Genomic DNA, 57671 nt, shown 5'->3' on the forward strand with positions numbered 1-57671 from the left:
CAATAGGAACAGAAAAGAGCAAAGGGACGAAGGTATTTGCTCTTGGTGGAAAGATAACAAATACAGGGCTTGTTGAAGTTCCGATGGGAATAACATTAAGGGAAGTTATATATGAAATAGGTGGAGGAATACCAAACGGAAAGAAGTTTAAAGCTGTTCAAACAGGAGGACCATCAGGAGGATGTATACCAGCAGAACATCTGGATACGCCAATTGATTATGATACATTAACAGCTTTAGGTTCAATGATGGGATCAGGCGGTATGATAGTAATGGACGAAGATACTTGTATGGTAGACGTTGCAAGGTTCTATCTAGATTTTACAAGAGATGAATCCTGTGGAAAGTGTACTCCTTGTAGAATAGGAACTAAGAGAATGCTTGAAATTTTAGATAAAATAGTAGAAGGAAAAGGAACGCTTGAAGATCTAGATAAATTAGAAGAACTTGGAAAACAAATTAAAGCAACTTCGTTATGTGGACTAGGACAGACAGCACCTAATCCAGTTTTATCAACGCTTAAATATTTTAGAGATGAATATATTGCGCACGTAGTGAACAAGAAGTGTCCAGCAGGTGTATGTCAAGCCCTTTTACAATATACAATCATTGAAGAAAAGTGTAAAGGTTGTGGTTTATGCGCAAGACAGTGTCCAGTAAATGCAATTTCAGGACAAGTTAAGAGTCCATTTAAGATTGATCCAGAAAAATGTATTAAATGTGGTGCATGTATAGAAAAGTGTCCATTTAAGGCTATAGTTAAGAAATAGGAGGTGAAGACAATAATGGAAATGGTAAAGTTAACCATAGATGGAATCGAAGTAGAAGTGCCTAAAGGAACGACAGTTATTGAAGCAGCACGAAAAATAGGTATAAATATTCCAAGTCTTTGTTATTTAAAAGGGGTGAGTCATACTTCAAGTTGTAGGGTTTGTGTAGTTGAAGTTGGTCCAAGGCTTATAGCTTCATGTACTTTACAATGTGAAAATGGAATGGAAATTAAAACCAATACTCCAAGAGTTAGAGAGGCAAGAAAAACAGTAGTAGAACTTCTTTTATCAAATCATAAGAGAGAGTGTACTTCATGTGTTAGAAGTGAAAATTGTGAACTTCAAAGGTTAGCAAAGGAATTAAACATAAGGGATATAAGATTTGAAGGAGAAAGAATAAGTTATGAAATAGATCAATCTTCTCCTGCACTTGTAAGAGATCAAGAGAAATGCGTGCTTTGCGGAAGATGTATAAATACATGTAAAAATGTGCAAACTGTAGGTGCAATAGATTTTTCAAGAAGAGGATTCAAAACAAGAATTTCAACTGCATTTGATAAAGATATAGCAGATACAGTGTGTGTAAATTGTGGTCAATGTATAATGGCTTGTCCAGTTGGTGCTCTAACTGAGAAGGAAAATATAAAAGATGTATGGAAGGCACTTGCTGATCCAGAAAAGTTTGTTGTAGTTCAAACTGCACCTGCTGTAAGAGTAGCACTCGGTGAAGAGTTTGGAATGCCGATGGGAACAAGGGTTACAGGTAAGATGGTTGCAGCACTTAGAAGACTAGGATTTGATAAAGTATTTGATACAGATTTTGCTGCCGATTTAACTATAATGGAGGAAGGAACAGAATTCTTGTCTAGACTAGAAAAAGGAGAAAGACTTCCTCTTATGACAAGTTGTTGCCCAGGTTGGGTTAAATTTGTTGAACATTTTTATCCAGAGCTTATAGATAATTTATCAACTTGTAAATCACCACATGAGATGGAAGGAGCTTTAATTAAGCATTATTTAGCTGAAAAACTTGGCATAGATAAGAAAAATGTTGTGGTTGTTTCAATAATGCCATGTGTTGCTAAAAAGTTTGAAAGTCAAAGAGAAGAGCTTTCAAATGAAAATATACAAGATGTAGACTACGTATTAACTACAAGAGAACTTGCACAGATGATTAAAGAAGCAGGGATAGATTTTGTAAACCTTCCAGATGAAGAATTTGATAATCCACTTGGAGAATCAACAGGTGCAGGTGTTATCTTTGGAGCTACTGGTGGAGTTATGGAGGCAGCATTAAGAACGGTTTATGATATTCTTTCAGGACAGGATTTAGATTCAATAGAATATGTTCAAGTTAGAGGAACTGAAGGAATAAAGGAAGCAGAACTTACCCTACCAAATGGTAAGGTAATAAGAGTGGCTGTTGCACATGGTCTTGGAAATGCTAGAAAGCTTATGGAGGTTGTAAAGAGCGGAGAAAAACATTATGATTTTATAGAAGTAATGGCTTGTCCAGGAGGATGCGTAACAGGAGGAGGACAGCCAATAGTAGATTCAAAAACGTTAGCGTGCATTGATGTTAAGGCTAAAAGAGCAGCAGCAATATATGATGAAGATAAAGATATGCCAATTAGAAAGTCACATAAAAATCCATATGTAATAAAGTTATATGAAGAATTCTTAGGAAAACCAAATAGCCATAAAGCACACGAGTTATTGCATACTCATTATGTGAAAAGGGATAGATTTTAATAGGTATATCCGCTACAACAGTTTTTCTGTTGTGGGGGATTGAATTAAACTACCCGATTGCAAGGAGTTTTTCTAAGCAAGAGGGGAAGGTAAAATAGGTTATTTATACCTTCCAGCTTTTGCTGGAAGGTTTTTTTGTAAGGAGGTGTTATAGTGGAAAAAAGACTTGGAATTGTAGGTATAGTTATAGAAGATTTAGAAAAAGCGAGCAGTGTTAATTATATTTTACATGAATATAGTGATATTATTGTTGGAAGAATGGGTATACCATATAGAAATAGAGGTGTTTCTGTTATTTCATTAATTGTGGATGGAACAACAGATGAGATAAGTGCACTTACAGGGAAACTAGGAAAAATAAAAGGTGTTAGTGTGAAATCAGCATTAACTAAGAAATAGGTGATAAAATGAGAGAGTTATTGTATAGAATTGCTGAAGGTTATGTTCCAACTTTAAGTGAAATAGAAAATATATTGTCTTTAAATGAAGAAGATGCAGAGATTTTATTTAAGATTGCTGATGATATTAAAAAGTTATATTTTGGAAATTCAATTCATATAAGAGGTATAATTGAATTTTCGAATTATTGCAGAGCAAATTGCAAATACTGTGGTTTAAGGTGTAGCAATGATAAACTTATAAGATATCGAATGAGTAAGGAAGAAATTATAAATTGTGCTAAAGAAGCTATTGATGCTGGGTATAAAACTTTAGTTCTTCAATCTGGGGAAGATTTGTATTATACTAAGGAAATATTAGGAGATATAATTAAGTCTATAAAAGAATATGCTGATATTTCAATAACTTTAAGTATAGGAGAAAGAAAATTTGAAGATTATAAATATTTAAAAGAAGTAGGAGCGGATAGATTTTTAATGAAACATGAAACAGCAGATGAGTTATTATACAATAATTTACATCCACATTCTACTTTTAATAATAGAATGAGTTGTTTAAAAAATCTAAAACAACTAGGATATCAGCTAGGTAGTGGTTTTATAATTGGACTTCCTGGACAGACTCTTAGAACCATTGCAAAAGATATAATGCTTCTTAAGGAATTAGATGTTGACATGGCTGGAATAGGACCATTTATTCCTCATAAAGGTACTCCACTTGGGAGTGAAAAACCAGGAAGTGCATTTTTAACTGTAAAAGTTATAGCTCTTTCTAGAATTCTTTTAAAAAGGGTTCATCTTCCAGCAACAACTGCACTTGGAGTTTTGGATAAAAAATATAGAGATAAAGCTTTTTTTGCAGGAGCTAATGTTATTATGCAAAAAATTGAACCATATAACTATAGAAAACTGTATGAAATATACCCTAAAACTTTAGAAGACAAAAAAAGCATAAAGCAAGAAAGACAGGAATTAGAAATATACTTAAAAGGTTTAAATTTAGAGATATCAAATGATAAGGGAGATGCTCTTATTTTATAGGAGGTATAATTATGGAAACAGTAAGACAAACATTTATAAATGATAGAGAAATATTTGATATATTAAGTGAAGCTAAAATAAAGGCAAAAAATAAAGAATATGTAGTTAAAATATTAGAGAAAGCTGAAAAAGCAAAGGGGCTTGAACCATTAGAAGCTGCGGTATTGCTTAATGTCAATGATACGGGATATTTAAATAAGATTTTTAAGCTTGCAAAGTATATAAAAGAAAAGATATATGGAAGAAGAATAGTGTTATTTGCCCCTTTGTATGTAAGTAATTATTGTGTAAATGAATGTGAATATTGCGGATATAAATATTCAAACTGTAGTTTTAAAAGAAGGAAATTGACCATGGATGAGCTTATAGAAGAAGTTAAAGTTTTGGAATCTCTTGGACATAAAAGACTTGCTCTTGAAGCAGGTGAAGATCCCCAAAATTGTCCTATAGAGTATATTTTAGATTGCATAAAAACAATATATTCTATAAAATTTGACAATGGAAGTATAAGAAGAATAAATGTAAATATAGCAGCAACAAGTGTTGAGAATTATAAAAAACTTAAAGAAGCAGGTATTGGAACATATATATTATTTCAGGAAACTTACCATAAAGAAACTTACGAAAAAATGCATAAAAAAGGACCTAAACATAATTATGATTATCATACAACTGCAATGGATAGAGCAATGGAAGCAGGAATTGATGATGTAGGTCTTGGAGTTTTGTATGGACTTTATGATTTTAAGTATGAAACAGTTGCAATGCTTATTCATGCAAAATACCTAGAAAATAAATTTGGAGTAGGACCTCATACGGTTTCTGTTCCAAGGCTAAAAAAGGCTGAAGGAGTTGATTTAAATAAATTTCCTTATTTAGTATCTGATGAAGATTTTAAAAAGATTGTAGCAGTTTTAAGATTGGCGCTTCCTTATACAGGAATGATTTTATCTACAAGAGAGGAACCAAAGTTTAGAGATGAGGTAATTGCTCTTGGTATTTCACAAATAAGTGCTGGCTCATGTACAGGAGTTGGCGGATATGTTGAACATTATAAAAAACAACATAATGCAGATGAAAAACCTCAATTTCAAGTAGAAGATCATCGTTCACCTCTTGAGATCATAAAGAGCTTAATGAGGGGAGGATATATACCTAGCTATTGCACAGCATGTTATAGAGAAGGAAGAACAGGAGATAGATTTATGCGCCTTGCTAAAACAGGTCAAATAAACAATATTTGCCAACCTAATGCATTAATTACTTTAAAAGAATTTTTGATTGATTATGGTGATGAAGAGGCAAAAAAATTAGGTGATGAAATTATAAAAAGAGAACTTAAAGCAATTCCTAATGAAAAAGTAAGACAATTGACAATAAATATGCTTAAAAGAATAGAACAAGGAGAAAGAGATTTAAGATTTTAAGGAGGATTTTTATGATAGATACTCCAAAGGCGAATAGACTTCATATTGCAATATTTGGTAGAAGAAATGCAGGAAAGTCAAGCCTTATAAATGCTTTAACAGGTCAAGAAATTGCTCTTGTTTCAGATTATGCAGGTACAACTACAGATCCAGTTTATAAAGCTATGGAACTGTTGCCTATAGGACCTGTTGTAATAATAGATACTGCAGGAATAGATGACGAAGGAGAAGTTGGTGAACTTAGAGTAAAAAAAACAAAGGAAGTTTTAGATAAGACAGATCTTGCATTGCTTGTATTTGATCCTGAAAATACGGATTTTTCTATAGAACAAGAATGGTTTAACGCTTTGAAAGATAAAAAAATACCTACTATTGGTGTAATAAATAAGATAGATATACAAGATATAGATGAGAATAAATTAAAAAAATATTTTGATATTCCTTTTGTAAAGATAAGCGCAAAATTGAAAATGAATATAGGTAGACTTAAAGAAGCTATTCAGAAATATGCACCTGAGGATTTTGAAAAAAAGACTATAGTAGGAGATATTGTAAAAGCCAAGAACTTAGTTGTTTTAGTAGCTCCACAAGATATTCAGGCTCCTAAAGGAAGACTTATACTTCCTCAAGTTCAAGTAATAAGGGATATACTAGATAATGATGGAGTTGCGTTAGTTGTAAAGGATAGCGAGTTAGAGGATATATTAAATTCTTTAAATAGAAAACCAGATTTAGTTATAACTGATTCACAAGTGTTTAAGAAAGTAAATGAGACACTAGAAGAAGATATTCCTTTAACATCGTTTTCTATTTTAATGGCAAAATATAAAGGTGATCTTAATATATTGATAGAAGGTGCGAAAACAATAGATAATTTAAAAGATGGAGATAGAGTTCTTATTGCTGAGGCTTGCACTCATCATCCGCTTGAAGGAGACATTGGACGCGAAAAACTGCCAAATTGGTTGAAACAAAGGACAGGAGCTAAACTTGATATTAAAGTCATTGCTGGTGTTGATTTTCCTGAAGATTTAACATCTTATAAACTTATAATTCATTGTGGAGCATGTATGTTTAATAGAAAGCAAATGATGACTCGAATAATAAGAGCAAAAGAACAAGGAGTTCCGATAACTAATTATGGAATAGCAATAGCATATATTAATGGAATACTTGATAGAGTAACAAAAATGTTAATAAAATAAAATGGGCACTATAAAGGTGCCTTTTTTATTTTAGTAAAATTTATTGAAAAATATTCAAAAAAATTATAATATTAGAATAGAATTTATAGCGGGGGAATATGGATATGCAATTAAGCATGATTAAAGATTTGCTTAACGCTGAAGTTTTATGTAATGAAGATATGTTATGTATGGAAACTTTTAGTGCTTTTGCAAGTGATTTAATGAGTGATGTTTTGGCTTTAAGTTGTAAAGAAACCATATTGATTACAGGGCTTACTAATATTCAGACCATAAGAACGGCAGAGATGCTTGATATAAAGTGTATTATATTTGTTAGGAACAAAAAACCAGATAATAATGTTATACAGTTTGCAAAAGAGAAAGGGATATGTCTTTTAGCTACATCATATACTATGTTTACAACTTGTGGAATATTATATTGCAATGGAATAAAAGGAGCTGATATGTGCTAATGGAGGAATTACTTTCTGTAAAATATGATGTTATCAGTGGAGATTTTATAAGAGGCGGAGAGGCTTCAAGTAATTTAAAAAAGCTTTTAAATCAACTTGGAATACGTAGCGATGTTGTAAAAAGAATTTGTGTTGCATGTTATGAAGCTGAAATGAATATAGTTATACATAGTGTCGGAGGATACATACAGGCTAAAATTTATAATGATAGAATTGAAATTATAGCTTATGATAATGGTCCAGGTATTCCAGATATTGAACTTGCGATGCAAGAAGGTTATTCTACTGCATCAGAGATTGCTCGTGAAATGGGGTTTGGGGGAGGAATGGGACTTCCAAATATAAAAAGGAGTAGTGATGAATTCTATATAACATCTGAAGTAGGTAAATATACCAAGCTAAAGATAATAATTTATTTTGACTAAGGTGATTGTTATGAAACAACTATTTCATTCAGTTTCATTAATATCTGAAAAATGTATAGGATGTACTAAATGTTTAATGAATTGTCCTGTTGAAGCTATTAGGGTAAAAAATGGAAAAGCAGTTATCTATAATGAAAAATGTATAGATTGTGGGGAATGTATAAAAATATGTCCATATGGAGCACATGTGGCTGTTAAGGATTCATTAGATGATTTATCAAAGTATAAGAAAAAAGTTGTAATTCCTTCGGTTACTTTATATTCTCAATTTGGCTCTAAAGTACTTCCTTGTGATGTAAATGAAGCATTGTTAAAGCTTGGATTTGATGAAGTATTTGATATAACATTTGCTTGCGATATTGCAGCAGAAATATTAAAAAAGGATATAGAAAACGTAGTTAAACCAGCTATTTCAACATTATGTCCAACTGTTATAAGGCTTATAGAGACTGCTTATCCTAGCCTTATAAGTCATTTAGTAAAAATATTAACACCTATTGAAATTTCAGCATTTTTAATTAGAGAAAAGTATCAAAAACAAGGCTTAAAAAATGAAGATATAGGAGTTTTTTTCTTAACTCCATGTCCAAGTTGGGTTACAAAAATTAAGGAATTATCTAATAATGAAAATATAAAGATTAATGGTGCTATTCCAATAAGTGATATATATTCTAAAATGTTAAAATATATAAAGCATAGAGATACTAATGTAAACTATTATATTTCTAAGACAGGACTTTTATGGTCATATTCTGGAGGACAGTGTAAAGCAATAGATGTAGAAAATTCTATATCAGTTGACGGAATAAAAAATGTAATAAAGGTTTTAAATGATGTTGAAACAGGAAGATTAGATGATATTGATTACATTGAGGTTCTTGCATGTTCCAATGGTTGTGTTGGAGGACTTCTGCTTGTGGAAAATCCGTATAATGCAGAAAGAATAACAAAGATGATTATAAATAAAATAGACTTTACGTATAAAGTGTTTGATTTTAATAATATAAAAAATAAGCTAATAAATAATAAAGATAGAGAAGATAAAACATTAAAATTATCTTCAGATTTTAAAAGTGCCGTTGAAATGATAAAAAATATGAATAATATAATAAATATGCTTCCTGGAACAGACTGCGGCCTTTGTGGTTCTCCTTCCTGTAAAGCATTTGCCGAAGATGTTGCTAAGGGGCTTGCATGTATTGAAGATTGTAAATTTATAAGCAATGGAGGTAAAAAAGATGAAAGTTAAAGATATAGTAGATGCATTAAAATTAAGAGTTTTGGCTGGAGAAAAAGGGTTAAATAGAGAGGCTAATGGAGTATATACTTGTGATCTTTTGAGCTGGGTTATGTCTCATGGGAAGAAAAATAATGTTTGGATCACAGTTCAAATTCATCCTAATATTGTAGCAGTAGCTTCACTTTTGGAGTTTTCGTGTATTATTATACCTGAAAATATAAGTGTAGAAGAGACAACATTAACCAAGGCTAATGAGGAAAATATACCAATTTTGCAATCCAATTTAAATGCATATGAAATATGTGTTGAACTTAATAAGTTAGGTGTATAATTATGAAGGTATATTATGATTTTCACATACATTCTGGGTTGTCTCCATGTTCGGATGATGACATGACACCTAATAACATAGTTAATATGGCTAAAATTAAAGATTTAAATGTTATTGCTGTAACAGATCATAATACTTGCAAAAATGTTGAAGCTTGTATAAAAGTTGGAAAAAGGGAAGGTATTTTAGTTATTCCAGGTATGGAACTTCAAACAAAAGAGGAGACTCACGTGATATGTCTTTTTAACAATTTAGATTCTGCAATTTTATTCGATGAGTATGTATATAGTAAACTTCCAGATATAAGAAATAAACCTGATATATTTGGAAATCAAATTATATATAATGAATATGATGAAGTAATAGGCATAGAAGAAAAACTTCTTTTAAATTCTGTGGATTTAACAATTGATGAAGTTTTTTATAGAGTGAGAGAATTAGGTGGTATATTAATTCCTGCACATGTAGATAAAGATTCTTATAGTGTAATAGCTAATCTAGGATTTATACCAGATTACTTAGATATAAAAACAGTTGAATATACAAATCTTAAAAGATTGAATAAATTAATAGATGATAAAATTTTAAAAAATAATTATATTTTCATAAAAAATTCTGATGCTCATAGTTTAGGACAAATTTCAGAAAAGGAAAATTATATAGATATTGAAGTTTTGACGATGGAGGAAATAATCAGATTTTTAAAGGGCCTTAGATATTGATTTTAAGGCCCTTATATTAATTTTCAAATAAAATTTGTAGAAATGATTATATTCATGTTGTCAATTTTTAAAATATATGTTATACTACATAAGGTAATAATTACTCACGCCATTCGATTTTTAAAAGGGTGCCGTGAAGGCCTTTTAAGAAAATGAGAATGGCGGCGGAATAACCAAATGGAGGTGTATTAAATGTCAGTAATTTCAATGAAACAATTATTAGAAGCAGGAGTGCACTTTGGACATCAAACAAGAAGATGGAATCCAAAGATGGCACAGTATATTTTTACAGAAAGAAATGGTATTTATATCATTGACCTACAAAAGACTGTTAAAAAGATGGAAGAAGCTTACGAATTTGTAAAACAGGCTGCAGCTGAAGGAAAGGAAATACTTTTTGTAGGAACTAAAAAGCAAGCTCAAGATTCTATCAAAGAAGAAGCAACAAGATGTGGAATGCATTACGTTAATCAAAGATGGCTTGGTGGAATGCTTACAAACTTTAAGACTATTAAAACAAGAATTGAAAGATTAGAAGAGCTCGAAAGAATGGAACAAGATGGAACATTTGCATTACTTCCAAAGAAGGAAGTTATGAAGTTAAGACATGAAAAAGAAAAGCTTGAAAAGAATCTTGGCGGAATCAAAAATATGAAAAAACTTCCAGATATTTTATTTATAGTTGACCCAAGAAAAGAAAAAAATGCGGTTGCAGAAGCTAAAATTTTAGGTATACCAGTTGTAGCAATTGTGGATACTAACTGCGATCCAGATGATGTTGATTATGTAATTCCAGGTAATGACGATGCAATTAGAGCGGTTAAACTAATTACATCTAAGATAGCTGATGCAGTAATAGAAGGTAAACAAGGAGAACAAATGACTGAATAAACAAGGTAAGGGAAATTCCCTTACCTTTAACATAATTGTTAAGAATTCATTACATAAGGAGGAATATATATGCAAATAACCGCTAAAATGGTTAGTGAACTTAGAGAGAGAACTGGCGCTGGTATGATGGATTGTAAAAAAGCTCTTACTGAAGCTAATGGAGATATGGAAAAAGCTATAGAAATATTAAGAGAAAAGGGATTAGCAGCAGCAGCAAAAAAGGCTGGAAGGATAGCTGCTGAAGGATTAGTTGAAACATATATAACAGACGATGGAAAAAGAGGAGCTATTATTGAATTAAACTGTGAAACAGACTTTGTGGCTCAAAATGCTGATTTCGTTGCATTAGCTAAGAATATAGCAAAACATGTTGCTTTTTCAAATGCTAATACAGTAGAAGAAGTCTTAAATGAAAGCTTTATTGCAGATAATAGTGTAACAGTTAAGGATGCTATAACAGCTCTTATAGCAAAGCTTGGAGAAAATATGACTTTTAGAAGATTTGAAAGATTCGTAGCAAATGAAGGAGTTATAACTGATTATATTCATGGTGGCGGAAGAATAGCAGTTATGGTTCAATTAAATGGAAAAAATGAAAATATATTAAGAGAAGTTGCTAAAGAACTTGCTTTACAAATAGCAGCTGCAAATCCTTTATATTTAACTAGAGAAGATGTTCCAAGTGATGTTATTGAAAAAGAAAAAGAAATATATAGACAACAAGCATTAAATGAAGGTAAGCCTGAAAAAGTTATTGAAAAAATGGTTGAAGGTAGATTACAAAAATATTTCAAGGAAGTTTGCTTGCTTGAACAGCTTTGGATAAAAGATCAAGATTTAACTATAAAGAAATATCTTGAAGATAAGTCTAAAGAAGCAGGTAGTGAAATATCAGTTGTAAAATTCACAAGATTTGAAAAAGGTGAAGGAATAGAAAAGAAAGAAGAAAATTTTGCAGAGGAAGTTATGAAACAGGTTAGAATGTAAAAAAGAGAACACGATTGTGTTCTCTTTTTTTGAAAAAGAAGGATTTTGTATAATTATATAGAATTATTCTATTGGAGGTAAATTTATGAATACACCTAAATATAAAAGAGTAATGCTCAAATTAAGTGGTGAAGCATTAGCAGGTAAAACTGGGTATGGTTTTGATTTTGAAGTAGTAAAAAGAATAGCCTCTGAAATTAAAGAACTTGTGGAAATGGGTGTTCAAGTTGGAGCTGTAGTTGGTGGGGGAAATATATGGAGAGGTAGAAATGGTATAGGTATGGATAGGACTACAGCGGATTATATGGGAATGTTAGCTACATGCATTAACGCGATGGCGTTACAAAATATTCTTGAAAATATGGGAGTTGTTACGAGGGTTCAAACTGCCATAGAAATGAGGGAAATTGCTGAACCTTTTATAAGAAGAAAAGCAATAAGGCATCTAGAAAAAGGTAGAGTAGTTATATTTGCAGGTGGAACTGGCAATCCTTATTTTTCAACAGATACGGCTGCAGCATTAAGAGCTGCGGAAATTTGTGCAGAAGTTATATTGCTAGCTAAGAAAGTAGATGGAGTATACGATTCTGATCCAAATTTAAATCCTAATGCTAAAAAATTTGAAAAACTAACTTTTCAAGAGGTTTTAGAGAAAAATTTAAAAGTTATGGATTCTACAGCGACTTCATTATGTAAAGATAACAATATACCAATTATTGTTTTTGGCTTGGATACACCAGGCAACATAAAAAAAGCAATTTTTGGAGAACCAGTAGGAACTATAGTGTCAAATTAATAAGGAGGTTTAAAATATGATTAAAGATATTATAAAATCTCATGAGGAAAAAATGAAAAAAACTTTAGAAGTATTAAAGCATGAACTTCAAAGTTTAAAAGCAGGAAGAGCAAATCCAGCTATGTTAGATAAGATCACTGTAGATTATTATGGCACTCCAACTCACATATCTGCGTTAGCTACAATAACTGTTCCAGAACCAAGGATGTTATTAATTCAACCTTGGGATAAGAATGTTGTAAAAAATATAGAAAAAGCAATTCAAAAGTCAGATCTTGGCGTAAATCCTATTTCAGATGGTAATGTTGTAAGAATAGTTCTTCCGGAATTAACAGAAGAAACAAGAAAAAACTTAGTTAAGGTTGTTAAAAAACAAGGAGAAGATGCAAAAGTTGCAATAAGATCAATTCGTAGAGATGCTAATGAAAAAGTAAAAGCCCTTAAGAAAGAAGGAATATCTGAAGACGAGATAAAAAGAGCAGAGGATGAAATTCAAAAGTTAACTGATAATTTTATTAAGGAAATTGATAAACTTGTAGAAGCTAAGGAAAAGGAGATAATGACTGTATAATGGATGTAAGAAAATTTTTGGGGTTTGACTTGGAAAAGGTTGAAGAGATGCTTAAAAAGCATAATGTAAAATATAGAATATGTTATTTACTTTCTCCAAAAGGAAAGAAATTAGGAGAAGAAAAAAAGGTAATAAAAATAGAAGAAAAAGATGATGAATTTATTATTTATGTTTCTTATTTTTAAATCCCCTCATATAGAGGGGGATTTTTGCATTAGGAGGTTTAGAATTTATGGAATGGATATTAAATAAATTAAGAAAAAAAGATGAGAGTGATAATATTGACATAGATATGTCTAACATACCTCAGCATATAGCTATTATAATGGATGGAAATGGGCGATGGGCAAAAAGAAGGAATTTGCCAAGGACGATGGGACATAGAGCTGGGGTAGAAACTATTAGAGAAATAGTAAAAACTTGTTCAAAACTTGGAGTAAAATATCTAACTTTATATGCTTTTTCAACTGAAAACTGGAAAAGACCGAAGGAAGAAGTTAATGCATTAATGAATTTATTAGTTGAATATTTAAGGGGTGAAGTAGATGAATTAAATAAAAATAATGTCATAATAAATTGGATCGGAGATATATCGAAGCTACCTAGTATGTGTCAAGCAGAATTGATTAGAGCCAAAGAAATTACAAAAAATAATACGGGGCTTATGTTAAACTTAGCATTGAATTATGGTGGAAGGGATGAAATTAAAAGAGGAATAGTAAATATAGTAAAGGATGTAAAAGAAGGAAAATTAAATATAAATGATATAAATGAAGAATTGATATCAAGTTATTTAGATACATCTAAAATGCCTGATCCTGATCTTTTGATAAGACCAAGTGGGGAACTTAGAATTAGCAATTTTTTGTTATGGCAAATAGCTTATGCAGAGTTATGGTTTTCTGATGTTTTATGGCCAGATTTTACTAGTAAACATTTAATACAAGCTATTAAAGATTATCAGATGAGAGATAGAAGATTTGGTGGAATAAAATAAAAGAAGGTGATGTTATGAGTAAAAGAGTTATTAGTGCTTTAATTGCTCTTCCTCTTTTAATTGTTTTTACTATTTATGGAGGAATAATTTTTAAACTAGGGGTTTCAGCTTTAACTTTATTAGCACTTTATGAATATGTAAATGCTTATAAAAATACCAATTATAAAATTATAGTTCCTGTTTTTATTGCAATTTATTTTTTAAATTTAATTTTTATTTTTACAAATCAAGGACCTGAAAAGGACTTATTGTTGATAGTATTAGCAGTTTTAATAAGTATGGCAATTCCTATTTTTAATAAAGAATATAATGTTATTTCTTCAGCATTAACGTGTATTGGAATTGTATACATAATTGTTTTCTTTAATATGTTAATTTATGTTAGAATGGGAACTAATGGGCATAAATTTATTTGGTTAATATATATAATAGCATGGGCATGTGATACTTTAGCTTATTATTCAGGCAGTTTTTTAGGAAAACATAAATTATGTCCAGAAGTAAGCCCTAAAAAAACAGTGGAGGGGTCTATTGGAGGAATTGTAGGAAGTATATTAGGAGTTTTGATTTGGTGTTGGCTTAATAATGATTTAAAGCTTAATTTATTATATATGATAATTCTAGGAATTTTAGGAGGAATCATATCTCAAATAGGGGATTTATCTGCTTCACTTATAAAACGATATGTTGGAATTAAAGATTATGGAAATATAATGCCAGGACATGGGGGAATTCTAGATAGATTTGATAGCATACTCTTTATTGCACCAATAGTATATTATTATATAGAAAAAGTAATTTTTTAGGGCGATTATATGCAGGTGTTCAATAATAGTATACGAAGTAAAGTAATATTTTTAGGTATTATAATTTTATTTTTAAAGGTTTGTTCTATTTATTTTGGTCATTTATTGTTTGCAATTTTTATTTCATTATTATTACAGCCCTTCATAGAAATTTTAAGGAAGTTAAATGTTAATAAGACAACAGCCATCGTTTTAGTTTATAGTATTTTTATTTTATTAATGTTTTTTGTTATAAAATTTTTGGTAAGTTATGTTTATGAAGTAGTTGTAAATTTGTCAAATGATTTTTCTTATTATGCAAGTAACTTTCAAATTTTGAATGAAAAGTTTAATAATGCTATTAATTTGGGTAATGTTATAAATTATATCAAGGTAACATTAGATATGTTTAAAGATAAAATATTAAACTTAGTTTTAACTGCTCTGAATAGTTTTGCAAATGTTTTTTTGATAATTTTAATATCTTTTATAATAAATTATGATTTTGAAAAAATAAAAGAATATTTAAAAACTTTTATGCCAGATGATTTACAAATAGCGTTTTATAAAACTTATATATATTTAAAGAGTATGATTTTTATTCAACTGCAATTAGTAGTTATATCTTTGTTTTTTATGACAGTTTGTTTTCATTTATTAGGTTTTAAAGAAGCATTTTTATATGGGTTTTTTTGTGGTGTTTTAGATATATTACCTATTTTAGGACCAGCTTTATTTTTTATTCCATTAATAATTTATAAGTTTATTTTGAATGAAAAAATATTAGCCATAGGATTAATTTTGACATATGTAATAAATATTATGATAAGACAAATTTTAGAGGTGAAATTGATAAATATGAAACTTAAAATAAGTCCTTTAGCTATAATTTTAGTTCTTTATTTTGGATGGATAATATTTGGTTGGATAGGTATATTTGTTTCACCTATTTTGTATTTATTATCTTTAGAGATTTTTACGAAGGATAATTTATTTTCGAAAGGGGTATATTCTAAATGAAGGGATTATGCATATTAGGTTCAACTGGCTCTATAGGGACTCAAGCATTAGAAGTAGTAAGACACATGAAGGATGAATATAAAGTTATAGCAATTACAGCAAAAAGTAATGTAGAACTTCTTGTAAAACAAGCAAAAGAATTTAAACCTAAATATGTTGTAATAATGGATGAAGAAAAAAAGAAATACTTGGAAGATAAGCTCTGTAATATGGGTATAAAAGTATTAACTTCTTTAGAAGGCATGGAATATGTTGTAACATTAAAAGAAGTAGATATTGTATTAACTTCTGTTGTAGGGATGATAGGATTAAGACCTACAATTCAAGCTATAAGAGCAGGAAAAAGGATTGCATTAGCTAATAAGGAAACAATGGTAGTCGCAGGTGAAATAATTAAAAAAGAGTTAAAAAAGAGTAATAGTGAAATAATACCTGTAGATAGTGAACATAGTGCAATATATCAATGTATAGATGATAATGACCAAAAATCAATAAGGCGAATTATTTTAACTGCTTCAGGAGGTCCTTTTAGAGGTAAGAAAAAGTCAGAATTAATTAATGTTACACCTGAAATGGCAATAAAGCACCCTCGTTGGAATATGGGAAAAAAGATTTCAGTAGATTCAGCTACTTTAATGAATAAAGCATTAGAAGTGATAGAAGCTCATTGGCTTTTTGATATAGATTATGATAAAATTGACGTAATAATTCATCCACAAAGCATAATACATTCGATGGTAGAATATATTGATGGTTCTATTATTGCCCAGTTAGGTCCTACGGATATGAAAATTCCTATTAAGTATGCTTTAGAATACCCAAAACGTACAAAGGGAATTTGTAACTATTTAGATTTTAAAACTATTTCTGCTTTAACTTTTGAAGAAGTGGATTATGAAACTTTTGAATGTTTAAAATTAGGTTATGAAGCAGGAAAGATTGGAGGTTCAATGCCTTTGGTATTAAATAGTGCTAATGAAGAAGCAGTTAGGTTATTTTTAGAAGGGAAGATATCTTTCTTAGACATTCCTCAAATTGTTAAACATGCTATGAGAAATCACAAAGTCGAATATAATTTAAGCATTGAAAGAATTTTAGAGATTGAAAAAATTATAAGAGAATATGTAAATAGTATAGTATGATGTAATAGGAAGGTGATTAATTTGATAACATTATTAGCTTCTATATTTGTATTTGGACTCTTGATTACGGCTCATGAATTAGGACACTTTCTTTTAGCAAAATTAAATGGGGTTAAAGTATTAGAATTTTCTATAGGAATGGGACCTAGATTGTTTAAAATTAGAGGAGATGAAACTGTTTACAGTTTACGACTTTTACCAATTGGTGGCTATGTAAAAATGCTTGGTGAAGATGAAGAAAGTGATGATCCAAGAGCTTTCAGAAATCAAAATCCATGGAAAAGATTTTCAATATTAGTTGCGGGAGCATTAATGAATTTTATTTTAGCTATAATTTTATTTACTATTATATTTTATAATGTAGGGGTAACTACCCTTATTATAGAAAATGTAGTTAAAGATTTTCCTGCTTATCAAGCTGGAATAAGACCTGGTGATAAAATAATAGCTGTAAATGATAAGCCGGTAAGTACTTGGAATGAATTTATAGTTTTTATGTCTAATAATGGAAGTAATCCTTTAAAATTAACTATTAAAAAAGATAATATCATAACTGATAAAATAGTAAAACCTAAACTTGAAGAGAAAGAAAACAGATATATAATAGGAATATCTCCGCATGTAGAAAAAGGTAATATACTAATTTCATTAACAAATTCTATAAAAGAAACAACTAGTTCTATAAAACAAATGTTAATATATATTGGCAAGCTTATAACAAGAAAAGTGTCTACTGAGCAACTTGGGGGGCCAGTAGCTATAATAAAAATGTCTGGCGAAGCAGCTAAAATAGGCATTTGGAGTTTATTATATTTTGCTGGCTTTTTAAGTATAAATTTAGGGGTTATTAATCTAATACCTTTTCCTGCATTAGATGGTGGTTGGGTAGTAATTACTCTTTTTGAAGGTATTACTGGTAAAAAAATAGATGAAAATAAGATAGGATTTATTAACTTAGTTGGATTTACATTATTGATGTTACTTGCATTGATAGTAACATATAGAGATATTATGAGAATATTTTCATAAAGGTGATGTTATGCAAAGGAAAAAAACTAGAAAAATAAAAATAGGTAACATTTTTATTGGTGGAGATTCACCAATTGCTATACAATCAATGACTAATACCAAAACCATTGACATTAAAGGAACTATTGAACAGATAAAAAATTTAGAACATATAGGTTGTGATATAATAAGAGTAGCTGTTCCAGATGAAGATTCTGCTAAAGCTATAAAAGAAATAAAAAAATTTATAAATATTCCATTAGTTGCAGATATTCATTTTGATTATAAATTGGCTATAAAAGCAATACAAAATGGAGCAGACAAAATAAGGATAAATCCAGGAAATGTTGGAGGAATAAGTAAAATTAAAGAAATAATTAAGGTAGCTAAGGAATACAATGTTCCAATTCGAGTAGGAGTAAATTCTGGTTCTTTAGAAAAAGATATATTAGAAAAATATAAAAGACCTTGTCCAGAAGCTTTAGTAGAAAGTGCTATAAGAAATGTATGCATATTAGAAGATTTAGATTTTTTTCAAATTGTTGTTTCTGTAAAATCATCTAATGTAATTGAAACAATAGAATCTTATAAAATGCTTTCTTCAAGGCTAGATTATCCTTTACACATTGGAATAACTGAGTCTGGTACTATGTTAGCAGGAACCATAAAATCTTCAGTAGGTCTTGGTATATTATTATATGAAGGTATAGGGGATACTATAAGGGTTTCATTAACTGATGATCCTATAAATGAAGTTAAGGTAGCTAAAATTATCCTTAAATCATTAGGTTTAAGAAAAGGAATTGAAATAATTTCTTGTCCAACCTGTGGTAGAACAAATATTAATTTAATTGAGCTAGCTAATAATATAACAAAAGAAATTGAAAATATTGATAAACCCATTAAAGTAGCTATAATGGGATGTGCTGTAAATGGTCCTGGAGAAGCTAGAGAAGCTGATATAGGGATTGCTGCAGGTGTTGGTGAGGCTCTTATATTTAAAAAGGGTAAAATAGTAAAAAAAGTTCCTGAAGATAAAATTTTACAAGAGCTATTAAATGAAATATATAATTTTTAGGAGTTAGCTTAGGGGGATAAATTATGAAAGCTACTTGTGTGATACCTGCTTATAATGAAGAAAAAACCATAGGAAAAATAATAGATGTAGTAAAAAATATTAACTTAATAGAAAAAATAATAGTTGTTAGTGATGGTTCTAGTGACAATACAGCAGATATTGCAAAGGAAAGAGGAGCACATGTAATTGAGTTAGAGAAAAATTTAGGGAAAGGGGCGGCAGTAAAAGTTGGGATTGAAAACTCAGAAAGTGATGTTATACTACTTTTAGATGCTGATTTAATAGGTTTAAAGGAAAAACATGTTTATGACTTGTTGTTACCTATTTTTAGTGATGAAGCAGATATGACAATTGGTGTATTCGTTAATGGTAGGTTTGCAACAGATTTAGCTCAAAAGATTGCTCCATTTTTATCAGGACAACGAGGGGTAAAGAAAGATATTCTAAATAAAATTGATAAAATAGATATAACAAAATATGGAATAGAAATAGCATTGACTAAATATGCAAAAAAATATAATTATCGAGTAAGAAATGTTGAATTACCTGATTTAACCCATATAATGAAAGAAGAAAAATTAGGTTTTAAAGAAGGGTTTAAAGCAAGATTAAGAATGTATAAAGATATTATAAGATGTTTGAGGATATAGGATGGTGGTTTAATGTTAAAACCATTAAGAGATATTATTAATGATTCAAGTTCCATATATGATGACATTTATGTAAAAAAAATTATAATAAATAAAAAATTAGGTAAACTTGATGTTATAATAAGGGCTTTTAGAGATTTTGATGATGTAACTTTAGAATTAATAAAGGATTTTTTTAATAAGAAATTAGGTATCGTGCATGAAATAAATATATATCAAGAAAAAAATGATTTAGAAAACATAACTTTTAGTAAGGAAGACTTTAATAAGATAATAAGCGAAGTGTTTGAAAATAATCCTTCAATTATGGCTTTATTGATAAATAGTGAATATGAATATGATAATCAAAATTTAGTTATTAATGTTGATAATTATTTTTTATATAAATTATTAGTAAATAAAAAAGCAGATTTATATTTAAAAGACTTTATAAAAAAGTTTTACAATCAGAGTATTAATGTAATATTTAAGGTAAAAGAATTTGATATAGATAATTATAATCATGAAAAAGAGAAGCAAGAGAAGGAAATCATAAATAATATTTTAAATAGTGATTCTAAAGTAGAATCTAAAGAAAATAATATTAGTGATAATATAGACAAAATTAATAATGAAGATATAAATAATTCTAATTTAATAATTGGAAAAGAAATACTGCAACATCCTGTTAAAATAATTTCATTAAATGAAACATCTGGTATGGTTGCTGTTAGTGGAGAAATATTTAATATAGATTTTAAAGAAACAAAAAATGGTAAATTGATTGTTACTTTATATGTTACTGATTATACATCTTCTATTGCTGTAAAGATATTTGCAAATAGCAAAACAGGTGAACAACTAAAAAATAGATTAGACAATGGAATGTTTATAAAGGTTTATGGAGAAGTTGTTAATGATCCTTTCTTGAAGGAATTAGTTATTATGGCCAAGTCAATAGAAAAGGTAGAAAATCCAAAACGAATGGATAATGCGCCTGAGAAACGTGTTGAGCTTCATCTGCACACTCAAATGAGTGCAATGGATGGTGTATCGTCTGCTAAATCATTAATAAAAAGGGCAAAAGAATGGGGACATAAAGCAATAGCGATCACAGATCATGGTGTAGTTCAAGCTTTTCCAGAAGCTATGGACGCTGCTAAGGAAATGGGAATAAAAGTTATTTATGGTGTAGAAGGTTATTTAGTTAATGATGGAGAACCCTTAATATTAAGGCCAAATAAATATTCACTAGATTCTACTTTTGTAGTGTTTGATATTGAGACAACAGGCTTTAATGCTAATAAAGATGAAATAATTGAAATAGGAGCTGTTAAAATTAAGGATTTTAAAATAGTTGATAAGTTTTCTGCACTTATTAATCCAGAAAGAGAAATTTCTAAGGAAATAATTGAATTAACGGGGATTACTAACGAAATGATCAGCGATAAGCCAAGACTTGGTGAGGTATTGCCATTATTTTTAGAATTCATTGGAGATGCTCCTGTTGTTGCTCATAACGCTAAATTTGATACTAGTTTTATTCGTGAAAAATCTAAAAAATTAAATTTAAAGTTTGAAAATACAGTTATAGATACTTTAACTCTTTCTAGGTGGTTATTACCAGAGCTTAAAAAGCATAAATTAAATATAATTGCAGAATACCTTGGAGTAAAGCTTGAGAATCATCACAGAGCAGTTGATGATGCTGAAGCTACTGCTAATATATTTATTAAATTTTTAAATATGTTAAAAGAAAAAGGTGCAAATACAATTGAAGATATAAATAAATTATATGTATCCAGTTTCGATTATAAAAAAGCTGATTCATATCATGTTACAATTTTGGTAAAAAATTATACAGGACTTAGAAATTTATATAAACTTATATCTTATTCTCATCTTGAATTTTTTTATAAAAAACCTAGAATTCCTAAGAGTTTGCTTGAAAGTATGAGGGATGGATTAATTATAGGAAGTGCATGTGAGTCTGGAGAAGTTTTTCAGGCAGTTTTAAATGATTATAGTGAGCAAGATATAGAAAAGATAGTAAAGTTTTATGATTATTTAGAGATTCAACCTAGGCAAAATAATTACTTTTTAATAGAAAATGGAAAATTGAAAAGTGAAGAAGAATTACTGGAAATAAATAAAAAAATTGTAAAACTGGGTGAAAAATATAATAAGCTTGTTGTTGCAACGGGTGATGTTCATTTTTTAGAACCTCATGATGAATATTTTAGAAGAATACTTATGTATGGGCAAGGTTATAGCGATGCAGATAATCAAGCACCTTTATATTTTAAGACGACAGAAGAGATGTTAGATGAATTTGAATATCTTGGAAAAGAAAAGGCTTATGAAGTAGTAATCAAGAATACAAATATCATAGCAGATGAAATTGAAATTATAACACCTATACCAGAAGAAACATTTCCACCAAAAATTGATGGAGCAGAAGAAGAGATACGAAATATGACTTTAAAAAGGGCCCATGAAATATATGGTGAAGTTTTACCAGAGGTTGTTCAAAAAAGACTTGATAAAGAATTGAACTCAATAATAAACAATGGCTATGCAGTTATGTACTTAATAGCTCATAAATTGGTAAAAAAGTCACTTAATGATGGTTATCTTGTAGGTTCAAGGGGTTCAGTAGGATCATCATTTGTAGCTACAATGTGTGAGATTACGGAAGTTAATCCTTTACCTCCTCATTATGTATGTCCAAATTGTAAGCATTCAGAGTTTTTTACTGATGGAAGTGTAGGTTCAGGAGTTGATTTACCTGATAAAAAATGTCCAATTTGTGGTACTGATTATAATAAAGATGGTCATGATATACCTTTTGAAGTGTTTTTAGGATTTGAAGGCGATAAAGAGCCAGATATAGATTTAAACTTTTCAGGTGAATATCAGCCCATTGCACATAAGTACACAGAGGAATTGTTTGGGAAAGGTCACGTATTTAGGGCAGGAACAATAGGTACTATAGCAGAAAAAACAGCTTATGGTTTTGTAAAAAATTATTTAGAAGAGCATAATTTAAAAGTTCCCCAAGCTGAGATAGAAAGATTAGTTAAAGGTTGTACTGGAGTCAAAAGGACAACAGGACAACACCCAGGGGGTGTAATGGTTGTTCCAAGAGATAAGGAAATTTTTGAATTTACACCTATACAAAAACCTGCTGATGACATTGAAGCAGATGTCATAACCACACATTTTGACTATCATTCTATAAGTGGAAGATTATTAAAATTAGATATACTAGGACATGATGATCCTACTGTTTTAAGAATGCTTCAAGATTTAACAGGAGTTGATCCAAGAAAAATTCCTCTTGGAGATCCTAATGTTATTAAATTATTTACATCTACAGAACCTTTAGGTATAAATCCTGAGGATTTAAATTGTGAAGTTGGAACACTTGGTTTACCTGAATTTGGAACAAAATTTGTAAGACAAATGTTAATGGATACTCAGCCTAAAACTTTTGCAGAACTTGTCAGAATTTCTGGATTATCGCATGGAACAGATGTATGGCTAAATAATGCTCAAGATATTATAAAAAATGGGTATGCTACGTTAAAAGAGGTTATATCTACAAGAGATGACATAATGTTATATTTAATTTATAAAGGTTTAAATCCAAAACATGCTTTCAATATAATGGAAAGAGTTAGAAAAGGAAAAGGGCTTAAAGAAGAAGATATAGAAGAAATGAAAAAACATGGAGTTCCTCAATGGTACATTGATTCATGTAATAAAATAAAGTATATGTTCCCTAAAGCTCATGCTGTTGCATATGTTATGATGGCTGTAAGGATTGCTTATTTTAAAGTGTATTATCCTGAAGCTTTTTATGCCACTTATTTTACAGTTAGAGCAGATGATTTTGATGCAGACTTAATTGTAAAAGGAGAAAGAGCTATAAGAAATAAGATTAAAGAAATAGAAAGTCTAGGTAATAATGCTTCTCCTAAAGATAAAGGTTTATTAACAGTATTAGAAATAGCTCTAGAAATGTATCTTAGAGGTTTGAAATTTATTCCTGTAGATCTTTATAAATCAGATGCGGTTAAATTTTTAATAACTGATCAAGGAATTTTACCTCCTTTTAAAGCTTTACAAGGTGTAGGAGAAGCAGCTGCAAAGTCGATTGTGGAAGCAAGACAAAAAGGAGCTTTTCTATCAAAAGAAGACTTAAGGCTTAGAAGCAAGGTTTCAAAAGCAGTTATTGAGATATTAGAAAAACATGGGTGCTTAAAGGAGCTTCCAGAAACAAACCAATTATCTATGTTTTAAACTTGCAAAGTATTTAGTAAAATGTTATAATTGACCTTAGATGTTAATTATTTTTGGTAAAGAGTGGGCATCCCCCACTCTTTGTGTTTATGTATATCTTATGTTTTAATAACAAAAAATAGTGAAAAAGAAAGGTGGTTGTTATGAAGGTAGAGAAGATAGTTGAAATTGTTTATGATATAGCAAAACCTATTGTTGAAAGTTTTAATTTAGAATTAGTTGATGTTGAATTTGTAAAAGAGAATAATGAATGGTTCTTAAGGGTTTTTATAGATAAAAAAGAAGGTGTTACTATAGATGATTGCACTAATGTTAGCAGGGTTTTAAGTGATAAATTAGATGAAATAGATCCTATAAGTGTTAGTTATTATTTAGAAGTATCATCACCTGGAATAAACAGACCATTAAAGAGCCTAAAAGATTATGAAAAATTTAAAGGAAGAAAAGTAAAAATAAAATTATTTGAAGAAATCGAAGATAAGAAAGTTATTAAAGGTATTTTAAATGGTATTAAAGATGAAAAAGTATTGATTAAGATAAAAGATAATGAATTAGAAGTTGATTTTAAAAACATAACATCTGCTAATTTGGATGAATAAGGAGGGATTTTAGTGAATAACGTTGAATTAATTGAGGCATTAAATGAGATAGCTAGGGAAAAAGGAATAGATAAAGATTATATTTTTTCTGCATTAGAATCAGCATTAGTTTCTGCTTATAAAAAAAATTATGGAACTGCTCAAAATGTTAAAGTAGTTATTAATAGAGAAAATGGAGATATTCATGTTTATGCACAAAAGAAAGTTGTAGATGAAGTAAAAAACAATTTGCTTGAAATCAGTTTAGAAGATGCTAAGTCAATAAATCCAATATATAAATTAAACGATATTGTAGATATTGAAGTTACTCCAAAGGATTTTGGAAGAGTAGCAGCTCAAACCGCAAAGCAAAGTGTTATACAAAAAATAAAAGAGGCAGAAAGAGAAATATTATACAGAGAATTTGTTGAAAAAGAAAATGATATAATAACTGGAATGATTCAGAAAAAAGAAAGAATTAAAGATACTAATAAATATAATGTAATAGTTGAAATTGGAAGATGGGAAACTATTTTACCACCTTCAGAACAAATGCCAAACGATGATTATAGCCAAGGAGTAAGGATGAAATTTTACATAACTGAAGTAAAAAAGACAGGAAAAGGTCCAAATGTTATGATATCACGAACTCATCCAGGGCTTGTAAAAAGACTTTTTGAACTAGAAGTTCCCGAGATATTTAATGGAATTGTAGAAATAAAAAGTATAGCAAGAGAAGCAGGGTCAAGGAGTAAAATAGCAGTTTATTCAAGAGATGAGAATGTAGATCCTACAGGAGCATGTGTAGGGCCAAAGGGTATTAGAGTTCAAAATGTTGTTAATGAATTGAATGGAGAAAAGATAGATATAGTTAAATGGAGTAAGGATCCTGCAGAGTATATAGCTAATGCTTTAAGTCCAGCTAAGGTTATAAGTGTTGAAATTAATGAAGAAGAAAAAAGTGCAAAAGTAATAGTTCCTGATTATCAACTTTCTTTAGCTATAGGAAAAGAGGGACAAAATGCAAGATTAGCAGCAAAGTTAACAGGATGGAAAATAGATATAAAAAGTGAATCTCAGGTAAATAGTGAAAGTCTGGGAGAGTGATGATTATTATGAAGGTAAAAAAAATTCCTATGAGAATGTGTCTTGGATGTCAAGAAATGAAACCTAAAAAGGAGCTTATAAGAGTTGTAAGAAGTCCTGAAGGGGAAATAAGCATAGATATGACGGGTAAAAAGGCAGGCAGAGGAGCTTACATCTGTAAAAATAAAGAATGTCTTGAAAAAGCTATTAAAGCCAAGAGATTTGAAAAAGCTCTGGAAGTTAAAATATCTGAAGAAATTTATAAAAAACTTAGGGAGGATTTATCAAATGAATGATAGTAGATTATATTCATTCATAGGGCTTATGCAAAAGGCAGGAAAAATTTCTTCAGGTGATGATGCAGTTGAGATAGATATAAAAAAACGAAAAGCTGAACTTGTTATTATTGCTACTGATGCTAGTGAAAATACTAAGAAAAAATTTATTAATATGTGTGAATATAGAAAAATTGAGTATGTTTTATTTGGTCAAAAAGATAACTTAGGTCAAGCTATAGGGAAATCTGCTAGATCTGTTATAGCTGTTAAGGATAAAAATTTTGCAGCAGGTTTTAAACAAAAATTAAGTGAACAAAAAAGTGGGGGTGAAGTCTTTGGCAATAGTTAGAGTATATGAACTTGCAAAACAATTAAATATGTCAAGTAAGGAAGTTATAGAATTGCTAAAGAATGAGTTTGATATAGAAGTTAAAAATCATTTAAGTGCTATAGAGGGTGAAGAAGCAAAAATAATAATAGAATATGTAGAAGAAATAAAAAATAGAGATACTGAAAAACAAGAAGATGAAGAAAAAAGCTTGATTGAAAATATTGAAGATAGATTTGAAGAACATGATGTTGACGATGATTTTAAGAGAAATGAAAAAATAAGGAAAAAATCACGAAATGAGAAAATAAAAAAACATGTTAGCAAAGATGTTAAAAAACAAGATGAACAAGTTGAAGAAGTAGGTATAGTATCAATTCCAGATAGCATTAGAGTTAGTGAATTTGCTGAAAAAATAAAAAGACCAGCTACAGAAATATTAAAAAAATTACTTTTAATGGGAGTAATGGTTACTATAAATCAAGAAATAAGTTTTGAAGTAGCAGAAAAAATTGCTGAACAATATAACATTTTATTAGAAAAAGAAACAAAACAAGAAAGAGAAGAAGAACTTATTAATGATTTTGAAGATAAAGAAGAAGATTTGAGACCAAGACCTCCTGTAGTTACTGTAATGGGACACGTAGACCATGGAAAAACTTCTTTACTTGATGCAATAAGACATTCAAGAGTAGTTGAAACAGAAGCAGGTGGAATTACTCAACATATAGGTGCTTATACTGTTGATATAAATGATAAAAAAATAGTATTTTTAGATACTCCTGGTCATGAAGCGTTTACAGCGATGAGAGCAAGAGGGGCTCAAGTTACAGATATTGCTGTTCTTGTAGTTGCTGCAGATGATGGAGTAATGCCACAGACTATAGAAGCTATAAACCATGCAAAGGCAGCAAATGTTCCAATTATTGTAGCGATAAATAAGATAGATAAAAGTGGAGTAAATCCGGATAGAGTAAAACAGGAGTTAACAGAATATGGATTAATTCCTGAAGATTGGGGCGGAGACACTATTTGCGTTCCAGTATCAGCAAAAACAAAACAAGGTATAGATACACTGTTAGAGATGATATTACTAGTAGCAGAAATGCAAGAGTTAAAAGCTAATCCTAATAGACCGGCAAAGGGAACAATAATAGAGGCTAAATTAGATAAAGGAAGAGGCCCTGTTGCTACTGTTATTGTTCAAAAAGGAACATTGAAAGTTGGAGACAGCATCATTGCTGGAACAGCTTATGGAAAGGTAAGAGCATTAATAGATGATAAAGGCAAAAAAGTCAAATCTGCTGGACCATCTATGCCTGTTGAAATATTGGGATTATCTGAAGTTCCTAATGCAGGAGACATATTATATGTAGTTTCAGATGAAAAAACAGCAAGACAAATTTCAGAGATTAGAAAAGAAAAAGAAAAACAAAAGTATTTTGCATCTAGCAGTAAGATAACTTTACAGGATTTATATAGTCAAATTAAAGAAGGGAAGGTTAAAGAATTAAATATAATAGTTAAGGCTGATGTTCAGGGTTCAGTTGAAGCTTTAAAGCAAGCTTTAGAAAAATTATCAAACGACGAAGTAAGGGTAAGAGTAATACACGGTGGTGTTGGAGCTATAACTGAAACAGATGTTACATTGGCATCTGCTTCAAATGCTATTATTATAGGGTTTAATGTAAGACCTAATAGTATGGCTATGCAACTTGCAGAAAGAGAAAAAGTAGAGATAAAAACATATAGAATAATATATGAGGCAATTGACGATATACAAGCAGCTATGAAGGGTATGTTAGAGCCAGAATACAAAGAAGTAATCACAGCTAGGTTAGTAGTAAGACAAACATTTAAGGTATCTTCAATAGGGACTATAGCAGGATGTTATGTTGAAGATGGTAAAGTAAATAGAAACAATAATATTAGAGTTATTAGAAATGGTGTAGTTATATATGAAGGTAAGATAGCATCATTAAAGAGGTTTAAGGATGATGTTAGGGAAGTTGCAGCTGGATATGAATGTGGTTTAACTATAGAAAAGTTTAATGATATTAAAGAAGGAGATATTTTGGAAACATATACTATAGAGGAAGTTAAAAGAGATTAAAGAGGTGTTACAAATGGCGGTAGAAAGAATTTCACGATTATCAGAAGAGATAAAGAGAATAATCGGGGATCTGATTCAAAACGAATTAAAGGATCCTCGTATTCCTATGCTTACTTCAATTACTGAAGTAGAAGTAACAAAAGATTTAAGATATGCAAAAGTTTATGTAAGTGTATTTGGAACAGAAGAAGAAAAAGAAAAATGTTTAGAAGGGCTTAGAAGTGCTGCAGGTTTTATAAGAAGAGAAGTTGGAAAAAGAATTAAAGCAAGATATACTCCTGAGATTTTATTCGAACTTGATAGGTCTATTGAATATGGTATTCACATTTCAAAAGTTTTACAGGAGATGAAAAAAAATGATACTAACTAAAATAGGTAGTATTATAAAGCAAAATGATAATTTTGCAATTATATCTCATTTCTCTCCAGATGGTGATGCGATAGGTTCATCGTTGGCATTATATAATATGTTAATTGAGAATGGGAAAAGTGTTGATATATATAATCAAGATGAAGTTCCCAAAAGGTTGAAATTTTTGCCATATTCTAATTATATAAAAAACCAGCTTTTGGATAAAAAATATGAATGTGTATTTGTTTTAGATTGTGGCGATAAGGATAGAATAGGTAATTTAGTAGATATTTTTAATAAAACAAATTTGATAGTAAACATAGATCATCATATTTCTAATACTTTATTTGCAGATATAAATTATGTTGATTCAAATGCATCTTCTGTAGGAGAAATAATATATAATTTATTAAAAATAAATGGCTTTGAAATTTCTAAAAACACGGCTATGTGTTTATATACATCTATAGTTAGTGATACGGGTGGTTTAAAATATAGCAATACTACTTCTATGACTCTTAATATAGCAGGAGATCTTATAAATACAGGAATAAATTTTACAGAAATAAATCGAATATTATTTAATACTATGACGAAATCTCAACTAAAGTTGCTTTCAAAAGTAATATCCACCTTAGAATTGTATAAAAATGATTCAATTGCAATAATGCATGTAAATAAACAAATGCTTGAAGAATGTGGAGCAAATGAAGATGATGCTTCAGATATGGTTAATTATGCTAGAGATATTGATACTGTTGAGTTAGGTATATTTATTAAAGAAGTTGATACTAATAAATTTAAAGTAAGTTTGAGATCTAAAAATAAAGTAGATGTTAGACTTATTGCAGAAAAGTTTAATGGTGGAGGACATGTAAGAGCTGCAGGTTTTACTATTGAAGGGGATTTTGAAACTGTAAAGAAAAATATACTTGAAGTAGTTAGTAAATATTGGAAGTGAAAGTATGGATGGAGTATTAAATATTCTTAAACCACCTGGAATGACTTCACATGATGTTGTAGACTATATTAGGAAAATATTCAAAGTTAAAAAAGTTGGACATACAGGGACGTTAGATCCTGGAGCTGCAGGAGTATTACCTATATGTATAGGAAAAGCTACTAAAATAGTGGAATATTTGACTAATGATATTAAGGAATATATTTGTGAATTAACTTTAGGAAATGCTACCGATACGTTTGATAAATATGGTAATTTTCTACACGAAGAAAAAGATTGTAGTTATATTACAGAAAATGATATAAAAAAAATAATTGGGTGTTTTTTAGGAGAAATTGAACAAATTCCTCCTAAATATTCAGCTATAAAAATTAATGGCAAAAGAGCATATGAACTGGCAAGACACGGTGTAGATATCGAAATTCCTAGTAGAAAGGTCTTTATATATGAAATTGAATTGATGCATTTTTCCTTACCTAAAGTCTTATTAAGAGTAGTATGTTCAAAAGGGACGTATATTAGAACACTATGCAATGATATAGGAAATGCTTTAGGATGCAGTGGTTATATGAGTTTTTTGCTAAGAACTAGGGCAGGAAATTTTAAAATACAAGACTCAATTCCTTTAGATATGTTAAGTAAAGATAATATAGATGAAATACTGGTAAAAATAGAAGATGCTTTAGATTTTCCTAATTTTTATGTAGAAAACAAATATAAAAAATTATTAATAAATGGTAATAGCATAAAAGTTAATAGATTTCATGATAAATCAAAAAGAGTTAAAATTTATTGTGACAAAATATTTGTAGGAATAGGTAGACTTGAAAAAACGTTTTTATATGTTGAAAAATTGTTAATTTAAGGTGTTAAATTATGATTGTTCTAAAAGGTTCTTTCGAACATTTAAAAATAATTGAAAAGTCATCAATAGCATTGGGAACGTTTGATGGGGTTCATTTAGGCCATCAAAGTATAATATCTCGAGCAGTTGAAGAGGCCCATAAAAGACATTTAAAAAGTGTAGTTTTTACTTTTACAGAACCTGTTTTTACTTACTTTAATCAAAGATCAAAAAATTATTTAATAACATCTGAAAATGTAAAGACAGAAATAATAAAAAATTTAAATGTTGACTACTTAGTATATGTAGAATTAAATTATAAATTTTTATCTTTAAGTCCAGATGATTTTCTTAAATATCTTAAATCTAATTTTAATGTGCAAGTTATAGTTTGTGGTTTTAACTATACTTTTGGTAATAAAGCAGCTGGAGATGTAAATTTTTTAAAAGAAAATGCACAAAAGTATGGGATAGATTCAATAATAGTTGATGAAATAGAAGTTGACAAACAAAAAGTATCAAGTAGTATTATTCGACAATATTTAAGTAAAGGTAATGTTGAATTAGCTAATAACTTATTAGGATATAATTATTACTTAAAAGGTATAGTTACAAGGGGAAAGAGGTTAGCATCAAGATTAGGATTTGCAACTGCCAATATTTATATAGAAAAAAATTTATGTTTAAAGAATGGAGTATATTTAACAGTTACTAAGCTAGGTGAGAAATATTATCCTTCCATAAGTAATGTAGGATATAATCCTACATTTAATGAAGTTTTAAGAGTTTGCGAGACTCATATTTTAGATTTTAGTGAAGATATTTATAATAAAGACATAAAAGTTGAGTTTAAAAAATATTTAAGGAATGAAATTAAATTTAATAGTTTAGAAGAATTAAAAAGACAAATTAAAAATGATGTTAAAATAGCTAGAAATTATTTTAGGTTATGATATTTACATTTTACCAAACATTTGATAAAATATAGCTTGTAACCTATGCTGGGTTTAGCGTAGCTCCGGCGCTTTCTCAGCATAAGGCGATTATAAACAACATGGAGGTGTATTTATGGATAAGGCAAGAAAGCAAGAAATCATTGCAAAATTCCAAAGACATGAAGGAGATACTGGTTCACCAGAAGTTCAAATTGCACTTTTAACTGAAAGAATTAATCATTTAACTGAGCATTTAAAAGTTCATAAAAAAGACCATCATTCAAGAAGAGGATTGTTGAAGATGGTTGGTCAAAGAAGAGGATTACTAAATTATCTTATGAAAAATGACATTGAAAGATATAGAAGAATTATAGAAGAATTAGGAATTAGAAAATAATAGAGCGGATTAACCGCTCTATTATTTTAAATTATTGGAGTTATAAAAAATAATTATTTAGTAAAAATAAAATTAAAAGAGATGAAAGGAGGTAAAAAAATGCATCATGTTTATGAAAAAGAAGTGGCGGGAAGAAAATTTAAAGCAGATATAGGTAAATATGCATTGCTTTCTAATGGGGCTGTTATGTTAAGTTATGGAGATACAGTTATTTTAGCTACTGCTAATGCGTCTCCTGAACCTAAAGAAGGGATTGATTTTTTCCCGTTAAGTGTAGATTACGAAGAAAGGTTATATGCTGTAGGGAAAATTCCAGGTGGTTTTATCAAAAGAGAAGGTAAACCTACTGAAAAAGCGATATTATCTGCAAGAGCAATAGATAGGCCAATAAGACCTCTCTTTCCTAAAGGTTATCGAAATGATGTTCAAATTATTTGTACTGTTTTATCTGTTGATCCAGATAATCCACCTGAAGTTGTTGCCATGAATGCAGCATCTTTGGCATTATGTTTATCAGATATACCTTTTGAAGGACCTGTGTCTTCAGTATTAATAGGTAGAGTAGATGGTAAACTTATAGTAAACCCTACAGCAGAACAAAGAGAAAAAAGTGACTTACATCTTATAGTTTCAGCTACCAAAGAAAGAGTCATGATGATTGAAGCTGGAGCTAAAGAAGTTCCAGAGGAAGATATGATTGAAGCTATAATGTTTGGTTTTAAGGCATGTCAGGAAATAAATGATTTTCAAATTGAAATTACTAGTCAAGTAGGAAAACCAAAAGTAATACCAAAGTTATATCAGGTTCCAGAAGATATAGAAAATGCTGTTAGGGAATATGCAACCGACAAGTTATGGGAGGCTATGCAATACACTGATAGACTTGAAAGGCAAGAACACGTTGATAAAGTTAAACAAGAAGTATTTGAGCATTTTGCAGAAATATTCCCAGAATGCGAAAAAGATATAGATGATGTAATGTATAGAATAATGAAAGAGCATGTAAGGAAAATGATTTTAGAAGAAAAAAGAAGACCTGATGGAAGAAAATTTGATGAAATAAGGCCTTTATATTGTGATGTAGGAATTTTACCTAGAACACATGGTTCTGGGTTATTCCAAAGAGGACAAACACAGGTATTAACAGTAGCAACTTTAGGTGCTTTAGGTGATGTTCAAATACTTGATGGAATTGGAGATGAAGAATTTAAAAGGTATATGCACCATTATAATTTTCCACCATATTCAACAGGAGAAGTAAAATTTTTAAGAGGACCTGGAAGACGTGAAATAGGTCATGGTGCGTTAGCAGAGAGAGCTCTTGAACCTGTTATTCCAAGCGAAGATGAATTTCCTTATACTATAAGGTTAGTATCAGAGGTATTAAGTTCCAATGGTTCAACTTCTCAAGCTAGTGTTTGTGGTAGCACATTAGCTTTAATGGATGCAGGAGTCCCAATTAAAAGGCCAGTAGCTGGTATAGCAATTGGACTTGTTACTAGTGAAGACTTATCTCAAGCAGAAATACTAACTGATATTCAAGGCATAGAAGATTTTTTTGGAGATATGGATTTTAAGGTAGCTGGAACAGAAAAAGGAATAACTGCTATTCAAGTAGATACAAAAATAAAGGGTCTTCCTGAAGATATCATTAGAAAGGCGATTTATCAAGCAAGAAAAGCTAGATTAGAAATTTTAAAGGTAATGTTAGAACGAATTCCTGAACCAAGAAAAGAATTGTCAAAATATGCTCCAAGAATCATTAGTATGGTAATAGATCCAGAAAAGATAAGGGATGTTATAGGACCTGGGGGGAAAACTATAAATAAAATTATTTCAGAAACAGGAGTAAAAATAGATATAGAAGAAGATGGCCGCTTATACATAAGCTGCCCAGATCCAGAAAAAGGAAAAATTGCACAAAAAATGATAGAAGGTATTACAAGGGACATACAGGTTGGAGAAGTTTATTTAGGACGAGTTAATAGAATTACTCCTTTTGGAGCTTTTGTTGAAATTCTACCAGGTAAAGAAGGATTATGTCATATATCTAAATTATCTCATGAAAGAATTAGCAAGGTAGAAGATGTTGTTAATGTAGGAGATGAAATATTGGTTAAAGTTACTGAGATAGATAGTTTAGGAAGAATTAATTTATCAAGGAAAGATGCTATTCCAAAACCTGATGAACAACCTAATAAAGATAATAAATAAAAAAGGGCTTTTTATAAGCCTTTTTTGATTTTTTGTAGCATATGTTTATTGAATAAATTTATTTTATTGATTATAATAATCATTGCTTAAATTTTTTATATGGGAGAGAAATGAACATGCTAAAGAAACTAACTTTAAAAAATGGGATAAGAGTTGTTTATGAGAAAATACCTTACGTAAATTCTATTACTATAGGAATTTGGGTTGGAAGTGGCTCAAGACTTGAAAATAAAAACAATAATGGTGTTTCGCATTTTATTGAGCATATGATGTTTAAAGGAACACAAAATAGAACTGCTAAAAGAATTGCAGAAGAAATAGAAGAGCTAGGAGGTCAGATAAATGCGTTTACTGGTAAAGAGGCAACTTGTTATTATGTAAAGTTGTTAGATGAACATTATGAAACAGGAATAGAAGTTTTAAGTGATATGATTCTTAATCCTAAATTTTCATCGGAGGATATTGAAAAAGAAAAAGGAGTTATAATAGAAGAAATAAATATGTATGAAGATTCTCCCGAAGATTTAGTATTTGATTTATTATCTATGGCAACTTGGGGAAATGATTCATTAGCTTTACCTATTTTAGGTTATGAAAATACTGTTAAGAGTATCAGTAGGGAAGTTATTTTGGATTATTATAATAAAACTTATAACCCTTCTAATATAGTTATTTCATTTACTGGAAATTTTGATGAAGATAAAATATTAGAATTGATATGCGAAAAATTTGAGACTTGGAATTCTGTTAATAATATTCAGATAGAATATTCATATCCTAATATAAATAATGAAATAAAAGTTAAAAATAAAGATATAGAACAAGTTCATGTTGCTTTAACATTAGAAGGTATAGAACTTGGAAATGATAAATTATATACTTTATTAGCTATAAATAATTATTTTGGAGGAGGTACTAGCTCAAGATTATTTCAAAAGTTAAGGGAAGAGTATGGATATGTTTATACAATATATTCTTTTACATCTGCTTATAAAAATAAGGGCATGTTTAATATTCAATTTGCTTTGAATAAAGCTTATTTAGAAAAGTCTCTTGTGTTAATTACACATGAAATAGTAGATATTTTAAAGAATAAGATGTCTGATGTACAGATAACAAAAGCAAAAGAACAACTTAAGGGGAGTTATATATTAGGATTAGAAAGCGTATCTAGTAGAATGTTTAGTATAGGTAAATCAGAATTGATGTTAAATAAAGTTTTTGAGCCTAAAGAAGTTCTAAATAAAATAGAGTCTATAACTAAAGATGAATTTTATGAAGTTATAGATCTTGTATTTAAAAATGGATTTTTATCTGCAGCATTAGTAGGTAGAGATTTAAATGAAGAAAAAATAAAAAATTTGATAGGTGATTGCAATGAAATTATACATAAAACGATTGGATAATGCTAAAGATTTACCATTACCTCGATATATGACTCAAGGTTCAGCAGGCATTGATTTGTATGCAAATGTATCAGAAGAAGTAACATTAAATCCTAATGAAATAAAACTTATACCCACAGGGATTGCGATTTCTTTGCCTAAAGGATATGAAGCTCAAATAAGACCAAGGAGTGGATTGGCTTTAAAGCATGGTATATCTCTTGTAAATACTCCTGGAACTATAGATAGTGATTATAGAGGTGAAATAGGTGTTATTATGATTAATTTTGGTAATAAGCCTTTTATTATAAAAAGAGGAGATAGGATAGCACAAATGATCATAAACAAGGTTGAGATTCCTGAAATAATTGAAGTTGAAGAGTTGGATAACACTGAGAGGGGAGAAGGTGGCTTTGGATCGACAGGTCTATAAGCCGTTTTTTTTTAATATAATATTCTAAGGGGGTGAAAATATGGGGGTTAGGTTAAGTGAAATAGTGGATCTTGAAATAGTCAATATTTATGATGGATATAAGTATGGATACTTAGGAGATAGTGATTTTTTATTTGATAGGAAAACTGGGGAAATAATTAAATTATTGGTTATAGATGATAGTGATAGGTTTATATTTTTCAAAAATAAAGATTACATAGAAATACCTTGGAATAGTAAAATAAAAATTGGAGAAAAAACTTTGATTATTGATTTTAAAAAATAATTTTTATCACATTTCCCCTTAAAAAGTTGTATAATATATTATGGATTTAGTCATATGATTAAGGGGGAATGTTAATGAAAATAATCGTTCAAAAATTCGGAGGAACATCTGTAGCAACTCAACAAAGAAGAGAAATGGTAGCTGATAGAATCATAGAAGCTATAGATAGAGGTTATAAACCTGTAGTCGTAGTATCAGCAATTGGTAGAAAAGGAGATCCATATGCAACAGATACGTTATTGTCTTTAATAAATAATGATAATTGTAGCGTTAGTAAAAGAGAAGTTGACTTACTTTTATGTTGTGGAGAAATTATTTCAGCAGTGGTAATGGCAGAAACTCTTGAAAAAAGAGGTTTTAAAGTAAGGGTATTAACAGGAGGGCAAGCAGGGATAATAACTAATGATGAATTTGGTAATGCTGAAGTTTTAAAAGTTGATACCAAAAGAATTATGGAGGTTTTATATGCAGGATTTATTCCGATTGTAACAGGCTTTCAGGGGATTACTCAAGATGGAGATTTTACTACTTTAGGCAGGGGAGGAAGTGATGTAACAGGAGCAATTTTAGGAGAAGCTTTAAAAGCAGAATTTATTGAAATTTATACAGACGTAGATGGAATTATGACTGCAGATCCTAGAATTGTTCCTGATGCTAAAGTTATAAATAGGATAAGTTATAGTGAGGTTTTTCAGTTTGCAGATCAGGGTGCTAAGGTAATACATCCTAAAGCTGTTGAATATGCTATGCGAGGAAATATTCCTTTGTATATTAAGAATACATTGTCCAGTGCTCCAGGAACAATAATAACATCTTCAAGAGAAATAAAAAATAAAATAATTACTGGTATAACTCATATGGCTTATAGATCGCAAATCAGTATATTTTATGATGGAGAAGATAACAATGATATTTTTGATATTTTAGCGCAAAATAAAATAAGTATAGATTTGATAAATGTTTTTCCAAATTATAAAGTATTTACTATTGACTCTAAAGATGTACCAAAAGTTGAAGAAATTTTGAAATCGTTAAATCTTCGTTTTAATATTATTAATAATTGTAGCAAAATTGCAGTTATAGGAAATGGTATGAAAGGTGTTCCAGGTGTTATGGCAAAAATATTAAAAACTTTAAATGAAAATGGAATAAAAGTTTTACAAACAGCAGATTCCCATTCAACTATATGGTGTCTTGTGAAAGAAGAAGATACTATAAAGGCTATTAATTTATTACACAAAGCTTTTGAATTATAATACGAAAGGCCTTACCCTTTAAAAGGATAAGGCCTTTTGTATTATATATTTTTTTTTGGAAAAAATATTAAAATGAGAGGTGATTGATGTGTGTTCTAAAAAAGTTAAAAATCAAGCATTAAAATTAAATTATAAAGAAGTTGATGAAAAAAACGAAAAATTAGAAAACTTAAAAGAAATAGGAAATATAAATATTCCTGATGTAACATCTGAAATTTTTACTATTACGATAATAGGGCAAATTGAAGGTCACACAGTATTACCACCACAAACTAAAGCAACAAAATATGAACACCTTTTACCACAGTTAGTCTCTATTGAAGAAAATCCAAATATTAAAGGTGTTTTAGTTATCTTAAATACGGTTGGTGGTGATGTAGAAGCAGGGTTAGCTATTGCTGAAATGATTAATAGTTTATCTAAACCTACGGTATCCCTAGTAATAGGTGGAGGACATAGTATAGGTGTTCCTCTTGCTGTTGCTACAAATTATTCTTTTATATCTCCTACGGCAACTATGACTATTCATCCTATTAGAATGAATGGTTTAGTTATAGGTGTTCCACAAACTTTTGAATATTTTAGCAAGATGCAAGATAGAATATTAAGTTTTATAGTTAGAAACTCAAAAATTACAAAGGAAAGGCTTATGGAAATGATGCTTCAGACTGATGAACTTTTAAATGATACAGGAACCATTTTAATTGGCAAACAAGCAGTAGAGGAAGGGTTAATTGATGAAGTAGGAGGAATTAGTCAAGCAATAAAAAAATTAAGAGAAATGATAAATCAAAGGCAAATATGAGTGCCTTTGATTTATTTATTTTTTTGTGATATAATTTTTAATACTTTTTGAAGGAAAAGTTTATGTTTTTATATAATTTAATATAGGAGGTGATAACATGGCAAGAAAAAAAATTGAGAATAATCAGGTTATTTATGATATTTATGGAATAATATTATTAGCATTTTCTGTTTTATTTTTAATTAGTATTTTTTTTAAACCTACTGGAATAATTGGAAGACTATTTTTGGATTTTTTCTTTGGGGCTTTAGGTATAGGTGCTTATATATTGCCTTTTATGTCATTATTAATTGGAGTGTTTTTGATTTTAAATAAAAAAGCAATAAAAATTAAACAAAGGTTTATAGCTATAATATTAATGATATATTCATTTATGTTAATAAATCACTTAAGATATTCTTCAAAGTTTGTAAGTTTAAAAGTTAAAGATAGATTATATCAAGCTTATAAATTAGGTGTAGAAAGAAAAGGTGGAGGAATTATTTGTGAATTTTTAAATATGCCATTGCTTTATTTGTTTGGAACCATGGGAACTTACATAATTATTTTGGCTGCTTTTTTAGTATATTTAATTCTTATTACAGAAAAGCCAATAAGGGATATATTGGACTTTTTATTTAAACTGATTAAAGCTTTTTTAAAAGAAAAGCAGAATAAGATAAAAGTAGATTCAGTTTGTATAGGAAAGGATGTTAATAGTAAAGAAGAGAAAAGTGATCTTAAAGATCTAGAAAAAATAGAATTAAGTTGTGAAACAAAGGTAAGCGAGAATAGGGATATTAAAGCAACTGAAATACATAAAAATGAATTAGAAGTTAAGATTAATATTTTAGAAAATAATAATAATCATAAAATTGTTTATTCTTGTCCTCCAATTGAATTATTAAATGATAATAGAATTAAAACAAATAATGATAAAAGAGAATTATTAATAAATGCTAAATTATTAGAAGAAACACTTGCTAATTTTGGAATTGAAGCAAAAGTTATACAGGTCACAAAAGGACCTACGGTTACAAGATATGAAGTTCAACCAGGTGTTGGGGTTAAGGTAAGTAAAATAGTTAATTTATCAGATGATATAGCTTTAAGTTTAGCTGCACCAAGCATAAGAATAGAAGCACCTATACCGGGTAAATCAGCAATAGGAATAGAAATTCCTAACAAAGAGGTTATTCCTGTATACCTAAGAGAAGTCATAGAATCAGATGAGTTTCAAAATTTTAATTCAGATTTAGCATTTGCGTTAGGGAAAGACATTAGTGGTAAATGCATTGTAGCTGATATTGCAAAAATGCCTCATTTATTAATAGCAGGGGCTACAGGTTCAGGTAAAAGTGTTTGTATAAATACATTGATAATAAGTTTAATTTACAAGTCTTCTCCTAGTGATGTAAAAATGCTTTTAATAGATCCAAAAGTTGTTGAGCTTTCAATTTATAATGGAATACCTCACCTTATTATTCCAGTTGTAACTGATCCACGAAAAGCTGCTTCTGCACTTGAATGGGCAGTATCTGAAATGACGTCAAGATATAAATTATTTGCAGATAACAATGTAAGAAATTTAGAGAGTTATAATAAGCTTATGGCAGAAGTATCTCCTGAAAAGAAACTTCCTAAAATTGTTATTGTTATAGATGAGCTTGCAGACTTGATGATGGTGGCACCTTCGGAGGTAGAGGATGCTATAACAAGATTAGCACAAATGGCAAGAGCCGCAGGTATACATCTTGTAATTGCTACCCAAAGACCTTCTGTAGATGTTATAACTGGAGTTATAAAAGCAAATATTCCTTCTAGAATTTCGTTTGCTGTATCAAGTCAGATTGATTCAAGAACAATATTAGATATGACAGGAGCTGAAAAATTACTTGGTAAAGGAGATATGTTATTCTTACCTATAGGTGAAAATAAGCCAATAAGAATACAAGGAGCATTTGTATCAGAAAAAGAAGTAGAAAATGTAGTTGAATACTTAAAAAGAACTTTTAATACTCAATATGATGAAAAAATAGTAGAAAAACTGTCAGAAGAGAAGGGACAAGTAAGTAGCGAAGGTGTTGTAGATGAGCTGTTGCCCCAAGCAATTGAGTTAGCTATCGAGCTTGGTCAAATATCTGCATCTATGTTACAAAGACGTTTCAGAATAGGCTTTAATAGAGCTGCACGTTTAGTAGATGAAATGGAAAAGCGGGGTATAATAGGTCCTCAGGAAGGAAGCAAGCCCAGACAAGTTATTGTTAGCAAGAATGATTTATAGATGTTTGTAAGTTGTATTAAAAAATATTGTCGAAATAAATTGATTTTGATATTATATAGTATATAAAAATTTAAAAACGTAAAAATTAGTTAAAAAATAATGAAATGATTTGGAAATATTTAGTATTACCCAGGAAATTACAAGGAGAGGATTTAGAATGTATAGTATAGGCTTTATATCTCTTGGATGTGATAAAAATAGAGTTGATTCAGAAATAATGCTTGCTAAACTTTCGAAAAATGGATATAACATTACTAATAAAGCAGAAGAAGCAGATGTAATAATTATTAATACTTGTGGTTTTATTGAGTCTGCAAAATTAGAGTCAATAGAGACAATATTAGAAATGGCTAAAAATAAAGAGAATAGGTGTAAGTCTATAATTGTTACCGGATGCATGGCACAAAGATATAAAGAAGAACTTATTAAAGAAATGCCAGAAATTGATGCTATAGTTGGAGTAGGAAGTTATAAAGATATATGCAACGTTGTAGAAGAAACTCTAAAAGGAAACAAGGGAATTGTAAGAATCTATCCTTTAGATTTTAAAATAGAACAAGAAGAAAGAATGTTAACAACTCCTAATCATTATGCATACTTAAAGATTGCTGAAGGATGTAATAATAATTGTTCTTATTGTATTATCCCTAAGATAAGAGGAAGATATAGAAGTAAAAATATGAATGATATAATAAATGAAGCAAAGGATTTAGTTAAAAAAGGAGTTAAAGAAATAATATTAGTAGCTCAAGATACAACAATGTATGGTATTGATATTTATGGTAAAAGAATGTTGTCTGAACTCTTACATGAACTTGAAAAAATAGAAGGACTTCATTGGATTAGAGTTATGTATTGTTATCCAGAGCAAATTAATGAGGAATTAATAAATACCATAAAAGAGAGCAATAAGATTTTACACTATTTTGATATTCCTATTCAGCATATAAGTGATAAGATTTTGAAAAAAATGAATAGAAGAACAACTAAACAACAAATATTGAGTCTCATTAAAAATATTAGAAATAAAATTCCTGATGCAATTATACGAACTTCAATTATTGTAGGATTTCCCGGAGAAAGTGATAAAGATTTTGAAGAACTTAAAGCGTTTTTATATGAATATAAGTTAGAAAGGGTAGGGATTTTTACTTATTCTCCTGAAGAAGGAACAGAAGCTTTTCATATGAAGGAACAAGTAGATGAAAAAATTAAAAAAATAAGATTGGATATATTAATGAAGCAGCAAGCAAAAATTTCATTTGCTAAGAATAAACAAATGGTTGGCAAAACTTTTGATGTTATAATTGATGGATTAAATAATAAAGGATTATATTATGGCAGAACTTATGCAGATGCACCAGAAGTTGATCAAAACGTATTTATAAAAACTTCTAAAAAGCTCAAAAATGGAGATTTTGTAAAAGTAAAAATTATAGAAGCTTATACTTATGATTTAATAGGAGAGATAGAAGATGAATCTAGCAAATAGGTTGACAATTTTAAGGATAATTTTAGTTCCTGTTTTTTTGTTTTTTATAGCAATAAAAATTAAATATGGAAATTTCTTAGCAGCTTTTATATTTATAGTTGCTGCTATAACTGATACATTAGACGGTTATATTGCAAGAAAAAGAAAAGAAATAACCAAATTTGGAAAGTTTATGGATCCTTTAGCGGATAAATTGATTGTAACAGCAGCATTAATTTCATTAGTTGAATTAAATAAAATAGCATCTTGGTCAGTTATGATAATTATAGCACGAGAATTTGCTGTTACAGGATTAAGAGCTTTGGCAGCATCTGAAGGAAAAATTATTGCTGCAAGCAAGTGGGGAAAAGCTAAAACTGTTATTCAAATTATAGCTATTATAGCAGCTCTTATTGAATTACCTTATAGTAATATTTTAATGTGGGTAGCTATTTTAGTTACAATCATTTCAGGTGTTGATTATTTTACAAAAAATTTAGATGTTTTAGATTATAAGTCTTAAAAGCCAGATATAAAAAGATCTGGCTTTATTTATTTTTAATTTATTACATAAATGATATTATCATAAATGATAAAAATCACAAAAATCACAAAAAACAAAGAATAGAATTGACCCAAACAAAAAAATAATGTATAATAAATCAAGAACAAACGTTCGAAAAGGAGAGATAAAAATGAACAATGAAAAATTAAAAGCATTAGAATTAGCAATAAGTCAAATAGAAAAACAATTCGGAAAAGGTGCAGTAATGAAATTGGGTGAAAACTCAAAACTAAATATTGAAGCAATATCAACTGGATCATTAGATCTTGATATTGCACTAGGAATAGGTGGAGTACCTAGAGGAAGAATTGTTGAAATATTCGGTCCAGAATCCTCAGGTAAAACAACAGTTGCACTTCATATTATCGCTGAAGCACAAAAATTAGGAGGAGCAGCAGCTTTTATAGATGCAGAACATGCTTTAGATCCAGTTTATGCCCAAAAACTTGGTGTTGATATAGATAATCTAATAGTTTCACAACCTGATACAGGAGAACAAGCATTAGAAATAGCTGAAGCACTTGTAAGGTCAGGAGCAATAGATGTAATTGTTATAGATTCCGTTGCTGCATTAGTTCCAAAAGCAGAAATTGAAGGAGAAATGGGAGATTCTTACGTAGGATTACAAGCAAGATTAATGTCTCAAGCATTAAGGAAGCTAGCTGGTGCAATAAATAAATCTAGATGCGTAGCAATTTTCATAAACCAATTAAGAGAAAAAGTAGGTGTTATGTTTGGTAACCCTGAAACAACTCCAGGCGGAAGAGCTTTAAAATTTTATGCGTCAGTTAGATTAGATGTTAGAAAAGTAGATGGAATAAAACAAGGTGAAGATATAACTGGCAGTAGAACAAGAGTTAAAGTAGTAAAAAACAAGGTTGCTCCTCCATTTAAACAAGCTGAATTTGATATTATGTATGGGGAAGGTATATCAAGAGAAGGTAATATATTAGATGTTGGTGTTAATTGTGATATTATCCAAAAAAGCGGATCATGGTTTTCTTACAAAGATATTAAGTTAGGTCAAGGAAGAGAAAATGCAAAACAATACTTAAAAGAAAATCCAAGCTTGGCATTAGAAATTGAAAATAAAATTAGAGAAAAATTTAATTTACCTATTCTTCAACCTAAAGTAGAAGAAAATCAATAAAAAGACATCCCTTAAGGGATGTCTTTTTTGGGGTGACTATAAATGAAAATCACAAGTATAATTAAATCTAAAAGTGATAAATTTTATTTTGTATATTTTTGTAATGAAAAATATTTAAAAGTTACTCTAGAAGAAATAATAAAATTTAATCTTAAGGAAGGAAAAGAACTTTCAGATGAAGAAATAAATAATATAGCTAAAGAAACAGAATTAAAATTATCATATAATTATGCATTAAACTTGTTAGCTTATAAAGAATACACTGAAAGTGAAATAAGAAAAAAATTAACTAAAAAAGGGTTTTCGAATCTTTGCATAGAAAACACTATAAGCAAATTAAAACATTATAATTTTATTAACGATTACGAGTATGCTAAAAAATATATAAATCATTGTTTGTCTAAAAAGTTGGGTAAAAGAAGAATATCATATGGATTAAATTCTAAAGGTATAAACTTTGATAATTTACATATAGAAGTACAACAAGAAACTTTACTAGAAAATGCTAAAAACATTGCATTAAAGAAATACGCCAAAATCAAAGACAAGCAAAACGTAAAATTAAGACTTTACAATTACCTTGCATACAAAGGTTATGATAATGATATAATATTACAAGTTTTAAAAGAAGTAATAAAAGAAAACGATGGTGATTAATTATGAGATTTTTATTTTTTACAGACTTGCATATAAGAGGAAATAATCCAAGATCAAGAAAAGATAATTTTGTTGAAACATTAAAGGCAAAATTAAACGAGTTAGTTGAAATTTCTATAAATGAAAACATTGATAAAGTCTTATTTGGTGGAGATTTATTTGACCGCCCTGATGTTTCTATATCAGTTGTTAAAGATTTTATTAAAATTATAAAAAATTTTCCAACTCCCATTTTGTGCGTAATTGGTAATCATGACGTTTATGGACAAAATCCAAATTCAGTTAATAGAACAATTTTAGGACTACTTGAAGAACTTAAAATAGTAGAATTTTTAGATCACCAACCTAAAATATTTTATACAAATAATGGAAAAAGTATTCAAGTAACAGGTAGCAATTACTATTACAATGTTGATGGAAAAGATAAGTCGGCTTACATAGTAAATAAAAAATTTGCAGATTACGCCATACACGTAGTTCATGGTTTTTTATTAGAAAAACCCTTTAATAATGAGGTTAATTATACACTAATTGATGATATAGCACCATTTACAGCTGCAGATGTAACTTTAGCTGGGCATTATCATAATGGGTTTGGTATAAAAAATTATTGTAATAAATATTTTATAAATCCAGGAGCAATCTCAAGAATTAGTAATGCATTATCTGAAATTAGAAGAATTCCTTCATATGTTATAATAGATATAGATTCACATATAAATACAGAAATAAGACCACTAAAATGCGCACAAATTGGTGAAAATGTATTAGATAGAGAAAAACTTATTATAGAACATAACAAAAATATTTTGTTTAATAAATTTGTTCATCAAATTACCTCATATGGAAATTTTGAATTAATGAAATTAGAAAATATAATTTCAGAAATAGCTAAACATGAAAATATTAGTGAAATCATAAAAAATGAAGCATTAAATAAAATAGCATTGGCTCAAGATTTAATTTCTAAAGAGGAAGTGAATTTAGAATGAGGTATATAAAAAGTATAGAAATAGAAAACTTTCAATCTCATAAGTATACCAAAATAGATTTTATAAATGGCTTAAACATTATTACAGGACCATCAGATAATGGAAAAACAGCTATTATAAGAGCTTTAAAATGGGTATTATACAATGAACCAAAAGGAAGTGACTTTATAAGACAAGGAGAAAATACATGCAGAGTTTCAATTACGTTAGATAATGATATAAAAATCACTAGAAAAAAATATAAGAATAAAAATACATACATAATAACATATCCTAACGGAGAAGAAACTAGATTTGAAGGATTTGGTAATGATATTCCTCCTGAAGTTTTAAAAGAACATGGAATAAGAAAAATTTATATAGATCCTTCTTCAATAGAAAGTATAAACATTTCTGAACAATTAGATGCTCCTTTTATGTTAAGCAAATCAGGACCTATAAAAGCCAAAGCAATAGGAAAGTTAGTAGGTGTCCATTATGTTGATACAGCAATTAAGTTAGTAGACAAAGATATATTAAACATAGAAAATCAAAAAAAACAAAGATTAGATAAAATAAATGAACTAAAATTAAAGTTAAATGAATTTGAAAATTTAAACTTATTATTAGATTATCTAAAAAACAAGGAAGAAAAAATTAATAAAATAAAATCATACAATGAAAAATTAAAAAAATTAATGGAACTGAAAACTAACTTAGATAACCTTTATAAAGAAACATTAGAATTGGAACAAACCCTATCACAATTTACAAATATTAATAGAGCAGAGTATGATTTATTAAACTTGGATACTAAAATTAAAGATTATAACTTAATAAATAATTATCATTTAAGAATTTTCAAAATAAATGAGGAACTTATTAATACAAATAAATTATTCAGCCAAACAAAAAATATTGATAAAATTGAAGATTATTATAAAAAGCTTACTTTATCAATAAAAACACTTATTTCTTTAAAAGAATTTAAAGAAAAATATGATGATGTAATTAAAAATTTAAATTCTCTTAAAAAATTAGTTGATTCTTTATCAAATTTAGAAAAAATTCATCAAAATTATTACGATCTGGAAAAAAAACATACTATGCTATTACAGCTTAAAGCTAAACTTAAAGAATATAAAGAAATAAGTAATCGTATTTTAGTAGGACAAGATTTCACAAAAAACTTTAATGAAGTCAACAAAGCTATGTTATTATTAGAAAATTTAAATTATATATTAGTAAAATATAACAAAATATCAGAAATACTTAATAAATTTAAGAGTATTAATTTACAATTAAATGAATATAAAAAACAAGTTACTAACATCAACAGTGAACTAGACTTTTTAATAAATGAATATGCAAATAATCTTAAAAAACTTGGCAGATGTCCAGTTTGCTTATCAAAAATACAAGATAATGTAATTGAATATATAATAAATGAATTAAGAGGAGTTGGTTCTAATGAATAGTTATGAAGAAAAAATACAACAACTTAAAGAAAAGATAGAAAAGGCAAAAAATATTAAAATTAAAGCAGAGGCTAGATTAGAAACTCTACAAAAGCAAAAAGAAGAAATAATAAAGCAATTGGAAGATATGGGGATTAATCCCAATGATTTAGATAAAGAAATAAAAAGGCTAGAATCAGAAATTTTATATCTCATTGAAGAAATTGAGAAAGCACTTCCTCCAGACAACATATTATATAATAACAAATAAGGGTGATATATTAATGTATGATGAAATTTTAAAAGAGTTAGAGCATCAATTAAATTTAGAATTCAAAGAATATTACATTAAGAAAGGCATAATGGAAAATTTAAAAAATGATTTAAAAACAGAAGAAGAAGAATTAGAGAAACTAGAATTTGAATTAGACAAACTAAAAAAAGTAAAAATTCTTTTACAAAAAACTTCACAGTTTGCTAGGGAACAATCTAAGAAACAACTTGAATACCTTATAACTCAATGTTTACAATATATATTTGATTCAAAAATAAAATTTTATATAGAGTTAAAAGAAAAGGGTGATAAAATAGATGCTGAATTTTATGTAATATCAGAACAAAATGGGAAGAAAATAATTACAAAACCTTGCGAAGCAAGAGGGGGAGGAGTAGTAGATATAATTTCTCTAGCTATTAGAATAGCAATGATGGAAATACATACCCCTAAAATAGAAGGACCATTAATATTAGATGAACCTGCTAAACATGTTAGTGATGATTATATAGTTAATGTAGCTGATTTTTTAAAAAATGTTTCCATGATGTTTAATAGGCAAATAATAATTGTAACTCATAATTCTCATATATTAGAAAGTGGAGATATTGTATATAGAGTAGTATTAAACGATGGTATTAGTCATGTAGAAAAAATTAAAGGATATATTTATTAATTTTTTAATATTTATTAATTTTTTAATCTTACTATATAGAATTTTTTTTGTTATTGTAGTAAAATCAATATAAAAGTGCTTTTTATTGCATAAACTTGTTCTATTATGATATAATTACATTTGGTAGGTATTTCCTAAATAAGTCATGAAGAAGTTAGCACGTAATAACTCTTCAAAAAAGAATAATACTTTAATCAACTATAAATTTACAAAAATATAACAAGGGAGGTGTAATTATTCAAACCATAGTTACAATAATATTAATACCAACAGTTGGAGTAATATCTTTTCTAGCTGGTTATATAGTCAGAAAAAACATCGCCGAAAGCAAAATAAAAAGTGCAGAGGAAGAAGCCAAAAGGATAATTTCAGAAGCAGAAAAAGAAGCAGAATCAAAGAAAAAAGAGGCAGTTATTGAAGCTCGTGAAGAAGTACACAAACTTAGAAGCGAATTTGAACGTGAATTGAGAGAAAGAAGAAACGAACTTCAACGAATGGAAAGAAGATTATTATTAAGAGAAGAAACTTTAGATAAAAAAGTTGAAGCTCTTGAAATTCGAGAAGAAAACTTAAATAAAAAACAACAAGAAATAGAACAACTACAAAATGAAATTGAAGAATTATATAAAAAACAACGAGAAGAATTGGAAAAAATTGCAGGACTCACTTCAGAAGAAGCTAAACAAATAATATTGAAAAATGTCGAACAAGAAGTAAAACATGAAGCAGCTATGTTAATAAAAGAAATAGAAACAAAAGCAAAAGAAGAAGCAGATAAAAGGGCAAGAGAAATAATCTCTTGTGCTATACAAAGATGTGCAGCTGATCATGCTGCAGAAATAACTGTATCAGTTGTAAATCTCCCTAATGATGAAATGAAGGGTAGAATAATAGGAAGAGAAGGTAGAAATATTAGAACATTAGAAACTCTAACAGGTATCGACCTTATAATAGACGATACTCCTGAAGCCGTTATACTTTCAGGATTTGATCCAATTAGACGTGAAATTGCAAGACTTGCCCTAGAAAAATTAATTGCAGATGGAAGAATACATCCTGCAAGAATTGAAGAAATGGTTGAAAAAGCTAAAAGAGAAATTGAAAATGAAATTAGAGAACAAGGAGAGCATGCCGCTTTTGAAACAGGGGTTCATGGGCTTCATAGTGAATTAATAAGACTTATAGGTAGATTAAAATATAGAACAAGTTATGGTCAAAATGTTTTAAAACATTCCATGGAAGTTGCTTATTTAGCAGGACTTATGGCTGCTGAACTTGGAGCTGATGTTAATTTAGCTAAACGTGCTGGACTTCTTCATGACATTGGTAAAGCAGTTGATCATGAAGCAGAAGGACCTCATGCGTTATTAGGAAGTGAACTAGCCAAGAAATATAACGAATCACCTATTGTTGTTAATGCTATTGCTGCACATCATGGCGATGTTGAACCTATGTCAATTGAAGCTATATTAGTTCAAGCTGCAGATGCAATTTCTGCAGCAAGACCAGGTGCAAGAAGAGAAACACTTGAAGCATACATTAAAAGATTAGAAAAATTAGAAGAGATAGCTGATTCATTTGAAGGTGTTGAAAAATCATATGCTATACAAGCTGGACGTGAAGTTAGAATTATAGTTAAACCTGAGCAGGTTAGCGATGATGATATAGTTCACATGGCAAGAGAAATTGTAAAGAAAATAGAAAACGAATTAGAATATCCGGGACAAATAAAAGTAAATGTTATCCGTGAAGTAAGAGCGATTGAATACGCAAAATAAACCCCAAAATTTTTGGGGTTTTTTTATTTTTTAGAAGGAATTTCTATATTTGCGTAGAATTAATATAATTAGATAAAATAATAGCTTTCAAGGAGGTATTATAATGGAAGTATTAAAGGTTTCAGCAAAATCAAATCCAAATTCAGTTGCAGGTGCTCTAGCTGGTGTTATCAGAGAAAAAGGTTCTGCAGAAATTCAAGCAATTGGTGCAGGAGCAATTAATCAGGCAGTTAAAGCTATTGCTATAGCCAGAGGCTTTGTTGCTCCAAGCGGAATTGACTTAGTTTGTATTCCTGCTTTTACTGATATTATAATTGAAGGTGAAGAAAGAACAGCAATTAAATTTATTGTTCAACCAAGATAATTTTACATTAATACAAAAGGGCTGCATTGCAGTCCTTTTGTTTATGTACTTTTGTTTACATAATATATATTATGTTTAATTTGAATGTGAAAGATTTCTTTCAAAAATATGTAGACATTTGCAAAATTAAATGCTATATTTAAAATAAATAAAAAATTATTCTTTCATGAGGTGACTTTATGAAAGATGGTAGTATTAGAAATAGACAATTAATTAGTAAAGTAAATATTACATCATTAGTTAAGTTATTCATTTTACACTTCCTTATTGAAAAAGAGCATTATGGTAATGAATTAATTGAACGAATAGAAAAATGTTTAAATTACAGTTGGAAACCTAGTCCTGGATTAATGTATCCTCTTCTTAGAAACATGGAAGAAAATTTACTAATAGAAGGTTGGTGGGAAGAACCTGATAAAAAAACAAAAAGAATTTATAGAATAACTGATAATGGTATAAAACATTATGAAAAAATTAAAACAATTTATAAACCTATGTTAGATGAATCTTTAGAAATAATTAAAAATACATTGAATGAAATTTATAAAAAATAAGGGGGAAATATTAAATGGAATTATCAAAAAAAGCAAAAGAAATAAGTTCATCGGTAACTCTAGAAATAACAGCAAAGGCTAAAAAAATGAAAGAAGAAGGTATTGATGTTATAAGTTTTGGTGCAGGTGAACCAGATTTTAATACACCAATAAACATTCAAAATGCTGCAATCGAAGCTATAAAAAAAGGATTAACCCGATATACTGCTGCTTCAGGTATTCTTGAATTAAAACAAGCAATTTGTAACAAATTAAAAGAAGAAAATGGTTTACATTACGATCCATCTCAAATAGTAATCTCAAATGGTGCAAAACATTCCATTTATAATGCATTGCAAGCTATATGTAATCCCGGAGACGAAGTCATTGTTCCAATTCCATTTTGGGTTAGCTACCCTGAGCTTGTAAAATTAGTTGATGCAAAACCAGTATATGTAAAAACATCAGAAGAAAATGATTTTAAATATACTAAAGAAGCTCTTGAATCTGCTATTTCAAATAAAACAAAAGCCATTATATTAAATAGCCCTAATAATCCTACAGGAACAGTCTATGATATAAAAGAACTTGAATATATTGCTGAATTAGCTATTAAGTATGATTTACTTATCATATCTGATGAAATATACGAAAAATTAGTATATGATAATAAAAAACATGTTAGTATAGCTTCTTTAGGAAATGAAATCAAAGAACGAACTATAGTAATTAACGGAGTTTCTAAGGCATACTCTATGACAGGTTGGCGTATTGGATATACTGCATCAAATAAAGAAATTGCAAAGTTGATGTCCAACCTACAAAGCCATCAAACTTCCAATCCTAACACAATTGCTCAATATGCTAGTATAGAAGCAATAAAAGGCTCACAAGATGCTGTTGAAGAAATGAAAAAAGAATTTGAAAAGAGAAGAAACTACATGGTAGATAAAATCAATTCTATAGAAGGTTTATCTTGTAGAAAACCAGCTGGTGCTTTTTACGTAATGGTAAATATAAGTAAAGTAAAAGGAAAAAATATAAAAGGTTATGTTATAAATAATTCCATAGACTTTTGTAATGCTTTATTAGAATATGCTAAAGTAGCTGCTATACCTGGTAAAGGATTTGGAGATGATGATTTTATTCGTTTATCTTACGCTACATCAATGGAAAATATAGTTGAAGGATTAAATAGAATAGAAAACTTTTTAAAACAATAAAGAATAGGGGATTTCCCCTATTCTGTATGTTTTTTGTTGCATGTTAAAACGACATAATTTATAATTTAGTTATCAAAAACATAAAGGAGTTGATTAAATGTATAACGAATACCAAAGTCCTTTAGTTACGCGTTATGCTTCAAAAGAAATGTCATATCTTTTTTCTGATGAGTTTAAATTTACAACTTGGCGTAAATTATGGGTAGCTTTAGCTGAAGCTGAAAAAGAATTAGGGTTAAATATTACAGATGAACAAATAAAAGAATTAAAAGATCATATATATGATATTAATTATGAGATAGCTATTGAACAAGAGAAAAAAACAAGGCATGATGTTATGTCACATATTTATGCTTATGGAATACAATGTCCAAAAGCTAAACCAATTATACATTTAGGAGCTACAAGTTGCTATGTAGTTGATAATACAGATGTAATAATTATGAAGGAAGCTTTAAAAATCGTAAGAAAAAAAATCTTAAAAGTTATAAAAAATTTAAGTAAGTTTGCAGATAAATATAAAGATCTTCCAACTTTAGCATATACACATTTGCAACCTGCTCAATTAACTACTGTTGGTAAAAGAGCTTGTCTTTGGATTCAAGATCTTATTATCGATTTAGAAAACTTAGATAATTGTATAAATTCTTTAAAACTTCTAGGTGTTAAAGGAACAACCGGAACACAAGCAAGTTTTTTAAAACTTTTTGATGGAGATCATGAAAAAGTAAAAAAACTTGATGAGTTAGTTTGCGAAAAATTAGGATTCAAGGATAAATATTTTAAAATTACAGGACAAACATATCCTCGCAAACAAGATGCAATAGTTTTAAGTTGTCTTTCATACATTGCTCAAAGTGCATATAAATTTAGCAATGATATAAGAATCCTTCAAAGTTTCAAAGAAATTGAAGAACCTTTTGAAACTACTCAAATAGGCTCATCTGCTATGCCATATAAAAGAAATCCTATGAGAAGTGAAAGAATATCTGCATTATCACGTTATGTTATCGTAAATGTATTAAATCCTTTAATAACCGCATCTACTCAATGGTTTGAACGTACTTTAGATGATTCTGCTAATAAAAGAATTGTAATTTCAGAATCATTTTTAGCTGTAGATGCTATACTAAATTTGTATATAAATATCTCAGAAAATTTAGTTGTATATAAAAAAGTTATAGAAAAAAGAGTAAAAGAAGAACTTCCTTTTATGGCAACAGAAAATATATTAATGGAAGCAGTAAAAAAAGGTGGAGATAGACAAGAATTACATGAAAAAATAAGAGTTCATTCAATGGAAGCTGCAAAAATGATCAAGGAATATGGATGTGCTAATGATTTAATTATTAGAATTGCTAATGATGAAGCTTTTAATCTTAGCAAAGAAGAAATACTTTCTACTTTAAATCCTCAAAATTATATTGGAAGATGTAAAGAACAAGTTGAGGAATTTTTAAAAGAAATAGTTGAGCCAGTATTAAATATAAATCCTATCGAAGAAATTAAAGTAGAAATAAATGTTTAGTACTTGCTGCTTTTTAAAAAGCAGCAAGTTATTTATATTATTTTGTTATTTTTTTAACATACATTTATTTAAAGACAAAATTAGTCGAAAATTAATATTACAGATTTCCTGTTTTATTAACAAATTTTAGTAATTTGTAACTTGACATTTATTTTCAAATGATATGTCGAAAATAATTATTTAATAAGAAAATTAATTCTTAGAAAATTTCATTCTTATACACATTTTTATTCACTTGTGTTAATAAACACTTTAACCTAAAATAATAAGTAGAATAAAAATAAGGAGGGGTTATAAAGTGTTAGGTTTTATAGGATGCGGTAATATGGGAAGCGCAATAATAAAAGGCATTATAGATTCCGGTATTGATCCTAAAAACATGTATGCCTATGATCATCATAAAGAAAAAATATTAAATACAAATTCAAAAATAAACATTTGTAGCAATAATATTGAAGTTGTAAACAAAAGTAAATACATATTCCTTGCAATAAAACCTCATTTGTATAATGAAGTATTACAAGCTATAAAAGATCACTTAACATATGACAAAATTATAATCATCATGGCTGCTGGCTATACAATTAAACAAGCAGAAGAAATCATAGGCAATAAAAAAATTGTAAGAATAATGCCCAATACTCCAGCTTTAATAAAACAAGGTTTTATAACTATATCTTATAATAATAAATTATCAATAGAAGAAAAAAACATTATTATCAATTTACTAAAAAACATTGGCACAGTCAAAGAAATTAATGAAGACCTTATGAATGCATATTCTTCTATAACAGGCAGCGGCCCTGCATTTGTATATTTATTTATTGAAGCTATGGCAGATGCAGCACTATTACTTGGTATACCAAAAAAAGAAGCTTATGAAGCAATTTCCACAATGATTATAGGCAGTGCTAAATTGCTTTTAGAAACCTCAAAACATCCTGCAGAATTAAGGGATATGGTAACATCTCCATCTGGAACAACAATTGAAGGTATAAGAACCTTAGAAGAAAAAGCTTTTAGAAGTTCTATTATTGAATGTGTAGTCAATACATATAAAAAAAATCTAGATATAAAAAATATAAGGTGATATTTATGAAATTTTTGAGGTATTTGCTTATGTTGATAGTATCTCTTATTTATATCGTCTTTTGTCTTATTCTTTTGATGAACTTAAATAAAAGAAAAAAATAATTTGAAAATAACTAAAAACATTTCGCTAAATTGATATTTAGTAGAATTTATTATTTTGAAAATGGGGGAGTGCTAATGGATAAAAACAACTTGGAAATTTTATTTGACGAAAGTTTACCTTATATATTAAATGATTTTTTAGGATATCTTTATACTGTAAAAGGTAAATCTTTAAATACTATTTCTGGTTACAAAGTTGATCTTAGATTATTTTTAAAATACATAAAAAAAATAAAACATAACCTAAAAAACGAGGTTGAAGATGTAGATATTTCTGACATAAATGAAGACATAATAAAAAGCATTACTTTAAATGATATATATTCTTTTATAAATTATGTATCTATAAAAAGAAAAAACAGCAACTATGCCAGAGCTCGTAAAATTGCTGCTATTAGATCTTTTTTTAATTATTTAGAAACTAAAGCAAAAATAATAAAAGAAAATCCTGCTAGAGAATTAGAATCACCAAAAATAAACAAACGACATCCTGTTTATCTCACCCTAGAACAAAGCAAAAAATTGCTTGAATCTATAAAAGGCCGAAACAAAGAAAGAGATTATGCAATTATTACCCTATTTTTAAACTGTGGTCTTCGTTTATCTGAACTAGTAAACATTGATATAAGCAAAATAAAAGGAGATACGCTTACCGTAATAGGCAAAGGAAATAAAGAACGAACAGTTTACCTGAATAAAGCTTGTATAAAAGCTATTAATGCATATCTAGCAGTAAGACCTAAAGATGGAGTTATCGACAAAGATGCGCTATTTCTAAGTGAAAGAAAAAAACGAATTGATAAAAGAACAGTTGAAAAATTAGTGAAAAAATACGTTATAAATGCAGGTTTACTAGATAATAAGTATACTCCTCATAAATTAAGACATACCGCAGCAACATTAATGTATAAATATGGAAAGGTTGATATACGTGCTCTTCAACATATATTAGGACATGAAAGTGTATCAACAACCCAAATATATACCCACATCGACGATGAAATCTTAAGAGACGCTATAAAATCAAATCCACTATCGGAAGAATAACCCAAAAGGGTTATTCTTCTCTCTCTTTAAAAAACTCCTCTAATTCTTTATAATATTTCTCTCTTAATTCTGGAATATCCTCAATATAAACAACATTTTCTTCTTTATCATTTTGCTCTACTTCTAATACTTCATCATCAAAAATATAGTCATCAAGTTCTGATTCATCAAAAAGAATACCATCAATTCTAACTTCTTTATAATCTGAAGATATCTCTAAACATTTTCCGCAGCTATTACATATTTTGTTTTTTTCAATATCACAAATATTACAATCACTACAATTATCACATATTTTATTTTGGTTAAAAATACAATATTGCATATGATTAACACTCCTTTTTATATTTAATAATTATCATGAATTTTATTATATCATTTGAATTATATCGACTCAAGACAAATAACTTATAATATCGAACATAAGTTTGTGATTTTAGTTTAAATGTGATATAATAAAATTAGAAAATTTTTAAGGGGTGTAGAAAATGTCATCCAACAAAGATAAACAGCAAGAGATACTGGAATTTATTAAAAAAGAAATCATTTCAAAAGGCTATCCTCCATCTGTAAGAGAAATTTGCAAAGCTGTTGGTTTAAAGTCTACATCAACTGTTCATAATTATCTAGAAAAACTAGAAAAAAACGGACTAATAAAACGTAACCCAAATAAACCTAGAGCAATAGAAATTATAAATAATGCTTATAAAAAGGATTTAATTAGTATTCCTATTGTAGGTAAAGTAGCTGCAGGACAACCTATATTTGCAGTTGAAAATATAGAAGATGTTTTACCTATTCCTATAGATTTTATTAAGCTAAATAACGATGCTTTTATATTAAAAGTAAAAGGAGATAGTATGATAGAAAAAGGAATATACGATGGTGATTTTCTAATAGTTGAAAAACAACCAACTGCTCAAAATGGGGATATCGTTGTAGCTCTTGTTGATGATAATGCAACTGTTAAAACTTTTTATAAAGAAAATGAACATATAAGGTTACAACCTGAAAACTCAAATATGAAACCTATTATAGTAAAGGAATGTAAAATATTAGGCAAAGTAAGAGGTTTAATAAGAAAATATTAAAAACTATTAGCCCCTCTTTTTATTACAAATAAAGAAGGGGCTAATTATTTTTCTGCAATTATATTAGATTCTACTACGACATACTTAAAGTCTTCTGGCATTGTATCTTCAATTAATTTTGATTCTTCTTTAGTTCTTGAATAAGCTTTTATGCACAATACTTTCTTAAAATTCTTATATCCTACATAAGTCATAACAGGTATATTAGATTCTTTAAGAAAATCTGCATATTCTTTTCCTTTTTCAAAATTGCTTGCTGTTATATCAAATACATAAACTTTTTCTTTTGAGTATTTATCTATAACAATACTAGGTATATATGTTCCCATAAAAGTTGCTAAACATAATACAAGCAAAATTAAATAATCATTATTAGCTGTTATGCTTTTTACTATAAATACAAATATTAACTGTGATAATGCATTAACTATACCAGCTAATGTATACTTACCTTTAATCATAAATACATTTTTTGCTGTAGAAAATGCTACATCTAGCAGTTTGTAAACAAACACAAGCATTACTTCCACGCTTACCACCTCCCTTAGTTTAATAATGGTTCATCCAAAAAAATAAATTATATTTACTTTGCTTTAAAAATTCTACATGCTATTTTTAAAAAATCTTTTAAAAAATTAAAAAGATGGGTAAAATTTTTACCCATCTAATATATTTGATAATCCTTTTAAAATCCCTACTTTAGCATGTTCAAAAGTTAACCCTCCTTGAACATAAGCAATATAAGGAGGTCGTATAGGAGCATCAGCGCTTAACTCTATAGATGAACCTTGGATAAAAGCACCTGCAGCCATAATAACCTGATCAGTATATCCTGGCATATCCCAAGGTTCACAATCTACAAAAGAATCTACTGGTGAACCTTTTTGGATTCCTTTTATAAATTTTATTAATTTTTCTCTATCATTAAACTTTATAGCTTGTATAATATCGCTTCTTTTTTCATAATACTTAGGTGAAACTTCAAATCCTGCAATTTCTAAAAGTCTTGAAGTAAAAATAGCAGATTTTAATGCTTCAGCAGTAATATGAGGAGCTAAGAAAAGTCCTTGAAACATCTGTCTTATAACTCCAAAAGTTGAGCCACATTCACGTCCTATTCCTGGAGCTGTAAGTCTATATGCTGCATTTTCAACATAAACCTTTTTACCAGCAACATATCCTCCTGTAGGAGCAATACCTCCT

60 protein-coding genes (1 of these 60 running past the window's edge) are annotated in these 57671 nt (G+C 28.8%); 57 read left to right on the plus strand and 3 right to left on the minus strand.

The window, feature by feature from the left end:
* From C4R78_RS01190 to C4R78_RS01465, 56 genes are all read left to right on the plus strand, one after another.
* Window positions 1–770: NADH-ubiquinone oxidoreductase-F iron-sulfur binding region domain-containing protein (locus C4R78_RS01190; protein ID WP_146057654.1), on the plus strand; the 770-nt coding region annotated here is incomplete at its 5' end.
* Window positions 771–785: 15 nt separating this feature from the next.
* Entirely contained in the window at window positions 786–2522 is a 1737-nt protein-coding gene (locus C4R78_RS01195; RefSeq protein WP_103895271.1) for an NADH-dependent [FeFe] hydrogenase, group A6, read from the plus strand.
* Between the two features lie 153 nt (window positions 2523–2675).
* Window positions 2676–2921 carry a TM1266 family iron-only hydrogenase system putative regulator gene (locus C4R78_RS01200; RefSeq protein ID WP_103895272.1) on the plus strand — a complete coding sequence of 82 codons (246 nt, stop codon included), beginning with the start codon at window positions 2676–2678 and terminating at the stop codon, window positions 2919–2921.
* Window positions 2922–2929: 8 nt separating this feature from the next.
* A complete protein-coding gene (gene hydE, locus C4R78_RS01205; protein ID WP_103895273.1) occupies window positions 2930–3961 on the plus strand; it encodes a [FeFe] hydrogenase H-cluster radical SAM maturase HydE in 1032 nt (343 codons plus the stop codon).
* 11 nt (window positions 3962–3972) lie between these two features.
* On the plus strand, window positions 3973–5388 hold the full coding sequence (gene hydG, locus C4R78_RS01210) for a [FeFe] hydrogenase H-cluster radical SAM maturase HydG (protein ID WP_103895274.1): 1416 nt from the start codon (window positions 3973–3975) through the stop codon (window positions 5386–5388).
* 11 nt (window positions 5389–5399) lie between these two features.
* Window positions 5400–6593: a [FeFe] hydrogenase H-cluster maturation GTPase HydF gene (hydF, locus tag C4R78_RS01215; RefSeq protein ID WP_103895275.1), complete on the plus strand. Its 1194-nt coding sequence runs from the start codon at window positions 5400–5402 to the stop codon at window positions 6591–6593.
* Between the two features lie 98 nt (window positions 6594–6691).
* Window positions 6692–7048 (plus strand): DRTGG domain-containing protein, encoded by a 357-nt coding sequence (locus C4R78_RS01220; RefSeq protein WP_423236627.1) that lies wholly within the window; start codon window positions 6692–6694, stop codon window positions 7046–7048.
* Window positions 7048–7473, plus strand: coding sequence for an ATP-binding protein (locus C4R78_RS01225; protein WP_103895276.1), 426 nt, complete (start codon window positions 7048–7050; stop codon window positions 7471–7473). Before C4R78_RS01220 ends, C4R78_RS01225 begins: the two co-directional genes overlap by 1 nt.
* 10 nt (window positions 7474–7483) lie before the next feature.
* Complete coding sequence (locus C4R78_RS01230) at window positions 7484–8722, plus strand: [Fe-Fe] hydrogenase large subunit C-terminal domain-containing protein (RefSeq protein WP_103895277.1); 1239 nt, start codon at window positions 7484–7486, stop codon at window positions 8720–8722.
* The gene (locus tag C4R78_RS01235; RefSeq protein ID WP_103895278.1) at window positions 8712–9044 is read left to right on the plus strand and encodes a DRTGG domain-containing protein; all 333 of its coding nucleotides are present in this window, start codon (window positions 8712–8714) and stop codon (window positions 9042–9044) included. Before C4R78_RS01230 ends, C4R78_RS01235 begins: the two co-directional genes overlap by 11 nt.
* 2 nt (window positions 9045–9046) lie before the next feature.
* On the plus strand, window positions 9047–9766 hold the full coding sequence (locus tag C4R78_RS01240; protein WP_103895279.1) for a PHP domain-containing protein: 720 nt from the start codon (window positions 9047–9049) through the stop codon (window positions 9764–9766).
* A 192-nt stretch (window positions 9767–9958) separates the two neighbouring features.
* Window positions 9959–10657: a 30S ribosomal protein S2 gene (gene rpsB / locus C4R78_RS01245; protein ID WP_103895280.1), complete on the plus strand. Its 699-nt coding sequence runs from the start codon at window positions 9959–9961 to the stop codon at window positions 10655–10657.
* Window positions 10658–10726: 69 nt separating this feature from the next.
* Window positions 10727–11644: a translation elongation factor Ts gene (gene tsf / locus C4R78_RS01250; RefSeq protein ID WP_103895281.1), complete on the plus strand. Its 918-nt coding sequence runs from the start codon at window positions 10727–10729 to the stop codon at window positions 11642–11644.
* A gap of 85 nt (window positions 11645–11729) precedes the next feature.
* Window positions 11730–12440: a UMP kinase gene (gene pyrH, locus C4R78_RS01255; RefSeq protein WP_103895282.1), complete on the plus strand. Its 711-nt coding sequence runs from the start codon at window positions 11730–11732 to the stop codon at window positions 12438–12440.
* Between the two features lie 16 nt (window positions 12441–12456).
* Complete coding sequence (frr, locus tag C4R78_RS01260) at window positions 12457–13011, plus strand: ribosome recycling factor (protein WP_103895283.1); 555 nt, start codon at window positions 12457–12459, stop codon at window positions 13009–13011.
* Between the two features lie 29 nt (window positions 13012–13040).
* Window positions 13041–13196, plus strand: coding sequence for a hypothetical protein (locus tag C4R78_RS09365; RefSeq protein WP_159945763.1), 156 nt, complete (start codon window positions 13041–13043; stop codon window positions 13194–13196).
* A gap of 47 nt (window positions 13197–13243) precedes the next feature.
* Window positions 13244–14008, plus strand: coding sequence for an isoprenyl transferase (locus tag C4R78_RS01270; RefSeq protein WP_103895285.1), 765 nt, complete (start codon window positions 13244–13246; stop codon window positions 14006–14008).
* A 14-nt stretch (window positions 14009–14022) separates the two neighbouring features.
* On the plus strand, window positions 14023–14814 hold the full coding sequence (locus C4R78_RS01275; RefSeq protein WP_103895286.1) for a phosphatidate cytidylyltransferase: 792 nt from the start codon (window positions 14023–14025) through the stop codon (window positions 14812–14814).
* Between the two features lie 9 nt (window positions 14815–14823).
* Window positions 14824–15813: an AI-2E family transporter gene (locus tag C4R78_RS01280; RefSeq protein WP_103895287.1), complete on the plus strand. Its 990-nt coding sequence runs from the start codon at window positions 14824–14826 to the stop codon at window positions 15811–15813.
* On the plus strand, window positions 15810–16955 hold the full coding sequence (locus C4R78_RS01285; protein WP_103895288.1) for a 1-deoxy-D-xylulose-5-phosphate reductoisomerase: 1146 nt from the start codon (window positions 15810–15812) through the stop codon (window positions 16953–16955). The genes C4R78_RS01280 and C4R78_RS01285 overlap by 4 nt, the downstream gene beginning before the upstream one ends.
* Before the next feature lie 21 nt (window positions 16956–16976).
* Window positions 16977–17984, plus strand: a complete 1008-nt coding sequence (rseP, locus tag C4R78_RS01290) for an RIP metalloprotease RseP (RefSeq protein WP_242971178.1) — start codon at window positions 16977–16979, stop codon at window positions 17982–17984.
* 10 nt (window positions 17985–17994) lie between these two features.
* A complete protein-coding gene (gene ispG / locus C4R78_RS01295; protein WP_103895289.1) occupies window positions 17995–19041 on the plus strand; it encodes a flavodoxin-dependent (E)-4-hydroxy-3-methylbut-2-enyl-diphosphate synthase in 1047 nt (348 codons plus the stop codon).
* A 23-nt stretch (window positions 19042–19064) separates the two neighbouring features.
* Window positions 19065–19691: a glycosyltransferase family 2 protein gene (locus tag C4R78_RS01300; RefSeq protein WP_103895290.1), complete on the plus strand. Its 627-nt coding sequence runs from the start codon at window positions 19065–19067 to the stop codon at window positions 19689–19691.
* A 12-nt stretch (window positions 19692–19703) separates the two neighbouring features.
* On the plus strand, window positions 19704–23975 hold the full coding sequence (locus tag C4R78_RS01305; RefSeq protein WP_103895291.1) for a PolC-type DNA polymerase III: 4272 nt from the start codon (window positions 19704–19706) through the stop codon (window positions 23973–23975).
* A 143-nt stretch (window positions 23976–24118) separates the two neighbouring features.
* On the plus strand, window positions 24119–24574 hold the full coding sequence (locus C4R78_RS01310) for a ribosome maturation factor RimP (RefSeq protein ID WP_103895292.1): 456 nt from the start codon (window positions 24119–24121) through the stop codon (window positions 24572–24574).
* A 12-nt stretch (window positions 24575–24586) separates the two neighbouring features.
* Window positions 24587–25660, plus strand: a complete 1074-nt coding sequence (nusA, locus tag C4R78_RS01315; protein WP_103895293.1) for a transcription termination factor NusA — start codon at window positions 24587–24589, stop codon at window positions 25658–25660.
* An 8-nt stretch (window positions 25661–25668) separates the two neighbouring features.
* Window positions 25669–25935 carry an RNase P modulator RnpM gene (gene rnpM / locus C4R78_RS01320; RefSeq protein ID WP_103895369.1) on the plus strand — a complete coding sequence of 89 codons (267 nt, stop codon included), beginning with the start codon at window positions 25669–25671 and terminating at the stop codon, window positions 25933–25935.
* Window positions 25928–26266 carry a L7Ae/L30e/S12e/Gadd45 family ribosomal protein gene (locus tag C4R78_RS01325; RefSeq protein WP_173689730.1) on the plus strand — a complete coding sequence of 113 codons (339 nt, stop codon included), beginning with the start codon at window positions 25928–25930 and terminating at the stop codon, window positions 26264–26266. Before rnpM ends, C4R78_RS01325 begins: the two co-directional genes overlap by 8 nt.
* A complete protein-coding gene (infB, locus tag C4R78_RS01330; RefSeq protein ID WP_103895294.1) occupies window positions 26253–28358 on the plus strand; it encodes a translation initiation factor IF-2 in 2106 nt (701 codons plus the stop codon). The genes C4R78_RS01325 and infB overlap by 14 nt, the downstream gene beginning before the upstream one ends.
* A 13-nt stretch (window positions 28359–28371) precedes the next feature.
* Entirely contained in the window at window positions 28372–28728 is a 357-nt protein-coding gene (gene rbfA / locus C4R78_RS01335) for a 30S ribosome-binding factor RbfA (RefSeq protein ID WP_103895295.1), read from the plus strand.
* The gene (locus C4R78_RS01340) at window positions 28715–29671 is read left to right on the plus strand and encodes a DHH family phosphoesterase (RefSeq protein WP_103895296.1); all 957 of its coding nucleotides are present in this window, start codon (window positions 28715–28717) and stop codon (window positions 29669–29671) included. Before rbfA ends, C4R78_RS01340 begins: the two co-directional genes overlap by 14 nt.
* A 4-nt stretch (window positions 29672–29675) precedes the next feature.
* Window positions 29676–30536: a tRNA pseudouridine(55) synthase TruB gene (gene truB / locus C4R78_RS01345; RefSeq protein WP_103895297.1), complete on the plus strand. Its 861-nt coding sequence runs from the start codon at window positions 29676–29678 to the stop codon at window positions 30534–30536.
* A gap of 11 nt (window positions 30537–30547) precedes the next feature.
* Window positions 30548–31468 (plus strand): bifunctional riboflavin kinase/FAD synthetase, encoded by a 921-nt coding sequence (locus tag C4R78_RS01350; RefSeq protein ID WP_103895298.1) that lies wholly within the window; start codon window positions 30548–30550, stop codon window positions 31466–31468.
* 115 nt (window positions 31469–31583) lie between these two features.
* A complete protein-coding gene (rpsO, locus tag C4R78_RS01355) occupies window positions 31584–31847 on the plus strand; it encodes a 30S ribosomal protein S15 (protein ID WP_103895299.1) in 264 nt (87 codons plus the stop codon).
* Between the two features lie 99 nt (window positions 31848–31946).
* Window positions 31947–34061 carry a polyribonucleotide nucleotidyltransferase gene (locus tag C4R78_RS01360; protein WP_103895300.1) on the plus strand — a complete coding sequence of 705 codons (2115 nt, stop codon included), beginning with the start codon at window positions 31947–31949 and terminating at the stop codon, window positions 34059–34061.
* 116 nt (window positions 34062–34177) lie between these two features.
* On the plus strand, window positions 34178–35467 hold the full coding sequence (locus tag C4R78_RS01365) for a M16 family metallopeptidase (RefSeq protein ID WP_103895301.1): 1290 nt from the start codon (window positions 34178–34180) through the stop codon (window positions 35465–35467).
* The gene (dut, locus tag C4R78_RS01370) at window positions 35439–35879 is read left to right on the plus strand and encodes a dUTP diphosphatase (protein ID WP_103895302.1); all 441 of its coding nucleotides are present in this window, start codon (window positions 35439–35441) and stop codon (window positions 35877–35879) included. The genes C4R78_RS01365 and dut overlap by 29 nt, the downstream gene beginning before the upstream one ends.
* A gap of 40 nt (window positions 35880–35919) precedes the next feature.
* Complete coding sequence (locus C4R78_RS01375; protein ID WP_103895303.1) at window positions 35920–36165, plus strand: YlmC/YmxH family sporulation protein; 246 nt, start codon at window positions 35920–35922, stop codon at window positions 36163–36165.
* Window positions 36166–36239: 74 nt separating this feature from the next.
* A complete protein-coding gene (dapG, locus tag C4R78_RS01380; RefSeq protein ID WP_103895304.1) occupies window positions 36240–37421 on the plus strand; it encodes an aspartate kinase in 1182 nt (393 codons plus the stop codon).
* Window positions 37422–37509: 88 nt separating this feature from the next.
* The gene (locus tag C4R78_RS01385; RefSeq protein ID WP_103895305.1) at window positions 37510–38226 is read left to right on the plus strand and encodes a ClpP family protease; all 717 of its coding nucleotides are present in this window, start codon (window positions 37510–37512) and stop codon (window positions 38224–38226) included.
* Between the two features lie 97 nt (window positions 38227–38323).
* A complete protein-coding gene (locus tag C4R78_RS01390) occupies window positions 38324–40489 on the plus strand; it encodes an FtsK/SpoIIIE family DNA translocase (RefSeq protein ID WP_103895306.1) in 2166 nt (721 codons plus the stop codon).
* A gap of 157 nt (window positions 40490–40646) precedes the next feature.
* Window positions 40647–41981: a 30S ribosomal protein S12 methylthiotransferase RimO gene (rimO, locus tag C4R78_RS01395; protein ID WP_103895307.1), complete on the plus strand. Its 1335-nt coding sequence runs from the start codon at window positions 40647–40649 to the stop codon at window positions 41979–41981.
* The gene (pgsA, locus tag C4R78_RS01400) at window positions 41965–42483 is read left to right on the plus strand and encodes a CDP-diacylglycerol--glycerol-3-phosphate 3-phosphatidyltransferase (RefSeq protein ID WP_103895308.1); all 519 of its coding nucleotides are present in this window, start codon (window positions 41965–41967) and stop codon (window positions 42481–42483) included. The genes rimO and pgsA overlap by 17 nt, the downstream gene beginning before the upstream one ends.
* Window positions 42484–42655: 172 nt before the next feature.
* On the plus strand, window positions 42656–43675 hold the full coding sequence (gene recA, locus C4R78_RS01405) for a recombinase RecA (RefSeq protein WP_173689731.1): 1020 nt from the start codon (window positions 42656–42658) through the stop codon (window positions 43673–43675).
* A gap of 42 nt (window positions 43676–43717) precedes the next feature.
* On the plus strand, window positions 43718–44332 hold the full coding sequence (locus C4R78_RS01410) for a regulatory protein RecX (RefSeq protein ID WP_103895310.1): 615 nt from the start codon (window positions 43718–43720) through the stop codon (window positions 44330–44332).
* A 2-nt stretch (window positions 44333–44334) separates the two neighbouring features.
* Window positions 44335–45324, plus strand: a complete 990-nt coding sequence (locus C4R78_RS01415; protein WP_103895311.1) for a metallophosphoesterase family protein — start codon at window positions 44335–44337, stop codon at window positions 45322–45324.
* Entirely contained in the window at window positions 45321–46781 is a 1461-nt protein-coding gene (locus C4R78_RS01420) for an AAA family ATPase (RefSeq protein WP_103895312.1), read from the plus strand. Before C4R78_RS01415 ends, C4R78_RS01420 begins: the two co-directional genes overlap by 4 nt.
* Window positions 46774–47031 carry a hypothetical protein gene (locus C4R78_RS01425; RefSeq protein ID WP_103895313.1) on the plus strand — a complete coding sequence of 86 codons (258 nt, stop codon included), beginning with the start codon at window positions 46774–46776 and terminating at the stop codon, window positions 47029–47031. Before C4R78_RS01420 ends, C4R78_RS01425 begins: the two co-directional genes overlap by 8 nt.
* A gap of 13 nt (window positions 47032–47044) precedes the next feature.
* Entirely contained in the window at window positions 47045–47710 is a 666-nt protein-coding gene (locus C4R78_RS01430) for an ATPase (RefSeq protein ID WP_207654258.1), read from the plus strand.
* Window positions 47711–47964: 254 nt separating this feature from the next.
* Window positions 47965–49488: a ribonuclease Y gene (gene rny / locus C4R78_RS01435; RefSeq protein ID WP_423236628.1), complete on the plus strand. Its 1524-nt coding sequence runs from the start codon at window positions 47965–47967 to the stop codon at window positions 49486–49488.
* 103 nt (window positions 49489–49591) lie between these two features.
* Window positions 49592–49852 (plus strand): stage V sporulation protein S, encoded by a 261-nt coding sequence (locus C4R78_RS01440; protein ID WP_103895315.1) that lies wholly within the window; start codon window positions 49592–49594, stop codon window positions 49850–49852.
* Window positions 49853–50031: 179 nt separating this feature from the next.
* Complete coding sequence (locus C4R78_RS01445) at window positions 50032–50406, plus strand: PadR family transcriptional regulator (RefSeq protein WP_103895316.1); 375 nt, start codon at window positions 50032–50034, stop codon at window positions 50404–50406.
* 14 nt (window positions 50407–50420) lie between these two features.
* Window positions 50421–51608, plus strand: coding sequence for a pyridoxal phosphate-dependent aminotransferase (locus C4R78_RS01450; RefSeq protein ID WP_103895317.1), 1188 nt, complete (start codon window positions 50421–50423; stop codon window positions 51606–51608).
* 97 nt (window positions 51609–51705) lie between these two features.
* Entirely contained in the window at window positions 51706–53136 is a 1431-nt protein-coding gene (purB, locus tag C4R78_RS01455; protein WP_103895318.1) for an adenylosuccinate lyase, read from the plus strand.
* A gap of 298 nt (window positions 53137–53434) precedes the next feature.
* Entirely contained in the window at window positions 53435–54226 is a 792-nt protein-coding gene (gene proC / locus C4R78_RS01460; RefSeq protein WP_103895319.1) for a pyrroline-5-carboxylate reductase, read from the plus strand.
* 179 nt (window positions 54227–54405) lie between these two features.
* A complete protein-coding gene (locus tag C4R78_RS01465; RefSeq protein ID WP_103895320.1) occupies window positions 54406–55377 on the plus strand; it encodes a tyrosine recombinase XerC in 972 nt (323 codons plus the stop codon).
* Window positions 55378–55387: 10 nt separating this feature from the next.
* Here C4R78_RS01465 and C4R78_RS01470 read toward each other — a convergent pair whose 3' ends face one another.
* On the minus strand, window positions 55388–55702 hold the full coding sequence (locus tag C4R78_RS01470; RefSeq protein ID WP_103895321.1) for a hypothetical protein: 315 nt from the start codon (window positions 55700–55702) through the stop codon (window positions 55388–55390).
* A 163-nt stretch (window positions 55703–55865) separates the two neighbouring features.
* Here C4R78_RS01470 and lexA point away from each other — a divergent pair, with 163 nt between their 5' ends.
* Window positions 55866–56468, plus strand: a complete 603-nt coding sequence (gene lexA / locus C4R78_RS01475; protein WP_103895322.1) for a transcriptional repressor LexA — start codon at window positions 55866–55868, stop codon at window positions 56466–56468.
* Between the two features lie 44 nt (window positions 56469–56512).
* Here the strand turns inward: lexA and C4R78_RS01480 are convergent, their stop codons facing one another.
* A complete protein-coding gene (locus C4R78_RS01480; protein ID WP_103895323.1) occupies window positions 56513–56998 on the minus strand; it encodes a hypothetical protein in 486 nt (161 codons plus the stop codon).
* Window positions 56999–57124: 126 nt separating this feature from the next.
* Window positions 57125–57671, minus strand: partial view of a methionine gamma-lyase family protein gene (locus C4R78_RS01485; RefSeq protein WP_103895324.1) — the 3' end only. It continues 737 nt past the right edge of the window; 547 of the gene's 1284 nt are visible here — the last part of the coding sequence; its start codon lies beyond the right edge, outside the window; it ends in the stop codon at window positions 57125–57127.

The organism is Caloramator fervidus (assembly GCF_900108045.1).
Classification (GTDB): domain Bacteria; phylum Bacillota; class Clostridia; order Clostridiales; family Caloramatoraceae; genus Caloramator; species Caloramator fervidus.

Coding starts and splice junctions, on each gene's coding strand:
- truB (WP_103895297.1), top strand. CDS start 29,676: ATGGATGGAGTATTAAATATTCTTAAACCACCTGGAATGACTTCACAT.
- C4R78_RS01350 (WP_103895298.1), top strand. CDS start 30,548: ATGATTGTTCTAAAAGGTTCTTTCGAACATTTAAAAATAATTGAAAAG.
- C4R78_RS01220 (WP_423236627.1), top strand. CDS start 6,692: ATGGATATGCAATTAAGCATGATTAAAGATTTGCTTAACGCTGAAGTT.
- rimO (WP_103895307.1), top strand. CDS start 40,647: ATGTATAGTATAGGCTTTATATCTCTTGGATGTGATAAAAATAGAGTT.
- rpsO (WP_103895299.1), top strand. CDS start 31,584: ATGGATAAGGCAAGAAAGCAAGAAATCATTGCAAAATTCCAAAGACAT.
- C4R78_RS01390 (WP_103895306.1), top strand. CDS start 38,324: ATGGCAAGAAAAAAAATTGAGAATAATCAGGTTATTTATGATATTTAT.
- C4R78_RS01365 (WP_103895301.1), top strand. CDS start 34,178: ATGCTAAAGAAACTAACTTTAAAAAATGGGATAAGAGTTGTTTATGAG.
- C4R78_RS01235 (WP_103895278.1), top strand. CDS start 8,712: ATGAAAGTTAAAGATATAGTAGATGCATTAAAATTAAGAGTTTTGGCT.
- lexA (WP_103895322.1), top strand. CDS start 55,866: ATGTCATCCAACAAAGATAAACAGCAAGAGATACTGGAATTTATTAAA.
- C4R78_RS01430 (WP_207654258.1), top strand. CDS start 47,045: ATGTATGATGAAATTTTAAAAGAGTTAGAGCATCAATTAAATTTAGAA.
- C4R78_RS01470 (WP_103895321.1), bottom strand. CDS start 55,702: ATGCAATATTGTATTTTTAACCAAAATAAAATATGTGATAATTGTAGT.
- dapG (WP_103895304.1), top strand. CDS start 36,240: ATGAAAATAATCGTTCAAAAATTCGGAGGAACATCTGTAGCAACTCAA.
- rbfA (WP_103895295.1), top strand. CDS start 28,372: ATGGCGGTAGAAAGAATTTCACGATTATCAGAAGAGATAAAGAGAATA.
- C4R78_RS01270 (WP_103895285.1), top strand. CDS start 13,244: ATGGAATGGATATTAAATAAATTAAGAAAAAAAGATGAGAGTGATAAT.
- C4R78_RS01450 (WP_103895317.1), top strand. CDS start 50,421: ATGGAATTATCAAAAAAAGCAAAAGAAATAAGTTCATCGGTAACTCTA.
- frr (WP_103895283.1), top strand. CDS start 12,457: ATGATTAAAGATATTATAAAATCTCATGAGGAAAAAATGAAAAAAACT.
- rpsB (WP_103895280.1), top strand. CDS start 9,959: ATGTCAGTAATTTCAATGAAACAATTATTAGAAGCAGGAGTGCACTTT.
- C4R78_RS01280 (WP_103895287.1), top strand. CDS start 14,824: ATGCAGGTGTTCAATAATAGTATACGAAGTAAAGTAATATTTTTAGGT.
- C4R78_RS01420 (WP_103895312.1), top strand. CDS start 45,321: ATGAGGTATATAAAAAGTATAGAAATAGAAAACTTTCAATCTCATAAG.
- C4R78_RS01440 (WP_103895315.1), top strand. CDS start 49,592: ATGGAAGTATTAAAGGTTTCAGCAAAATCAAATCCAAATTCAGTTGCA.
- pgsA (WP_103895308.1), top strand. CDS start 41,965: ATGAATCTAGCAAATAGGTTGACAATTTTAAGGATAATTTTAGTTCCT.
- tsf (WP_103895281.1), top strand. CDS start 10,727: ATGCAAATAACCGCTAAAATGGTTAGTGAACTTAGAGAGAGAACTGGC.
- C4R78_RS01340 (WP_103895296.1), top strand. CDS start 28,715: ATGATACTAACTAAAATAGGTAGTATTATAAAGCAAAATGATAATTTT.
- pyrH (WP_103895282.1), top strand. CDS start 11,730: ATGAATACACCTAAATATAAAAGAGTAATGCTCAAATTAAGTGGTGAA.
- purB (WP_103895318.1), top strand. CDS start 51,706: ATGTATAACGAATACCAAAGTCCTTTAGTTACGCGTTATGCTTCAAAA.
- rnpM (WP_103895369.1), top strand. CDS start 25,669: ATGAAGGTAAAAAAAATTCCTATGAGAATGTGTCTTGGATGTCAAGAA.
- C4R78_RS01230 (WP_103895277.1), top strand. CDS start 7,484: ATGAAACAACTATTTCATTCAGTTTCATTAATATCTGAAAAATGTATA.
- C4R78_RS01300 (WP_103895290.1), top strand. CDS start 19,065: ATGAAAGCTACTTGTGTGATACCTGCTTATAATGAAGAAAAAACCATA.
- C4R78_RS01285 (WP_103895288.1), top strand. CDS start 15,810: ATGAAGGGATTATGCATATTAGGTTCAACTGGCTCTATAGGGACTCAA.
- C4R78_RS01325 (WP_173689730.1), top strand. CDS start 25,928: ATGAATGATAGTAGATTATATTCATTCATAGGGCTTATGCAAAAGGCA.
- C4R78_RS01275 (WP_103895286.1), top strand. CDS start 14,023: ATGAGTAAAAGAGTTATTAGTGCTTTAATTGCTCTTCCTCTTTTAATT.
- C4R78_RS01445 (WP_103895316.1), top strand. CDS start 50,032: ATGAAAGATGGTAGTATTAGAAATAGACAATTAATTAGTAAAGTAAAT.
- hydF (WP_103895275.1), top strand. CDS start 5,400: ATGATAGATACTCCAAAGGCGAATAGACTTCATATTGCAATATTTGGT.
- C4R78_RS01375 (WP_103895303.1), top strand. CDS start 35,920: ATGGGGGTTAGGTTAAGTGAAATAGTGGATCTTGAAATAGTCAATATT.
- C4R78_RS01225 (WP_103895276.1), top strand. CDS start 7,048: ATGGAGGAATTACTTTCTGTAAAATATGATGTTATCAGTGGAGATTTT.
- C4R78_RS01195 (WP_103895271.1), top strand. CDS start 786: ATGGAAATGGTAAAGTTAACCATAGATGGAATCGAAGTAGAAGTGCCT.
- hydG (WP_103895274.1), top strand. CDS start 3,973: ATGGAAACAGTAAGACAAACATTTATAAATGATAGAGAAATATTTGAT.
- hydE (WP_103895273.1), top strand. CDS start 2,930: ATGAGAGAGTTATTGTATAGAATTGCTGAAGGTTATGTTCCAACTTTA.
- C4R78_RS01410 (WP_103895310.1), top strand. CDS start 43,718: ATGAAAATCACAAGTATAATTAAATCTAAAAGTGATAAATTTTATTTT.
- recA (WP_173689731.1), top strand. CDS start 42,656: ATGAACAATGAAAAATTAAAAGCATTAGAATTAGCAATAAGTCAAATA.
- ispG (WP_103895289.1), top strand. CDS start 17,995: ATGCAAAGGAAAAAAACTAGAAAAATAAAAATAGGTAACATTTTTATT.
- dut (WP_103895302.1), top strand. CDS start 35,439: ATGAAATTATACATAAAACGATTGGATAATGCTAAAGATTTACCATTA.
- C4R78_RS01415 (WP_103895311.1), top strand. CDS start 44,335: ATGAGATTTTTATTTTTTACAGACTTGCATATAAGAGGAAATAATCCA.
- C4R78_RS01305 (WP_103895291.1), top strand. CDS start 19,704: ATGTTAAAACCATTAAGAGATATTATTAATGATTCAAGTTCCATATAT.
- C4R78_RS01240 (WP_103895279.1), top strand. CDS start 9,047: ATGAAGGTATATTATGATTTTCACATACATTCTGGGTTGTCTCCATGT.
- C4R78_RS01360 (WP_103895300.1), top strand. CDS start 31,947: ATGCATCATGTTTATGAAAAAGAAGTGGCGGGAAGAAAATTTAAAGCA.
- C4R78_RS01465 (WP_103895320.1), top strand. CDS start 54,406: ATGGATAAAAACAACTTGGAAATTTTATTTGACGAAAGTTTACCTTAT.
- C4R78_RS01310 (WP_103895292.1), top strand. CDS start 24,119: ATGAAGGTAGAGAAGATAGTTGAAATTGTTTATGATATAGCAAAACCT.
- C4R78_RS01425 (WP_103895313.1), top strand. CDS start 46,774: ATGAATAGTTATGAAGAAAAAATACAACAACTTAAAGAAAAGATAGAA.